Here is a 57,671-nt window from a genome sequence, read left to right on the forward strand (position 1 = left end):
TTGGTACGATTGAGAGTGTTGAGTTGGCAAAAAGATAGTTTAGGTCTTAACTATTTCAATTCCACTTTGGTACGATTGAGAGCTTGTCCTTTTTCAGCCGTTGAGATTATACCATCAGGATTTCAATTCCACTTTGGTACGATTGAGAGATTCCAACTCTTTATAATAATACTTTAAATAAGGTCTATTTCAATTCCACTTTGGTACGATTGAGAGGAACTGGAATACATTACCAATGAAATTAATCCTTTTATTTCAATTCCACTTTGGTACGATTGAGAGTTCAAGAATGAAATTTTTGAGAAGCATCGTGATTTGAATTTCAATTCCACTTTGGTACGATTGAGAGCTTACTAAGGAAATAGGGCCATATGTTGGCGGAATCAATTTCAATTCCACTTTGGTACGATTGAGAGTGCAGATTATGTAGCAAATAAATTAACTATACACGGATTTCAATTCCACTTTGGTACGATTGAGAGACGCTTGACGCTCGTCTGGAGGCCTCTCTATATACTTATTTCAATTCCACTTTGGTACGATTGAGAGGTTAATTCTTTTACGCTTCCGCTTGTTATTATCTTTATTTCAATTCCACTTTGGTACGATTGAGAGTTTCTTTTAGTAAATAATGCGCAAGTTCGCAATTAATTTCAATTCCACTTTGGTACGATTGAGAGTAACACTATCATTAACAGCGATTACTCCGATCGGGATTTCAATTCCACTTTGGTACGATTGAGAGTACGTACAAATCGTCAAGCTGCCAAACTCCTGTTTTAATTTCAATTCCACTTTGGTACGATTGAGAGATTCAATGCCAAACAATGTAAATAGAACATGAACATAATTTCAATTCCACTTTGGTACGATTGAGAGATCCTGATTCTCGTTTGTTGGGTCGCTATCGTTATCATTTCAATTCCACTTTGGTACGATTGAGAGGACGAATTTTTTATGTATTGGCGTAACTCTTCCCCAATTTCAATTCCACTTTGGTACGATTGAGAGACGACATACGATTCACTTAATAGTTCATCTTCTTGTATTTCAATTCCACTTTGGTACGATTGAGAGCGTGTGAAACACTGTCTGCAATAATAACCTCAATTCCATTTCAATTCCACTTTGGTACGATTGAGAGATTGCTGTTGGGTAATGGTTTATATTAAGCCTATTATATTTCAATTCCACTTTGGTACGATTGAGAGTACCCAAGCATCTGTTTTACTTTCTGCCAGAGTATAATTTCAATTCCACTTTGGTACGATTGAGAGCTTCCTCAATTTTTAAAGTTAGCGTATAAGGACCGGATTTCAATTCCACTTTGGTACGATTGAGAGTTTGTTTTAAATTGAATATTAACAAAGTTTCGTAAATATTTCAATTCCACTTTGGTACGATTGAGAGGATCTCGACCTTGAAAACATCTAGCGATTTAGCGATATTTCAATTCCACTTTGGTACGATTGAGAGATTAAGCCAAAGTTTTATTCTGCACCAAATACAAATATTTCAATTCCACTTTGGTACGATTGAGAGAGGAAGACCTGAATGGGGAATTCATGCTCGAATCTGATTTCAATTCCACTTTGGTACGATTGAGAGATTACCTTCATTGTGTTTATTGGCACTTTCTTTTATATTTCAATTCCACTTTGGTACGATTGAGAGAATTTTGCAGCAAATGTCTGATGTGAGAATATTATTATTTCAATTCCACTTTGGTACGATTGAGAGTGATATCCTTGATAAATGCCCAGGCTTTGATATAGTAATTTCAATTCCACTTTGGTACGATTGAGAGAATATATCTTGAGTCTGGTATAGCTGAAGGTAGAAGATTTCAATTCCACTTTGGTACGATTGAGAGGGTTCACGGTAGCGGCAATAAATTAGAATTAAACTAATTTCAATTCCACTTTGGTACGATTGAGAGTATTGCAGCGAGGGAAGATAGCCCAACCGATGGCTAATTTCAATTCCACTTTGGTACGATTGAGAGTGACTCAAGCGGTACACCTTATCGAATACCTCAATTATTTCAATTCCACTTTGGTACGATTGAGAGCCGAAACGCTACATTGGTGCAATTGTTCGTGAAGAATTTCAATTCCACTTTGGTACGATTGAGAGTAAATCCTACGTTTCCTTAATGTCCAATGTAGTTCCATTTCAATTCCACTTTGGTACGATTGAGAGCCGCAATTAGGGCAATAGCCTTCGTTTATTATTGTTATTTCAATTCCACTTTGGTACGATTGAGAGTAAGCTTCCGCACGAAATCAATTGGTTGGTTATTACTATTTCAATTCCACTTTGGTACGATTGAGAGAACCAAGACTAACTTTGTTGCCATAAAAGTTCCTGCATTTCAATTCCACTTTGGTACGATTGAGAGTCTGGTCTTAATTCGCATAAAGTATCGCAATTCTGATTTCAATTCCACTTTGGTACGATTGAGAGTATGAATAGTAAAACTTATGTGTGGTGGTTGAATACATTTCAATTCCACTTTGGTACGATTGAGAGTTTAATCTCTGGCCAATTTTTCTTACTGTATTTAATATTTCAATTCCACTTTGGTACGATTGAGAGAATTATTTACTCTCTACTTCCCGGTAAGGGAAGTGCATTTCAATTCCACTTTGGTACGATTGAGAGGGTCGAAATAATAGCGAAACAACAATGGCTATTAGATTTCAATTCCACTTTGGTACGATTGAGAGTATTAAAGCTGCAGCTTCATACAATACCGGGTACATGATTTCAATTCCACTTTGGTACGATTGAGAGAATCCTGACGTAGCATTATTATAACCAGTTGTTTTAGATTTCAATTCCACTTTGGTACGATTGAGAGTATCAATTGCATGGCCTTTTAATCTCCATTTTTGGGATTTCAATTCCACTTTGGTACGATTGAGAGGATATTTGGGAGCATTTTGAAAATGCTTTACGTTCATTTCAATTCCACTTTGGTACGATTGAGAGTATCCTTTTTTTTCATTACGGGAGTCTTGCAACAAATTTCAATTCCACTTTGGTACGATTGAGAGTAAAGGTAGGAGGTTGCGAGCTTCCTATCTTTTTTTATTTCAATTCCACTTTGGTACGATTGAGAGTCTCTTTTTATCTTCTTTAACAGCACGTAGCTATATTATTTCAATTCCACTTTGGTACGATTGAGAGTTATCGATTTCATCCTGATACTCTTTCTCACTAATAAATTTCAATTCCACTTTGGTACGATTGAGAGTGGCATCTGGAATGGGATTACCGGACTCGTCTTTTTATTTCAATTCCACTTTGGTACGATTGAGAGCATCTAAATCGGGGGTGTTATCATGAACTGAAAAATATTTCAATTCCACTTTGGTACGATTGAGAGGCATATCATTTTGTTGGCGGCGTGTTCCTTGTTCTTATTTCAATTCCACTTTGGTACGATTGAGAGAAAGAAAAAAGCTACTCGAGGACATGAACATTACCGAATTTCAATTCCACTTTGGTACGATTGAGAGTTATTCTTAGCTACGGCATAGGCGAATTTTACGCCTATTTCAATTCCACTTTGGTACGATTGAGAGTTTATCTTCCAAAGTATATTGATAAACATATCCCGAATTTCAATTCCACTTTGGTACGATTGAGAGAGTTTGTAATGTTTAATTAATTTACTTAAAGAATCCAATTTCAATTCCACTTTGGTACGATTGAGAGGCGATTTCCACGAAACAACAATTTCTTCCGGATCCATATTTCAATTCCACTTTGGTACGATTGAGAGAGCAGTAGGCGATTACATCATGGTAATTTTGAATGAATTTCAATTCCACTTTGGTACGATTGAGAGACACATCATAGAAACGTATTCAGCATCGCTTTTCCTATTTCAATTCCACTTTGGTACGATTGAGAGATTTTAAACAACAATTTTTCGCAAGCACTTTCAATCATTTCAATTCCACTTTGGTACGATTGAGAGAGTTATGTTACTAAAGACATTGAACAGGGGATAGGATTTCAATTCCACTTTGGTACGATTGAGAGTTAATTTACTTAAAGAATCCATGCTAATAACTTCAATTTCAATTCCACTTTGGTACGATTGAGAGAATCCACACCGTACCAAACACAGACGCCTTATAAGTATTTCAATTCCACTTTGGTACGATTGAGAGATTTTAAACAACAATTTTTCGCAAGCACTCTCTATTATTTCAATTCCACTTTGGTACGATTGAGAGGATTATGGCTTTTATGCTTTTAGCAACGGCATTGTAGATTTCAATTCCACTTTGGTACGATTGAGAGTGTAAAAGTGTATGGTAAAAATGGCGAAGTAGCAATTATTTCAATTCCACTTTGGTACGATTGAGAGCCAATTACCATTGTAAACCGTAAGCACAAAATTAACGATTTCAATTCCACTTTGGTACGATTGAGAGTGCATCGACGCCGCCTGTAAAGTCTATGTCTGGTGTATTTCAATTCCACTTTGGTACGATTGAGAGTGCGCCGCCCCCTATTAATAAACTAGTACCAACAGGATTTCAATTCCACTTTGGTACGATTGAGAGACACAACAGTTCCAGCACCTGCAGTTGTAGAACCTTATTTCAATTCCACTTTGGTACGATTGAGAGCCAATGCACATCGGCATAGGAGCTACACTGGTACTCAATTTCAATTCCACTTTGGTACGATTGAGAGCGCACTGGTGGCAAACACAACCGCCCCCGCAATTGCATTTCAATTCCACTTTGGTACGATTGAGAGTTGCAGGTACATATCCATGCACAAAGTATTCAACTATATTTCAATTCCACTTTGGTACGATTGAGAGGAATACTCACATTGCTGGGGAAAAGGATCTTTTTGTATTTCAATTCCACTTTGGTACGATTGAGAGTTTTATCATTAATTTTTACATCCAACTTTAGTAACTCATTTCAATTCCACTTTGGTACGATTGAGAGCTGCCAATCCATCAATTAAATCGGCAACCTTTGGTGATTTCAATTCCACTTTGGTACGATTGAGAGTTTTTTTTCGACCATTTTCCAAACTTTTTAATCCCGATTTCAATTCCACTTTGGTACGATTGAGAGAGTTTCGGCATCATCCATAACAAAAACTTCGATAGTCATTTCAATTCCACTTTGGTACGATTGAGAGGAACTATGTTTTTAGTTATACATTTTGTACACTTGATTTCAATTCCACTTTGGTACGATTGAGAGTCGATCGACGACTCAAAAAAAATACCTGAAAATCAATTAATTAAGATTTGCAGATATAGCTAAAATAGTAAGTATAAGTTGTCGATGGGTAAAAGTATAAAATATACGGGATTTCGACAACATTGCCGAAACATTAGTTTTTTTAGTATGTCAAAGATCGTAAATAGAGAAATGATATTTCTGCGAATGGGAGAGAGGAGGCGGATAATACCTTATCGACAACTATAAGAATTGATCGAGATCATTTTTTTCATGTCCAATCACTTCTTTCTCGAGCCATTTTTGATCTCTACTTTTAAATACAATCAAGCTATCGTGTTCTTCTTCATTCATTATAAATTCTGCTCTCGAGATTAACTCTTTTAGTTTCACCTCCGATATTTCGCCTTCGAAAACAGAGTTTTGAATCCAATTTAAATATTGTCTGCACAGTTTTAACATTTTGCCAACTCGTTTTTCGCCCATGTCATACATTAATATCACATACATTACCAATAAATTTTAAAGGGTTTGTATTCATCAATTTCAAGCAGGTGTTTTTGCAATTTATAACATTCCAATTTTATTAAATGTTTGTAGCTTACATTTCTATTTAAACTTCGGTGTTTTATGGTTTCTTCCAATCGTTTTTCAAAAGCCTGAATAAACTTTTTCTTCCCCTTTTCTTTCAGAATAATTCGGTTCAATTTTTCCTCAAAATCATGCTCCTGAATCTCTTTTTTGTTTAAAACCTTAAAAATAACCCGATCTACTAAAAAAGGTTTAAAAACTTCCGCCAAATCCAAAGCAAGACTAAATCGGCGTTCTCCCGGTTCGTGCAAAAAACTAATGGTGGGTTCCAGTTGAGTTTTTTGAATAGCACGCAAACACTCCGAATAACACATCATATTGCCAAATGAAATTAGACTATTTACAATATTTAAAGGAGGGCGTTTGGTCCGAATTCCCATTTCATGATCATTGATAATTAAATTGAACGCATCGTAATAGTTTTTCCGGATATTTCCTTCAATACCCATCAACTCATCAACTTTTTTGGTCTCTCTAATTTTTTCCCGAAGCAGTTCAATACTATCAATTACTGGCATCAAATCTTTACCTCTATTATCGTAATATCTCAAATTTTTCAGCATATTAAACGATGCACCTTCGATAAAAGATTGGGCAACAACGATACGTTTCGATTTTTTTAAATAAGCCTGAGTTTGAGCAATTAACATTTTGCCTGATAAAAGCTTACATTTAGGTGCAAACGATCCGGTATAATTTTCATAGTAATCGTAAAAATGAACAGCAATATCATTTTTACCTAAAAAATTATAAAGTGCCGAATTAGCATCTAACGATCCAAAAACATATAATTGGTCAATATGTTCAACGGGCAGATATCGAGGTTTTAAATCATTACCCTCTTCATCTACCGGTGTAAATTTTAGAGTATTATCTTTTCTCGATAAGCGACCAGGGTTGAATAGGTAGTAGGTTTTTTTCATTTTGAGATAGGGTTTATTGTTGCCAGATAATCAGTCTTATTCTTCACTTTCAGAGCTGTAACAAAAATCGTAATAGGAACATTTTTTACATCTAGGTTTATTTATGGCTTCTGGGCATTTATTGGCGTGTATAATTTGATCAATTTCCACAAGAAATTCCTTTATTCGTTCCCGGTCTGGCGTACTCAAAAACACGTCCTCCGTTTTTCGCTCCTTCGGATATTCTAGTACGCCCGTTACGTCATCAATACCCTTCAATTCTAAAATATAGATGTAGTATTTTATCTGCCAAATATGAGTTTCATGAAATTTACTTGACTTTTTAACTTCATGAATTATTTTATTCTTGGTATCGTAAAAATCAATTTTTATGGGACCGATTTCAACTTGTTCATACTTGGATGAGCGTTGCTGGTAAGAGGTTTTCTCTATTAAAACGCCCATCGCAACATCTTCCGAATTGTCTTCAAATTTTATATCGTTTGCATGCAACCACATGCGACGGTGGCAATAAAAATAATATGATATTAAAGTTCCTGTTATTTGCATTATAAAAAGCAGTTTTCAATGTTATCAAGAATTAATCCTTCTGTAGATGAATAATTATTCGTAGAGATAAATTTAATACCTAGTATTTCGTCTTGGTATGGTTCTGGCATTTGAGCCTTGTTGTATTTGTTAACGCGAATATTCAGTATTCTTCCACTTAACTTTTTTATATAGTCGCTTATTTTAATTTTCAAACGTTTAGAATTCGCATAATCTGTTTGCAATTTTAGCTCATTAAGTAATTTATTAAGCTTTTCATAACATTCATCCATCTCGTTTTTCAAAATATAATATTGTACTTGGTCTCCAATATCATTATTGATGAGTTTGAATTTTCCCATACTTTCAAATTCGGCATTATTGATGCACTTAACCATATTTATAGAAGCATCTTTATCGGCTTTAAATTCTCCTATTGTAAGATTTTGCTGCAATGAGATCGAGTCTGTTTTGGAGCTCGACAATACTTTAAATTCTCCTATTGTAAGATTTTGCTGGATGCTTTCAAAAAATTTTGATTGAACATCAAATAGTTGGTTTTCATTAATTGAGGTTGGAATTTCTTTACGGCAAAAGTCTAAAAACCTTTTTCCTTCGTTTCTATAGATTAGTTTAGCTCTCGATTGACCATTATCGCTAACTAGCTCGAAAAAATAGACCTGTCCTTTATCTAATTTATTATTCCTATTACAACGGCCAGCACTTTGAATAAGACTTGGTAAGGGACACATATCGCGATAAACAATAGGGAAATCGATATCAACACCTGCTTCAATTAGCTGTGTTGATATTAAAATTACTTTTTGGTTAGCTTTTAATAAATCTTGTGACTGATTTATTATTCTTGTTCGATCATCAGGAATGAAATGAGTATTCAATAGAAGAACGTTCTCCGATTTTCCTATCAATTCATTATAAAGGTTCTTTGTGTCGGCAATTGTATTTAAGATTACTAAGCAAGAACCGTCTAATTCAAGAATATGGTTTACCAACGATTCATTGGTTTGTTGATCGGAAAGAACTTTTATTTCATAGCGATTAAAAATATCTTCTGCAAAATATTTTTTGCAATCGATTAACTCATTAGGCACAGTGTAATCTTTAAATAACAAATCTGCTCTGCAATCTTCATCAGTATCTTTGATAGGAATTGTCAACTTGGGCATGGTTGCAGTTGATAGTATTGCGTAAGAATCGTTCCTCCTACAAAATTCATCTAGCCATGCCGAAAAGAAAATATATAATCGAGGAGGCAATGCCTGAACTTCATCAATAAGAAAGATTCGTTTTTTGAAATTTGGGAGCTTTAACAAGGTAGAGTTCTTATTGCTTACTAAGCTTTCAAAAAACTGAACAAACGTTGTAATAATAAAAGGATGATCGAAGGTGTTTTGAATAAAGTCTTCTTTTAAAATCTCTGTTAGGTTCTCAGCAGATTGATTATTTTCATAAGATTGCTGTGCATTCCGAATTCGTTCGTTTTCAGTTTTAGAATTAACTGACATAACATCATCTAAAAGTTCTTCAGCAATTTTTTGAACCTGTTCAGTTATAGACAAGAAAGGCAGTGAGTAAATAATTCCTAAATTCCCTTTTTGTTTTCTAATTTCGTCGGCAATAGAAAGCATAGTAAATGTTTTCCCAGCCCCTGTTGGTGCTGTTAGCGTAAAAATGCGTTCATCGTTCAGTAATCCTTTTTTTACTCCCTCAATTGCTTCGAAACGAATTTGAGTCCTTAATATATTCAGTTGCGATATATCTAGATTTTGATCAAATTTATCAAACGTACTAGTAAGGTTTATTGCAAGTTGTTTTGTGTTTGTTTCAATGGTTTCGTTAAAAAAGTAAGAATCATTTTTTCCCGCATCTTTTTTATCTGCTTCAATCAAGGCAGAAAAAGATTCCTGAGTATCCATAAAGAATTTTAAAGGAGCTTGCTTCCATGCTTTCTTTTGATACTTGGACAAAAAAGAAACGAACATATTTGATTGTTTTCCCCACTTCAATTCAAATGATACACAATCTAATTTTAATGTTTTATTTACAAATTCACTTATAGGAAGATCGCATACATTTTCTTTGGCAAATTCAGTAGCCCTAATTAATTCTTCTGAGCCAGTAAAAGCGTACTCAAAATTTGGTAAGTTCTGGTGATGTTTGCCAATTAGAACAGCAACTTGTAAAATAAATAACGAAAACTCTTCCTGAGTTTTCAATCCATGCTCCATCATGATGTCTTTCATGTTGATCAAAGCATAATTAACCCATGCGATTACCGACAAGTAGGAATGATTCCCATATCCAGTGCTTTTTCCGTGGAGTTTGTTTTGAAAATTGGGATTGATTTTTCCCAAATCGTGAAATAAAGCAGCCAATCCAGCAATTGGTAACGAAGAACTTTGGAGAGTGCCTTTGTGTACTCCCCAAATGTGTTCTTCCAATAATTTACCTGGATGCGATTCAAATGTTAAATCATGCACCATTGTGATTCGTTATTAAATTCAAAATATGTTCCTTCTGATTTTAACTTAAATTGATTTGAAGGGTACACTACCTTACAAAATTTTTCGGGTAAGTTCCAAAAATCATCATTTTGAAAAGTAGGTATTTTATCAAACCCAATCCTGAAAGACGTTAAATCGTCCATTAATGGCGGATAATCATCTGTAATAAAACCGAAAGTTGTAAATGTTCCGTTTTTCTCAACAATCTCACCTTCTTCAAGAAACTTAATCTCTGCTGGACAGTTGTGCAAGCCTAGAACAGGAGTAAAACAAGCCTGACCTTGTTTGCAAAATGAACTAAAACGAGTGAAGTAATCACTGTATTCTTCGTTTTTTAATGCTAAAACAACCGTGTAGTTGGGGTGTTTGATGAACTCCATTTGTTTAGGAGCTTTATCCCAAGCATTATTTACCTTTCTTAAAGTGAACCCCCACGATTGTTTAATGACTTCATTGTTTACCTGAACCGAGTAAAGTAACCCTTCGCTGAACAAAGGGAACAAAGGTTTCATTTCGTTGCGTTCAATCCCAAGTACTGCTCCAATCATTCCAATAAAGGCAGTTTTGGTAATGAAATCGTGCGAAAGCGGATTGTTATTGGTTTCGGCTTTACGGAACTGTGCCCAATTGCCTGTTATTTCCAATTTTATCGCCTTCATCTTATAGTGTCATTTCTGTGAATTTATCACCTATTAGTTGCTTTTTGATTTCTTCAATTTCTGTATAAAAACGAATTTCTTTTACTTTTTCAGATTTCGTTATTGCCTTTAATTTATCGAAGTTGAAGTTGTAATCTTCCATTGAGCGTATTTGTTCATCTTCTTTTTCTGATTCGATGTTAACTAACCGATCTGTACCATACAATTTGTCGGTTGGTTCTTTATAAACAATTTGCAATAAAAGAACAGAGCTTTGGTTTGATTTGCTTCTGGTATTGATATTATTTATGCTGTTCCACATTGCTTTAAACAAATCGTTAATGTCATCTTTGATTAAACCACTTTTTTCTGCAGAAAAAGGATTTATCCAACCTTGAATTTGATTGATGGCATAAGGGACGACTGTTGTTGTTGCAATAGAACCTTGTTCATTATCTGCTTTGGAAAGCATGACGCTTGTATTCTGATGAAGTCTCATGTCAACTTTATTCAGAGATGGATTTAATAATGCAAATTGGGTTGGCCCAGTAATATTTAAATGATAATTAATTAGTTGCTTGTCATTTGAGTCAATTTTTACTTTTGATTCTTTTTTTTCAATAGTTGAAATTCCTCCGAACAAACGCACATCAATCATCGATTGCATTACTTTTCGGATGTCAACTTGCTTTTGCTCAACTGCAAGATGTTTAACCATTTTTTTTACATCTGTTTTTCCAATTGGTGAGTTTTCTGTAATAAATATTCGTTTTCCTAATAACTCAAAGTAATCGCGCACATACCTTTTAATCCGTACATCGGATACCAATACTTTTTTTGTTTCTTCGTCGTAGCGTTGTTCACCTGTAAATGGATCTCCGTTTGGGATGGTGTATTTACTTTCAAATAAGAATAAGATTTCTGATTTTTCAATTGTATTTTCCATGATATTATTTTTTAGTTGATTTGTTGTTCTGTATTTGATACTCTTTTTCCATAATAGCTTTCGAAAAATCCTAATGCACAATTGTGACGGTTGTATTTTTCTCCTTCAAAATTGTTGATAGTCTCTACTAAAGAAGAATATGCATCTTTAATATAGATATACTTACTTTTACTCATGAAGCCATGAATAGTAAGCTTCTCATTTAAAAAACCAGAAAATTTAACTAGTTCTTCAATTGAGGTAATGCGTCGCGAAAGATTGCCGACATAAGATTTTTCAAACGATTTAATTGGGCAATCGTCGCGCCAGGCAGCAAATCTATTTGCCATAATACCCAGGTTTTTACCCAAGTCATAACTTTTAGTTTCTGTTATTTTCATTAGATTATTATTTTTTTGAATGTTCATTAAAAAATAGAAGTCGTATTTGAGTATGTTAAAAAGTTGTCCACCTTCTCTGATATTATATTCCACTTTTTCTATAAAAGCGGGTAACAAGATTGGGTCTTGATAATAGGTGTTTGAATATAATTGAGGTAACACTTTTAGCAAATGTGATTGATACTTCTTTTTGTCTTTGGTTACATCTCCCAATATTTTTAAGAAACTGTATCGAACAGAAAATGCAAATGGCTTTTTAGTATTAGGAAAAGCTTTATTAGTACGGTTTAATATCTTAGCCTTTTGAGATAGAATATGTTCATGTACTTGCTTTAATAAGCTTTTTTCGATATTTGATATTTCTATTAAATCACTAAAAACTCCCGAAGGTGATTTAGGAATACTGGAAAATATGATGTCAAATTTTACAGTATCTGCAAACAAATTTTCGGTTAGTGGGGCAAATATGTCATCAGATTCTAAAACAATAGTTTCTTCCTTTCGTGCCTGCGTTGAGATTGACTTTTGTTCACGGTTAAAAAAGGAAACTATTTCTTCTGAGGTGATTTTATCAGAATGAGGCAAGGCAATGATTCCAATTTGATTAATCCTAATTATAGGATCTTGATATACTTGTGTTGCGTACATCAGGCTAATAACATTATCAATTGTAAATACCTTATTCTTGTATGAATAAACTTCAGAAAAACCAGGTGTTACACCACCCAAAGTTTTATAAAGATATTTGTTAAGTGTTAGTTTTGCTGATAAATTATTATTGTCGATGAAATCCTTATCCAACTTGTCTTCTAAATACCCAACAAGACTTTCATTTTTACCCTTGGGTTTATAGAATAGAATTATTGAATCAACGTCTTCAACAATATTTGGTAGTTTATACCAAGGGTGAGTATTAAATGTAAAGTGTAGAACAATTGATTGTTTTGATTTTATCAACATCTCAAACTGTTCTTTCTTATTCCTATATGCATAACGAAACTTTTTAATGTTGTCGCTTTTAATAAATGCATTTAATGGTTCAGCACCTTCAAATGATGATTTATTTTCCCATTTTCCAAATAAACGATAATTTCCAAATTCATTCAGTTTGTTTTTATTATCAATAAAATGACTATAAACAATGTCTCCGAATAGGTAGCGCTTTTCTGCATCCTTTTTTGAGGTTTTGAAATTTAGATAATAGATTTGTTTTTGTTTGTCTTCGTCTTCAATTTCCTTTAGATTTTCAAAGTTAAACTCAAAAGTATTTCCCTTATCGATCACAGGTAATTCATAAAAGACGGTATCAATCACATTGCCGTCTTTATCTTTCTTTTTTCGCAGAGCTTCCACATCTTTCCATGCATGATTTATCTGCTCATGGTATTTATGGGCATTAAGGGCTTCACGGTAAAGTTTTCCAATTTTAATTACAGTATCTAGCATTGTTATTTAATTTTTACTTCTCCCTGTAATTATTACAGGGAGAAGAATATTATCAATAATCCACCACCATTCGAGCCTTTAAATAGCCATGATAGAAGTTGGCATCACGGCGTTTAAATATTTTAATCAGGTTGTCGAGCTGATTCGAGAGTAGGTCGTTTGCCTCGGTGAACAGCTCTTCCAGGCTGTGTGTAGCCATGCTCGATTTAATCTGATACTCGCGAGGTTGCCCATTCAGTTCCAGAAAATGGTCGTAATCGGCTTTCAAATCGCTTACTTGTTCGGTGTTTAGGCCATAATCAGCAGCCAAAGGTTCTTGTAAATCAGTAGCCTTTCCAATAATCAATTTCACCCGTCGAAGCATATCGTCGTTTTTCATCTTGAATAAATCAGAAGCACTATCGGCCATTTTTCCGGCAAGTTTGTCCTTACTGTTCATCACGGCATATACTTCTACAATGTCATTAACAATATCGGCTTTTTCGCATATGGTGCGTTTTAGGGTTAATTTTACTTTCCCCATTGTTACCTTCGAATCAGATTGAAGTTCGGCAGCATCGTTTATTGCCAGGCTAATGTTGCCAATCTTGTTTTTCACCTCCCCAATTTTGGCGATACTTTGCCAGATAGTAGCATTCTCGTCGAGGTAAGTCACTGTAGCCTCAATCATGTGCTTTCTGTTCATTTGTGATTGATCCATAACATTAAAAATTATTTATTATTAATTAGTACTGCATTCAATTTTGGATATTCCATACATTGAGTGCTTATTTCTGTTTATTGTCAGGTAATTTCTTACCATCGAGCAATTATTTCGGCCCATTGTCTGCTTCTTACTTTGCACCGGGCAGGCATTTCTATGTAACGAGCAAGTATTTCGCTTCGCCGACTGACTATTTCCGTATGGCGAGCAGTTATTTCCATGTGCCGAGTGCTTATTTCTGTGCAAGCAGTCATTATTCAGTTTTACTCTTTTCAATCCCCTCAATCCACCCAAAACCACTCGAACTTTTCTCGCTGACACCGGCACTCCAAATCATCTCATGCACTTCAACAGGCGCATTCAACTCAAACTCAAATAAATTACCAACGATACGCGATTGCTGAGCTGTTCCTGGTTTCATTACAAAGCCCGAACGTTTAAAATCGTTTAGCCTCCTAAAATTAATTTGTCCTGTTGTAATTGATTTTGGATAGCGAGTGTTGTTGTATTTTTCAACCAGATGATTTATTGTTAGGCTTTCAAACAGTTCATTATTCGGCGAAAGGTATTGTGGATACCTGGCATTTTCTGCCTTAAAGCTAATTACCCAAGGAGTCTGCAGATGGTAACGCATGCTTTCCGAAAACTCAGTTTTAGGCAGTGCTTCTACTTTGGCTACCTTAAAGTCGATACCATTGAATTTGTCACCCAAATAAAATTCCTGAAGCATAAACAAACCTTTTATAAAATTGGTGGCGGCTTCGTTTACATCGAAGGATATTTGCAGTTTAATTTCGTGTGCCGATATTTCAAATAGTTTTTTCTCTTTCCAGAGTTTCGGTTTCCCAAAATTTAATCTCGAAAAACAGAACAGTTTGTAAAGTTTGTTGTCATTTTCATCCTTCCTATAACCTTTGTTATGCAGAAAATTGGCAAAATCGGCATCGGCTTGTTTCAATACTTTGTAAATCCAGGCACTGATGTAATACTGATAATCCATGGGCAGCATACGCTGCTTTGTGGTACGGTTTAATGTTAATTCGAATCTCATTAATAAGCTTTTGTATGTTTTGAGTGATTAAAGAAATAATAGATTACTGTCAACTTCTGACCGTTAGAATTTTTTCTGCTTTATTTTTTAGAAAATCTTTTAATGACTCCGGATAGATTATTTTAATTTCCTCACATAAACCCATAATAAAACGTCCTACACCATCAAAACCTGAAACAGGAGCTTCAAAATCAAATTGCTCCTTATTTATTTGTGTAATGTATTGTTCCGATAGCGGATATTCTTCCTGAAGCAGTTCCGCAGCACGGATTGAAAGTTGTAATTTTATGTCGGTCTTTTCTTTTGAACCTATTCTAAAAATATCCATCGGTAATTTTATATGATTTCCCTTGTGTTCCCAAGGTTCAGGTAAGATTTGGACGGAGGCAATACGAGTATTTTTAAAAGTTTTGCAGCATCCGTCTTCAATGTCGTATGCCCATATTGCAATGTAGTTGTTTGTAAAATCGAAGGGTTCAACAATACGGTCTTTTTGTTGTTTGCTGTTCGCCGATAGATAATCGCGTAGAATTACTTTGTTCTTGCATTTAATGGCCTGCATTAATTGGTGAATATTTACCGAATATTTTTCTTTCACAATAGTATCAGCAACCCTTTCGAAATCATAAAGAGCATAAAGTTTTTTAACGAGGTTTTGTTTTAGTGGATTTTCGTCGCTAACCGAATGAATTGCTTTCTGAAGAATTATAGCTTCTTCTTTCGAGAAATGTATAAGCTCACTAATTTCTTTAAAATAGGCCGACTCTTTATCGATGTAATATCTTCCGTTTTCAGGTTTTGGTATTATGAATCCGGCCTCGCGAAAAGTTTGGATGTAACGTCGGGTTGTTCGTTCCGACATCTCGAAGCGCTCTGCAATTTCCTCTAAAGTGTATTTAATTCCACTTGAGAGGAAAACCATTATTTCCAGTAGTTTTTGGATTTTGTTCTGTTCAATCATCGTGTAGAGGTCTGTTTGATAGATTTGGCTTATGAAAAACAATATAAATTTATAATAAATTATGTGTTAATTGTAAACATTGTTCATAAATTATTGAAAAATATTTTCAATAGGCGATTGTGATGCCATTCGAAAAGGAGGTGGAAAAATAGTATGACAGTTGAAAAAGAAAGATGTTAAGTGCTATTAGCAACGATTTGTATTTTTTTTTGAAAGAACGAGGCTTGGATTAGCGAAATAAGGCAAATCACTCCGAACTAAAATAAATAGATTTTGTTAGGTAATCCTGCAAAATAAAAAAACAATATTTTGTGAACTTGCCGAAAAGCTGATGTTTCCTGCTTATTTTAATATCAGAAAATAGATAGAGGGATTTTGTGGTGTTGGAATTTTTATGCGGATAAAACGATCAAAACTATGATATTGATAGGTGGATAAATGAGTGCGCCAAGAGCTGATGTGTTACATGGCTTTATTTTGCTCTGTTCTGCTGAGTAGACTTGCTTTTCTTTGGTATAATGGAATGGAGGACATACCTCTTTTGTTATTTTAGCAAGTCTGACCAAAAACGAAAAATAGGGATACTAATTATTCATTTTTTAAAAATGGTATCTGTTTTTTTTGATGTGGTTTGAATATGAAGACACAAAAAATCCGCTAAAACTGAAGAGTTTAAGCGGATTTGATTATCGTCTAGTGGAGCTGCAGGGAATCGAACCCTGGTCCAAACAAGTGATCAATAGGCTTTCTACATGCTTATTGCTTTATTAATTTTCGATTGGGATTTGGGAAAGCACACCCGAGATCCTAACTTATCTTCTAAATTTCGCCAACTCCTCAAAGCTTGAAGCTGACTAACCCTGAATTGATAGCATCCAATTACTTACCGGAACAAGGTAGGACCATAAGCTGGATGTCTCGTCTTCACTCCTAGAGTGATGATAAAGCTTTAATCTACTATAATTCGATTAAGCAGCAAGAGCGTAGTTATTTTCGCCAATTAAAAAGTATGATATCCGATATTTACGAGCTGGAATAACAACGCTCGACATGCTTACATATCAATTCTACATGCTGTCAAAACCACGTCAGCCCCAGAATTCATGCAAAATTAGCAAAAAACATATGCATCGCATGATTTTTTTCATATAAAATGTGTTTCTTAATTACTAAATTAGAACGGCGTGTGTCAAGAAATAAGAAATCAGGCATTTGGAGATTCTGTATTCTGTAAGTGTAGGGTGAATATTTCAAGATGAATAGCTAGTATAAAATGCATTAATTCCACTTTTAACTGCTAGTCGCACCTTAATATATATTCATATGAAGAAAAAAATTAGAGTTGGAGTTCTTAGAGAAACCAAAAATCCACCTGATCGTAGAGTTGCTATTCCACCACAAATTGGTTTACGCATACTTGACAAATATTCGGATGTTAGTATTTATATTCAGCCAAGTGATATCCGCTGTTTTTCTGATGCGGAATATCGGCAACAGGGATATTTTTTAACTGAAGATCTGCGTGATTGTGATATACTTATTGGTGTAAAAGAGATTTATATTCCTACTCTAATCCCTAATAAAACGTATTTGTTTTTCTCACACACCGCAAAGAAACAACCCTATAACCGGGAATTGTTACAGCAAATTATTAAGAAAAATATTACGCTGATTGATTATGAATATTTAACGAATAATAATCATCAAAGATTAGTCGCCTTTGGGCATTGGGCCGGAGTTGTGGGGGCTTACAAAGCCCTAAGGGCCAGAGGTGTGAGAACTGATTTTTTTGATCTTCCTCCTGCTGGTTCTTGCCACGATATGGGGGGGATGTATAAGCATTTAAAAACAATTCAACTGAAACCAATAAAAATCTTAATAACTGGTGGTGGTAGAGTGGCGATGGGAGCGATGCAGACGATTCGAACTTTAAATATTAAGGAGGTATCTCCTAAGGATTTCCTAAATAAGAATTATGATGAGCCAGTTGTCTGTCGTATTGATCCGCAGTATTATGTAGAACGAAAGGACGGGCGTGCATTTGATTTACAAGATTTCTTTGAATATCCCGAAATGTATAAATCCACTTTTAAGCCATTTACTAAAGTTACAGATTTGTATATTGCTTGTCATTTTTGGGATCCTAAGTCTCCCAAATTTCTAACCCAAGATGATTATAAAGAAGATGATTTTAAGATTTCGGTAATTGCAGATGTGAGCTGTGATCTTAATGGTCCTATCCCATCAACCTTGCGACCATCAACTATTGCATCATCATTTTATGGATATGATCGGTATAGTGGAGAAGAAACCATCCCTTTTGTTGATAGGAGAAATGTAACTGTAATGGCTGTCGATAATTTACCTGGAGAGTTGCCACGAGATTCTTCAATAGATTTTGGAAATGCTTTATTTGAAAATGTGTATGATGCTTTGTTTGGTGATGATCCGGAAGGCATAGTGGAACGGGCAACAATTGTAAAGGATGGTAAACTAACACCTCCATTTGCATATTTAGAGGATTATTTGAAGAATGAAAATATCCTGAAAGTTTAAAAATGAGTTGGGCTGAATTTTTACTAATTCAGCCCAATTATTTATAATTTTTTCAACTCTGATATTGTTTGCGCTGGATTATTGGAGCCAAAAACAAAGCTTCCTGCTACCAGAGCATTTGCCCCGGCATCAATAAGTTTTTTTCCCGTTTGTAAATTTACTCCTCCATCAATTTCTATGAGTGTATCAGCCTGTTTATCCTGAATTAATGCCTTTAGTTTTTGTACCTTACAATAAGTGTTTTTGATAAAACTTTGTCCTCCAAAGCCTGGATTTACACTCATTAATAACACAAGGTCAATGTCTTTGATTACATCTTCTAAGACAGAAATTGGAGTATGTGGATTTAATGATACTCCTGCTTTCATCCCATGTTGTTTAATATTTTGAATGGTTCGGTGTAAATGAGTACATGCCTCATAATGAACAGTTAAAATATCAGAACCGGCTTTTTTAAAGGCTTCTACGTACCTGTCCGGATCAATAATCATCAAATGGACATCTAATGGCTTTTTTGCAATTTTGTTGATTTGTTCAACGACCGGAATACCGTAGGAAATATTGGGGACGAAAACTCCATCCATAATGTCAAGGTGGAACCAATCGGCTTCACTATTGTTTACCATGTCAATATCAGCTTGTAGATTTGTGAAATCAGCAGCTAAAAGAGAAGGTGAAATTAATGTTTGCATTTAATTTTCTGTGTTTGGATTATATTTTGCGCAAAGATAAAACAATTAAGGATAAGAGATGAAAATGATATTTCATGATTCTCTTATCCTTTTAGTGTATTCTATAAAAAGATTATTTATTCTCCAAGGTAGGTTTTTAAAATTTTACTACGAAAAGTTGTCTTCATTCGTTTGATTGCTTTTTCCTTAATTTGTCGAACCCGTTCTCTTGTAAGTCCGAATTCTTTACCTATTTCTTCCAAGGAATATGGCGGTTTTCCATTTAGTCCAAAATATAATCTAATAATTGAGGCTTCACGTTTTGAAAGTGTCGAAAGGGAGCGATCAATCTCTTTTTTTAAGGAATCCTTAATTAATGTTTTGTCAGGACTAATATCATCATTACTTAGAAGAATATCGTACAGTGTATTTTCTTCATCAGGATTAATAGGAGCATCCATGGAAACATGCCGTCCAGAAGCCTTTAATGCCTCTTTTACATCTTTCGGACTCATCTCTAATATATTAGCAATTTCTTCAGGCGATGGTTCCCGCTGATACTCTTGCTCTAATTGGGCGAATGTTTTGTTGATTTTATTAATAGAACCAATTTTATTTAATGGTAATCTAACAATTCTGGCTTGTTCTGCCAAAGCTTGCAAAATTGATTGGCGAATCCACCAAACTGCATACGAAATAAATTTAAAACCTCTTGTTTCATCAAATCTCTGTGCAGCTTTTATTAATCCTAAATTGCCTTCGTTAATTAGATCGGGTAGACTAAGTCCTTGATTCTGATATTGTTTAGAAACGGACACAACAAAACGCAGATTACACTTAATTAGTCGATCCAGAGCTTTTTTATCTCCTTTTTTTATCAACCGGGCAAGTTTTACCTCCTCTTCAGCTGAAATTAGGTCGACTTTCCCGATTTCATGCAGATACTTGTCCAACGACGGAGTCTCTCTGTTTGTTACTTGTTTGGTTATTTTTAACTGTCTCATAGTGGAATTAAATGGTATTTAATAAACAGGACATGCTTGCTCATTAATATTTAAATATAGCAAAATGATTTAATAAATGAAATTAGCAATCTATTACATTTGAAAGACTTCTAGGGTGAAACCTCATTGGGTCGTATGTAATTCACATTCGATAAATTTTGAATTATTTTTTGTGAATTATAACTTATTGCGTAATATTGCACTTGAATTCCGATTGATTCTTCTCATATAGAGGTCGAAAGATCAGGTTCCGTATTGTTCAAATACAAATTCTATCTAATAACATTACCCTAAAAATATTAATAATTTATTTATGTACGATATTCTTGAGTTAAACAAGAAGCTTGTGCCTGAATTACGAGAAATCGCAAAAGAACTCAAAATTAAAAAAATTGAGTCTTTTAAGAAACAGGATTTGATATATAAAATTCTGGATCAACAGGCAATTGTAGCTTCTGAAATGAAATCCACAGAGAAAAAAGCTCCCCGAAAAAGAGCAATGAAATCTGATGTGGATGATGAGCAGTCTAAACTGAAACTGCGAAAGAAGAGAAAATCAGAACAACCTGTAAAGGATGTTGTGAAAGAAACGGCTGTTCAAATGGGTAAAGAAGATTTTAAACCAAAAGAAGTTCCTGCAAATAAAAGAAGGCAAGAGAGAAAAGTGGTTGAAAATTCTACTTTAACTCATCAAGAAGAAAAATCCCCTGCTAACAAACCTTCTTCGGAAGATCTTAAAATGAAGGTTGAAAGACCGGAAAGAGCAGAGAGACAGGAGAGAGTAGAGAGACCAGAAAAAAAGGATCGACAGGAACGTTCCGATAGGTCTGAAAGACAAGATAAACCCAATCCAAACAAAAAACGCTTCGAGAAGCGGGAGAAAGAGAAGATGTTTGAATTCGATGGGATTATTCATAATGCCGGTGTACTGGAAATTATGCCTGATGGTTACGGTTTCCTACGTTCTTCAGACTATAATTATTTAAACTCCCCTGATGATATCTATGTTTCTCAATCTCAGATTAAATTATTTGGATTAAAAACAGGAGATACAGTCAATGGTACTATTCGTCCTCCCAAAGAGGGAGAAAAATATTTTCCATTGATAAAAGTGGAAAAAATAAATGGACGCCTACCAGATGTTATTCGGGATCGGGTACCATTTGATCATTTAACTCCCTTATTTCCTGATGAGAAATTCAATCTTACTGGTAAAGGTACGCCATCTCTTTCTACCAGAGTTGTGGATATGTTTGCCCCAATTGGAAAAGGACAGCGTGGTTTAATTGTAGCACAACCAAAAACAGGTAAAACTGTTTTATTGAAAGAAGTTGCTAATGCAATTGCTGCAAATCATCCTGAAGCATTCATGATTATCTTATTAATTGATGAACGCCCGGAGGAAGTTACAGATATGGCTAGAAGTGTAAATGCCGAAGTCATATCTTCTACTTTCGATGAGCCAGCAGAGCGTCATGTTCGTGTTGCCAATATTGTTTTGGAAAAAGCCAAACGTATGGTAGAATGTGGGCACGATGTTGTAATTCTTCTAGATTCTATTACGCGATTAGCTCGTGCTTACAATACTGTTTCTCCTGCATCAGGAAAAGTGCTTTCCGGAGGGGTAGATGCAAATGCATTACACAAACCAAAACGATTCTTTGGTGCTGCGCGGAATATTGAAAATGGTGGATCTTTAACTATTTTGGCAACGGCACTAACAGAGACGGGATCGAAAATGGATGAGGTAATCTTTGAAGAATTTAAAGGTACTGGTAATATGGAATTACAGCTCGACAGAAAATTATCTAATAAGAGAATTTATCCTGCTGTTGATATTACCGCATCAAGTACTCGCCGTGAAGATCTTCTTTTAGATGAGAATGAATTGAATCGTATTTGGATTCTTCGAAATTATCTAACGGATATGAATTCGATTGAAGCAATGCAGTTTTTAAGAGATAGGCTTAAACGAACCAAATCCAACGAGGAGTTTTTAATTTCTATGAATGATAAATAAATCATTGATATATGAATCAAAAAAGGCGGTAATTATTTACCGTCTTTTTTTTGTGGAATTATTTTGGGGATGATGATGTTCTGGATTTGTGAGATTTTCATTATTAGATATCTAGCTTGAATTTTAATTCTATATAATCTTGATAAATACTTTTAGAAATTTTCAAACCTGCTTATTTTAAATAAGTATAAATTACAAAACAAAGAATGTTTTGTAATCTCCGGATAGCAAAAACTGTCATTAATTCCATAAATTTGCGAAGTAAATTCAAGAATGAATGAATACTTTAGTTCAGACACATAATAGTTTGTTGAAAGACAAAAAAACTACCATTAGGCGTGAATTGGCTGATGAAATTGATTGGTCGCAACGTTTAATTGCAATTAAAGGTTCCAGAGGAGTAGGAAAAACTACATTCTTATTGGATTATGTGCGTGAACACTGTGCTAATGATAAATCATGCTTATACATTAACCTAAACAATCTTTTCTTTACAGAGAGGGGTCTGGTTTCATTTGTTGATGAATTCTACAAAAAAGGAGGTAAATTATTACTCTTAGATCAGATTCATAAATACCCAGAGTGGGCCTCGGATCTTAGAACTTGTTATGAGAATTATCCCGATTTACACATTATTTTTACAGCTTCTTCTATTTTAAGAGTTAAAACAAATGAGGAGCTGAAAGGTATTGTACATGTTTATTATTTGAACGGACTATCTTTCAGGGAGTTTTTAAATCACGAAACGGGAAATAAATTTCGAAGATATTCTTTAGAATTTATTCTAGAGCACCATGAGGAAATTGTGGATGAGATACTTGAAAAAGTGCGTCCGTTAGCCTATTTTAATAATTATTTACGATATGGATACTATCCTTGCTATTTGGAGGAAAAGAGTTTTATTGACAGTTTGTTAAAGATTATCAATCTGATGCTTGAGTTTGATATCACTTATTTGAACCAGATTGATTTGAAATATCTACAAAAACTTAAGAAACTTCTGTATATAATATCTTGTAATGTTCCTTTTCAGCCAAATGTAAGCAAATTGGCAAATGATGTGGAAACATCCCGAGCCACTATTATGAATTATCTGCGTTATCTGAAAAATGCGAGATTAATTTTTCTTTTGAATTCAAAGGAGAGCTCGAAAGATTCTTCAAAAAAACCAAATAAAGTTTACTTGCATAATACAAATCTTCTGTACGCAATTTCACCAGATAATATAGACGATGACAATTTACGAGAAACGTTCTTTTATAATCAAGTAGGACCGGGCAGATCTATTACAAGTACAGATAGAGGGCATTTTTTGGTGAACGATCAGTATAATTTCGAGATTAACGAAAGTATTGATAATCCCGAATCTAAATTTAGAACAGAAGACTTTTTTATTGCAGCCGATATGATAGAACGTGGAGAAGGAAACAAAATTCCATTGTGGCTTTTCGGCTTTTTATATTAGAGAGAATAAATAACAGAAATAAATTAACTACCATTAATTAAAATTAATTGGAGGAGTAAAATGGTAAAAGAAAAAAAATTCATTACCTGCGATGGTAATGCTGCTGCCGCTCACGTAGCTTATATGTTTAGTGAGGTGTCCTGTATTTACCCTATTACACCATCTTCGCCTATGGCCGAAAATGTAGATGAATGGGCTGCAAAAGGGCGTAAAAATCTATTTGGTGATACAGTTCGTTTAGCCGAATTGCAATCAGAAGGTGGTGCTGCAGGAGCAGTTCACGGTTCTATGCAAGCAGGTGCTTTAACCACGACTTACACTGCATCTCAGGGATTATTATTGATGATTCCTAATATGTACAAAATCGCAGGAGAGTTGCTTCCATGTGTTTTCCACGTAAGTGCTCGTGCTTTAGCAGCTCAGGCTCTTTCAATCTTTGGTGACCATTCCGATATTTACGCTGCAAGACAAACTGGTTTTGCAATGTTGGCTTCAGGTTCTGTTCAGGAGGTTATGGATCTTTCCGCAGTTTCTCACCTTACAGCGATTAAATCAAGAGTTCCTTTCGTAAATTTCTTCGATGGTTTCCGTACTTCGCATGAAATCCAGAAGGTGGAAGCGATTGATATGGAAGATATGAGAGGTTTGGTTGATATGGAGGCACTTCAGCAATTTCGCGATCGTGCATTGAATCCAGAATCACCTGTAACAAGAGGTACTGCTCAAAATCCAGATATTTATTTCCAGTCGCGTGAAGCTGCTAATCCATTTTACGACAGAGTGCCGGATATGGTTGAAGCATACATGAATGATATCAATAAGATAACTGGTAGAGAATACAAGCCATTTATTTATTATGGTGCTGAAGATGCTGAAAATGTAATCATTGCTATGGGATCTGTAACCGAAACAATTAAAGAGGTTATTGATTTTAAATTGAAAAATGGTGAAAAAGTTGGTATGGTAGGTGTTCATTTGTATCGCCCATTTTCTGCTAAGCATTTCTTGAATGTACTACCAAAATCAGTGAAACGTATTTCTGTATTAGATCGTACCAAAGAACCGGGTGCTAATGGAGATCCATTATATCTTGATGTTAGGGAAGTTTTATACGGAAAAGAAAATGCTCCTATCGTTGTGGGTGGCCGTTACGGTTTGGGATCAAAAGATGTAACTCCTTCTCAAATCATTGCTGTTTATAAGAACCTTGCAATGAATGAACCTAAAAATCAGTTTACCTTAGGTATTGTTGATGATGTTACTTTTAGATCTTTACCATTAGAAGAAGAATTGAAAGTGAATTCAGAAAGCCTTTACGAAGCTAAATTTTATGGTTTAGGATCTGATGGTACAGTTGGGGCTAATAAAAATTCTATCAAAATTATTGGTGGAGCAACCGATAAATATTGTCAGGCATACTTTGCTTATGATTCAAAAAAATCAGGTGGTTTTACTGCTTCTCACCTTCGTTTTGGTGATGATCCTATTCGTTCAACTTACCTGGTAACAACACCCGATTTTGTTGCATGTCATGTACCAGCCTACTTGTATCTTTACGATGTATTGAAAGGTTTGAAAAAAGGAGGTTCATTCCTTTTGAATTCAATTTTTGATGCGGAAGAAACTAAAAAGAATCTCCCAGATCATATGAAACAGTACTTGGCTCAAAATGATATCAAATTTTATATTATCAACGGTACTAAATTAGGTGAAGAGCTTGGTTTAGGTAATCGCACAAATACTATCATGCAATCTGCATTCTTCAAGATCACAAATGTAATTCCATTCGAATTAGCAGTTGAGGAAATGAAGAAAGCTATCGTTAAGTCATATGGTAATAAAGGAGAGAAAATTGTAAACATGAACTTTGCCGCTGTTGATGCTGGTGGAAATAATGTTGTTGAAGTTGAAGTGCCTGCTGATTGGAAGAAACTGAATGCTACTGCTGAGTTTGGTTCTTCAGAAGGTCGTCCTGATTTTATTGCCAAGGTTTGTGATCCAATGAATGCACAAAAAGGGGATGATATTCCTGTGTCTGCATTCTTAGGTATTGAAGATGGAACTTTTCCTGCCGGAACTACCAGATTTGAAAAACGTGGTGTTGCTGTAAATGTTCCTGAATGGAAGGATGAAACTTGTATTCAATGTAATCAATGTGCTTTTGTTTGCCCTCATGCAGCTATTCGTCCATTCCTATTAAGTGAAGAGGAACTTGCTGCTGCTCCAGAAGGAACTGCAGTAAAACCTGCTACCGGTAAAGGTTTGAAAGAATATAGTTTTCGTATCCAGGTTGATGTGGAAGATTGTACTGGTTGTGGTAACTGTGTAGATGTTTGTCCTGCTCCTAAATCGAAAGCTTTGGAAATGAAGCCTCTTGCAACTCAAGATGCAGAAAGAGGAAGATGGCATTATATGGACGAAAAAGTTGGTTACAAGGACTTGTTGCCAAAAACAAATGTGAAAAACTCACAATTTGCACAACCTTTGTTTGAATTCTCTGGTGCTTGTGCTGGTTGTGGAGAAACTCCATATATCAAATTAATTACTCAAATGTTTGGTGAAAGAATGATTGTTGCCAATGCAACAGGATGTTCTTCTATCTATGGTGGATCTGCACCTTCTACTCCTTATTGTAAAAATTACAAGAGTGGTAAAGGTCCAGCTTGGGCAAACTCATTATTCGAAGATAATGCTGAGTATGGTTTGGGTATGGCTGAAGCTGTTAAGAAAATGCGTACTCGTATTACTGAGCGTATGACTGACAATATGGATGCTGTAAATGCAGAAACTAAAGTTGCTTTTGCTGAATGGCTAGAAGCTAAAGAAGATGCTGATGCATCAGAAGTAGCATCTGAAAAAGTAATTGATGCTTTACAGAATGAAACTCATAAAGTAGCTAAAGAAATCCTTGACCTTAAACAATACCTTATTAAAAAATCTATGTGGATTTTTGGTGGTGACGGTTGGGCTTATGATATAGGTTTCGGTGGATTAGATCATGTACTTGCTTCAGGTGAAAATATAAACGTATTGGTACTTGATACTGAAGTTTATTCAAATACTGGAGGACAGGCTTCTAAAGCAACTCCAGTAGGTGCTGTTGCAAAATTTGCTGCTGCTGGTAAGCGTATCAGAAAGAAAGATTTGGGTATGATTGCTATGTCTTACGGATATGTTTATGTTGCTCAAGTAGCAATGGGTGCTAACCAAGCTCAGTACTATAAAGCTGTTAAAGAGGCTGAAGCTTATCCGGGACCATCATTGATTATTGCTTATGCACCATGTATTGCTCATGGCTTAAAGGCATCAATGGGTAAAACTCAAGCAGAAGGTAAAAAAGCTGTTGAGTCTGGATACTGGCACTTGTATCGTAACAATCCAATGTTAGAAGCTGAAGGAAAAAATCCATTCGTTTTGGATTCGAAAGAACCAGAATGGGCTAAATTTCAAGATTTCTTAGCTGGAGAGATACGTTACACTTCACTTCAAAAATCTTTCCCTGAGCAGGCTAAAGAGTTATTTGTTTCTGCTGAGGAGAATGCGAAATGGAGATATAAAACTTATCAACGTCAAGCTGCTTTAGATTATTCTGAAGAATAGAGACATTCTGATATTCATGATAAGGGATTCCAATAATTGGGATCCCTTTTTATTTGAGCAAATGTCTGTTGTATGACATTTTAAGCAGTTTGTTTTAAGTATTTTATCTTATACAATTTATTTTCAATTAAAACGAATTTGATGAAACGGATAAGTAGACTTTTTACAATTTTAATTCTAGCCTTCCTATACTCCTGTAGTAGCGGCGGAGGTGATGATGGAATGACACCTACACCAAATCCTCAACCTAAAGCGGATTTTACTGTAAGAACAGCAACAAAAACGGCCAGTCATCCTTGGGCTAATAAAGGACATTCTGTCGGATACACAATAAATGGAATTGAAGCCCTAACTCTAACGCTTACCAGAGGAACAACTTATGTTTTTGAAATCCAAACTAGCGGTCACCCTTTTTATATAAGTACTGATGAGATTGGAGCTAGTGCAGGCGAAGTAACAGATGGTATTGTTGGTAGTATGACAGAGAACGGAACATTGCGATTTACACCTAATAGTAATCATCCTGATTTATTGTATTATCAATGTGGAATACACCAACAAATGGGGTATATTATCAATATTGTAGATCCATAGTTTTTTCGGGCTTCTTTACTTTTAATGATTTACGATTCAGGTAAATTTTTTTTTAAATCTTGAATCGAAGTGGCAGAATAGATGGTTGGTAGATCTTTCTATTCTGCCCTTTTAAATAAAATAAGACCCTAAAATCTTAAAAAAGAGAAAAGTAGTTGTTTTTAAATTGATAGTCAGCATATTAAATTTGATTTTGATTGAATATCTCAACATCATTTATTAAATTTAGATACATCAAGAAATTTTAATCCAAAATCATATGGCAAATTTAAATGTTGAATTCATGGGGTTGAATCTTAAAAATCCCATTATTGTTGGTGCTTGTACCCTTTCCGCAACAGTAGAAGGAGCACAGGAACTAGAACGAGCAGGTGCTGCAGCTATTGTTTACAAATCTCTATTCGAAGAGCAAATCCAAATGGAAAGAGCTCAACTTTCAGATGAATTGGATGAGTATACTGAGCGTAATGCTGAGATGACTTCTATTTTTCCAGCACTAGAGCATGCTGGACCTAAGGCTCATATTCTTAAACTAGCAGAGGTGAAAAAGAATGTAAGTATTCCAGTAATAGCTAGTTTGAATTGCATTTATGATATAACGTGGTTCGATTATGCGAAGCAATTGGAAGACGTAGGAGTTGATGCATTAGAATTAAATTTTTATGCAATGCCCGGTGATGTTGATAAATCTGCTGCTCAGCTGGAAGATGACAAGGTTAAAATTGTTGAAACCTTAAAGGAAAGACTTAAAATTCCTTTCTGTATCAAATTGAGTCCCTATTATACAAATACTTTGAATTTTGTGAATCGTCTTGATCAAGCTGGAGCATCTGGATTTGTGTTATTTAATCGTTTGTTTCAGCCAGAAATTAATATTCAAAGTGAAGAACATGTCACAAAATTTAATTTAAGTAATCAGGGAGATTTTAAATTAGGATTGCGATATGTTGGACTTCTTTATAAAAAAATAAAAGGAAGTTTATGTGGAACAAATGGTATTTACAAATTTGATGATGTTATTCAAATGCTTTTGAGCGGTGCTAATACTGTACAAATGGTGAGTGCATTGTATAAAAATGAACCCACATATATTGCAGAAGTATTATCTGAACTTGAAAATTGGATGGATAAAAAAGGCTACAAGTCGATAGATGAATTTAGAGGGAAACTTTCAGATAATGAATTGAAAGTGTCGGACATTTATTATAGAGCCCAATATCTTGATTATTTACTTCATCCGGAAGAGATCATGAATAAATATCCAATGAGATAAATAGTAAAAAAACCAATTTTAAAACCAGTCTGTTGGCTGGTTTTTTTATTTAATTATTGTCTGATTTTGTTGAGGGATTATGCCTGCAAACGTTTGAAAAAGAAATATCTACGATGAAGTTTATTTTATTACTAAAAGCTTCCGAAATGAGCAATTAATATTTTTAAATTAAAAAAAAGAAAGCTACTTTTGTGTGCGTGAAATTACATGACAAAAATCATATGTAATTCCTTTATTTATATTGTTTTAAATAATTTGAAACTAATAATATAATTGTTGTTAAAGGTCATTTTGAATTGATTTTTAACTTTAAAACTAAAAAGCGATAATTATGAGTACTAAGTACGTTTATACTTTTGGTGACGGTAAGGCCGAAGGTAAAGCAGACATGAAAAACCTGCTTGGTGGAAAAGGCGCTAACCTTGCAGAAATGAACCTAATTGGTGTTCCTGTGCCTGCAGGTTTCACTATCACTACTGAAGTTTGTACTGAATACAACAAGCAGGGAAGAGATGCTGTTGTAGCAATGATTAAAGATAATGTTGAAGCATCTATCGTAAAAACCGAAGAGGCAATGAATGCTAAATTTGGTGCTAATGGCGATGCATTTCCATTATTAATTTCTGTTCGTTCTGGTGCTCGCGTTTCTATGCCAGGCATGATGGATACCGTTCTTAACCTTGGTATGAACGATGAAACTGTAAAAATCATTGCTGAAAAATCAGGTGCTGAAAAATTTGCTTACGATTCCTATCGTCGTTTTATTCAGATGTATGGTGGTGTTGTAATGGGAGTTGAGGCTGAAAATGGAAAACACGATCCATTTGAGTTGGTTTTAGATAAAGTTAAGAGCGATAATAATTACGCTTCTGATGCAGAAATGACTGTTGCTGATTTAAAAACTGTTGTGGCAGAATTTAAAAAAGTAGTTAAAGAAAATGCTGGTCAGGATTTCCCAACAAACCCTTGGGATCAACTTTGGGGAGCTATTTGTGCTGTATTCGATTCTTGGAATACTGAAAGAGCTATTCTTTATCGTCGTATGGAACAAATTCCTGATGAGTGGGGAACTGCTGTGAATGTTCAGGCAATGGTTTATGGTAATATGGGCGAAACTTCTGCTACTGGAGTTTGCTTCTCTCGTGATGCTGCTACTGGTGAAGATCTTTTCAATGGCGAGTATTTGATTAATGCTCAAGGTGAAGACGTTGTTTCCGGTGTTCGTACTCCTCAGGAAATTACTTTGATTGGTTCAAAACGTTGGGCAGAGAGAAATGGTACTTCTGAAGAGGTTCGTGCTAAAGATTTTCCATCTTTGGAAGAAGCAATGCCTGAACTATACAATGAATTGAATGCTGTTCAAGAAAAATTAGAAAACCATTATCATGATATGCAGGATATGGAGTTTACTATTCAAGATGGTAAGCTTTGGATGTTGCAGACTCGTAACGGTAAACGTACCGGTGCTGCTATGGTGAAAATGGCTGTAGATATGTTGGCAGAAGGTTTGATTGATGAGAAAACTGCTGTTCTTCGCCTTGAACCAAATAAATTGGATGAGTTACTTCACCCAGTATTTGAAAAATCAGCTATTGCTTCTGCAAAAGTACTTTCTAAAGGATTGCCAGCATCTCCAGGTGCTGCAACTGGTAAAATTGTATTCTCAGCTGAAGATGCTGAAGAATGGTCTGATAGAGGTGAGAAAGTAATCTTGGTTCGTCGTGAGACTTCTCCTGAAGACTTGAAAGGTATGTATGCTGCTGAAGGTATTCTTACTGAACGTGGTGGTATGACTTCTCACGCGGCTGTAGTTGCTCGTGGTATGGGAAAATGTTGTGTTTCTTCTGCTGCTGGTATTTCTGTTACTCCATCTGCTCTTAAAATAAATGGTGTGGCATTCAAAGAAGGTGATTTTATCTCCTTAAATGGTACTACAGGTGAAGTTTACGAAGGTAAAGTTGCTACAATTACTCCAACTTTAGATGGTGACTTTGGTAAGATCATGGATCTTGCAGAGAATAATACCCGTATGTATGTAAGAACAAATGCTGATACTCCTGCTGATGCTAAAACTGCACGTGAATTCGGAGCTAAAGGTATTGGTCTTTGCCGTACAGAGCACATGTTCTTCGAAGGAGAAAGAATTTGGGCTATCCGCGAAATGATATTAGCTGAAGATCTTGAAGGTCGTAAAGCTGCTCTTGATAAATTACTTCCTATTCAAAGACAAGACTTCTCTGGGATTTTAGAAGCTATGGACGGTTTAGGTGTAACTATTCGTTTATTAGATCCTCCATTGCATGAGTTTACACCAAATGATGCTGCCTCTCAAGCTGAAATGGCTGAGAAATTAGGTGTTGATGTTGAAGTTGTGAAGGCTAAAGTAGAATCTTTACATGAATTCAACCCAATGTTGGGACACAGAGGTTGTCGTTTAGGTAACACTTATCCAGAAATCACAGAAATGCAGGCTCGTGCTATCATTGAAGCTGCTTGTGATTTGAAAGCTAAAGGATTGGATCCAAAACCAGAAATAATGGTTCCATTGATCGGTACTGTGAAAGAGCTTAAAATGCAGGAAGGTATCATTAGAGAAACTGCTGCTAAAGTATTCGAAGAAAAAGGTGTGAAGGTTGATTATATGGTAGGTACAATGATCGAGATTCCTCGTGCTGCTGTAACTGCTGATGAAATTGCTGAAGTTGCTGAATTCTTCTCCTTTGGTACAAATGACTTGACTCAAATGGGATTCGGTTATTCTCGTGATGATGCAGGTAAATTTTTGCCAATCTATATCCGTAAAGGTATCTTGAAAAATGACCCTTTCCAGGTTCTTGATCAGGATGGTATCGGACAATTGGTTCGTATGGGTTGTGAAAAAGGAAAATCAACTCGTCCAAACATCAAATTAGGTATTTGTGGTGAGCACGGTGGTGAGCCATCTTCAGTTGAGTTCTGTAACTCAGTTGGTATGGATTACGTTTCTTGTTCTCCATTCCGTGTACCTATTGCACGTTTGGCTGCTGCTCAAGCAAACTTGAAGCAAAATTAAGAGATTAATTTCTCCATCAATAAAAGGCTGTCTCCTTGGAGACAGCCTTTCTTGTTTCTTATACCTACCAGGATTAGTATTTAAATATTCAATTTTAATTTTCAGGAATTGTTATAGCACTTAGAAGTTGAATGTTATTTATGTCAGAGTAATCGTACTGATATAAACCATCAGAAGATACTACAACTAGTATTGACTCTAATGGGATTACATCATAAGGATTAATATCCGTAAAAGTACTTAGGAGATTAGAACCAATTTGTAAGGGATCCGTTTTATTGTAAATTTTCAAACCTGTTCCATCGCACACAAATAATAAGTCTCCATCAACACCTAAGCCATAGGGGTTTTGCATTTGGTATGATTTTATGAGTGTTGGAGTAGTAATATCGCTTAAGTCTACAACATCTAACTGGCTGGTGTTTTGACCACAGAAATTGCCAGCTCGCAGAGTAATGTATGCAGTATTATTGTCTACTACAACAGGATCACAACTACGAAAATGAGGGTATTGTGAAATGAATTGAGGAGATAATGGATTAGTGATGTCGTAAATGTACATTCCGCTCTGCGCACCAAAAAATAAGTTTTGCTTGTAAGCAAAAATGGTTTCAATATCCCAATTTACACTAATGTTTCCTTGCTTTGTAATGTGTTTCAAATCCGAAATATCGTATATATCCAAAGCATTCGATGAGTTTAGTGTATAAAGAGTATTCGCATAGATCATGAATCTTGCCATCGAGCCTGCTTTTCCGGTTGAGCTACTAATAGCTTTTCCTGAGGCAGAATTTTCGGAGTTGGAAAATACAAGATCATCCAAGTATGGATAGTAATGTGGTTCTTCGTAATCTTCACTTATGCGTTTTACATTCCATCCAACTACAACTCCTTTTTCCGGATCAATTGAACCTAACCTATAATTATTTCCCGTAGGAGGTAAACTGTAATAAAAGACATTATTGAATTGTTTGATTTCTTTTAATGTATTTATATCGCTAATATTTATTGCAAGCAAATCAGAATAAGAATCGGCATACAGAATATCGTCCTGAACAGCCATGTCAATATTACCGGGAATTGTTATAAAAGCTGTCTGCTCAGGATTTGAAGGATCAGAATTATCGAATACATGAATTCCCTGATATTTTTCATTCACTAGAATATAGTCTTTGTAGAAATATATTTTTCCTGTTTCCTGCATAGGTTTCGGAGCTTCTGATTTCACAGCATTCTTAAAGTCAGCCTTACTCATGTAGATTGGTTCGTTGATGGTATATTCATGCTTAATTTGGTCATCGCAGGCATAAGTAAGAAAAGCATAGATACTTATAATTAATGTTTTAAAAAGAATATTTGAAGTTTTCATAAAATGAAATTTAAAGTGAATTTGTCTTTTGAATTCTATTTATAGATGCAGAATTAACTTTATGGTTGCGTTTCATTCATCGCGTTTTAATTTAGTGCGGTACGCAACCATTCTAAGATGTTAACATCATAAGGAAAACTAATATTCATACTATGAAGACTTTTCACTTTCCGATAAAATCATTACTCATTATGGGTTTTTTAATAATGGGCTCTGTTTTTACATCAGCACAAAAGCATTTGGATGTAGTAAAATTGAAGAATGGAAATGTGTTGAAGGGTTATATCATTAGGCAGATTCCTGGTAAATTCCTTGAATTGAGAACGCTTGATAAAAATTATTGGAAATTCGATATGAATGATATTGCCGAGATTAGCTCTGCTATGAAGAGAATTCCAAAAATTGCATCAGATAGTATCCCTAAATTGGATAAGGGACTGTTTTATGAATTACAATTAGGAGTGTTGGTGGGAAATAAGAGTAATTCAAGTAGTGCTCCATTTAGTTTATTGGCTTCTGCTAATTATTTATTTAATGATAAAATATCCATTGGTGGAGGTATTGGTTATGAATCATTTGAACAAACTCAAATGCCTGTTTTTGGAAGTCTGCAATATCATACCAGAATAAAAGGAATGTCTTCTTACATTTTTTGCCATACAGGATATTCTTTTTCAATAGATAATAGAGATCAGATCTATTATTCAAATGATAATTTAGACTCGAAAGGTGGTTGGTTGTTGAATCCGGGAGTAGGATTTATTATTGGGAATAGATCTACTCCAATGATGACACTCAGTATTGGTTATCGCTTTCAAAAAATAAAGCATAAATGGGAGAATACCTATACGCAGGATACAGAATATCTCAAAGAAAAATTTAATCGCTTGAGTATTCATTTGGGAATTATTTTTTAATCTATCTACAATTTAATATAATTATGAGATTCAACAAACTTCTCTTTTAAAGGTCTGATAATTTAATATTTTGGACATATTAATATGCCTTTACCTACTCCTTCTTGAGGCATATTCGACAAAATCTAACTAGAATTTATATCTTTGCAATTCAAAATCAATATAAATAAGAATATTGGCACGAATTGTAGCAATTGATTACGGTAGGAAAAGGGTTGGACTTGCAGTTACCGACCCTCAGCAGATTATTGCGAATGGTTTAGATACCGTTGCAGCAAAGGATGTTCTCGATTATTTGGAGAAATATATGCAGACCGAAAAGGTAGAGTGTATTGTGGTTGGATATCCCAAACAAATGAATAACGAGGATAGCGAATCGATGAAATATCTTAGACCATTTTTAGGTCAATTAAAAAAGAAATTTCCTGATATTCCTATCGAGATGGTTGATGAACGATTCACTTCAAAAATTGCTTTTCAAACAATGATTGATGGCGGGTTAAAGAAGAAACAACGTCAGAATAAAGCAATGATTGATAAAGTGAGTGCCACAATTATTTTGCAATCCTATATGGAAACCAGAAGAAATTTATTGTAGGATTTTGAAAACCAAATAGTAAAACGAGAAATAGAAAATGATATTACCGATTACCATTTACGGCCATCCTGTATTAAGAAAGGTTGCCAAAGATATTGATAAAGATTATCCTGAATTGGAGAAGTTTAAGGAAGATATGTGGCAGACTATGTATTTTTCTGATGGTGTAGGACTTGCAGCACCTCAAGTGGGAAAATCTATTAGAATGTTTGTGATAGATTGTTCAAACTTTGCGGATGAGGAGCCTGAATTGGAAGGCTTCAAAAAAATGTTTGTGAATGCAAAGATTACTGAAAGAACGGGAGAGGAGTGGTCGATGTCTGAAGGATGCCTTAGTATTCCTGGCTTGAATGAAGACATTACTCGTCCAGAACATATTAAAATTGAATATTACGATGAGAATTGGGAATTTCATGAGGATGAATATTCCGGATTTGCTGCTCGGGTAATTCAACATGAGTATGATCATCTGGAAGGAATCCTATTTACTGATCATTGTGCTCCCATTAAAAAGCGATTACTGAAAGGTAAACTTACCGCTATATCGAAAGGTAATTTTAAAGCGAAATATAGATTTACACTAGCAAAATAAAAGTTAAACCCTGCCAATTTGGTAGGGTTTTTTTCTTGCTAGACGGTTGATATTAACAGGGAATTATTACGAACTGTATAGGTGTGCATTAAGAGCCATAAAATGAAGTCGGGTTAATGCAGTAGAAACTATATTGGCGTGGAAACGTTTGGGAAAGGATTGATATAGGAAGCTTAAGTTGCATTCCGGAAATAAGGGGAAGCAATGCATTTGCGTGGCTTTCCTTTTTTGGAAAATGTATTTACGCTTCTGCTTTCATTACCCACAAATTGGAATAAAGCAGATTGTATTGGTAATTGTATTGTTTGCACTTGGAATAAGCCTGCTGATAAAAGAAAATCTGTAACAGATATAAAAAGTATAATAACAGTGTATCTGATAACGATAACGGAATAAAAAAGTGGAATAACAGGAAAAAATAAAATAACGACAGACAAAAAAAATTAATAACAGATAAGAAAAGTTCTATGACAGACAGATGAAATTGTATAACGGAGCAGTAAAAATCTATAACGGTGAGGAAATATTCTATAACAGACCTGTGCCGAGTCTTATTCCAATCTGGATCTTGTTGTTGCGTTCCATTTTATTTTTAAAGCCTATCCTTCGTTTTTTATTTCCTGATAGAATGAAGCATGCTTCTTTATTGAGAAGTTAATATCGACCTAAACGATTCTGTTTATTTGTGTTTTTTGTTGCAAACAAGATGTTTATGGCTAATTTCTATGCAATTAAGACCCGTTTTTGTTGTGATATTTGTAGTTCATGATCAAGTCTGGTTCCGAGGATTTTTGGTTGAGATCTGGCTTAGGTATTAGGCTACAAGCTCATTTCTATGAGTAATGTTTCTTAAGAGCTAAAAAATGAAGCGGGTTTGGGCGAAGCGTTAATATAGTTGGACAATATTGATTTAATATAAACAAAACCCTTATTTCTCCGTAACAAGACACATTGTATCGACCACTAATTAAAATCTAAATATGATGAAAAAACTAATATTGCTATTTTTTGTACTTGTCCCGTTTTTAGGGAAATCTCAAGATATTGAACAATTTCTTTTGGCAGGCACTCAGGATGCCTCAAAACTTACAGAACAATATGTGAATCCTGTTGCCAAGGGGTTTATGTACGGATTGAATAATGGATGGTATTCCACAGCTAGAACCCATAAGAAATTAGGCTTCGATATTACTTTAGTTGCTAACCTGGCAAAAGTTCCAAGTAAAGATGAGGCCTTTTTGTTTGTACAAAGCGATTACTCGAATATAAGTTTGGTGAATGGTTCAAGTGAGATCCAAACCTTGATGGGAGGAAATAATAATACCACACTTGCTGCTAGAATTCAAACCGATGGGGGTGATTATAAATTAACAGAATTTTCCATGCCCGATGGAATTGGAAATGATTTACCTATGAATGCAGTTCCAAGTGCTACACTGCAAGTAGGAATTGGGATTCCTGGCATTGATGCAGATTTAAAAGTGAGATATCTTCCAAAAGTTAAAACATCTGATTTGGATGTAGGTATGTTTGGTATTGGTCTTCAGAAAAGTTTCTCTAAATTATTAAAGATTGATAAAACACCTGTTGATGTTTCAGCATTGGTAGCCTATACAAAATTGACTTCGGAATATGATATTCAGAATAAATCAGGTTTAAATGGTAGTGCTCAATTAATGGAATTTACTACTAATGCATATACCATTCAGGCTATTGCTTCGGTAAATCTGAAAGTAATTGAATTTTATGGTGCAGTAGGAATGAATACTGCCAAAATGGATGTGGATATTAAAGGTAAATACGATTTGGAATATACCTTAGAAGGAACTGGAATGACAGTTTCTGAACAAGTTACAGATCCTGTATCTGTCAATTTTAAAGCTAATGGTATTAGAGCCACTATTGGAACAAGGTTAAATTTGGGATTTTTCAAAATATTTGGTGATTATACAATGCAAGAATACAATACCATCACAGGAGGGATTGCCTTTAGTTTTAGATAATCTTCAGAAAACCGGAACCTGGTTTCCTATTCAAAAAGATATAAGTCCTTGTTTTTTAGCAAGGACTTTTGTTTTTTCCGCTTAAATGTCTAAATTGAGTTAACGATAAATTCTATTATTAATGTCTTTTCGAGAACTCATTCGACAATATCCCTTTATTCGCCTTCTTTTGCCATTGACAATTGGAATATTTCTTGCAAATGCATTGGATATTCAGGAAGACTACCTATTCATAGCTATTTTTATAAGTATTCTTGGAATATTGCTTTTTAAGTCCACTCCATTCATGCGAAAGTCACCATCTCTTCGTGTCCTTTTTGGAGCTTTTGTTTTTCTGCTTTTTGTTGCAGTTGGAAGCTATAGAATTAAGGTTCAAACAGCTTCCATGAAGCTTAATAGTGCAGATACAAATACTTATTACATCGGCAAATTACTTGAGAATCCAATTGCCAGAAACAATAGTTATAAATGCTCTTTTGAAATATCTGCTGCTCATATAACAAAATCATGGCGAAAAGAATCTGTTAAGGTTTTGCTGTATTTTAAAAAAGATTCTTCAGTAAATAATTTATTGGCAGGATCCCAGTTGCTGATACATACAAGATTGCAAAGGGTGAGGAATGCAGGAAATCCCAATGAGTTTGATTATGCCGCTTACCTAAAAACACAGCACACACTGTATTCCGCATTTTTACCACCGTCGAAATGGCAAGCTATAAATGTTCCGCGTAAATTTAGCATTACTGATTTTGCATGGAAATGGCGAGCTAAATTATTGGGGATTTATAAACAGAATGGTATAACTGGCAATAGTTTTGATATTCTTGCAGCTTTAAGTCTAGGTGCAAAATCGGATATGGATCCGGAAATAAAACAAGCATGGACTAATGCCGGAGTGATGCACGTATTAGCTGTTTCGGGTTTGCATGTAGGGATAATATACGTACTCATTCATGCTTTATTTTCTTCTTTATTACGATACAGGTGGGGAAATTTGGTCCGTGGAATTTTATTGATTATTCTGATTTGGATGTATGCTATCTTAACAGGTTTATCTCCTTCTGTCATGAGAGCAACTTGTATGTTTAGCTTTATAATTGTTGGAGAAATACTAAAGCGAAGGGGTGGTGTTTTTAATTCATTGGCTGCATCGGCATTTTTCCTATTGTTGATAGATCCTTATTTGATTTTTACTGTAGGATTTCAATTCTCCTATCTTGCCGTTGCGGGGATTGTCTTCTTTCAACCCAGATTTAATCAGTTGTTTTATGTGAATAATTTCATGCTTAGATGGTTTTGGAAGTTAACAACACTGTCTATTTCGGCTCAAATTGCAACAGCACCTCTGGCTATCTATTATTTTCATCAATTTCCTTCCTACTTTCTTTTATCCGGCTATATCGTAATTCCTATGGCTGCAATACTAATATATTTGTCAGTAGCCTTGCTATTCCTGTCTCCATTCAATTATCTATCTCATCAGGTAGGAAATTTAATACAGTATTTAATCGATTTTTTGAATTGGTTTGTTCTCAAAATTCAACATCTTCCTTCATCGATAATTAACGATCTTTTTCTTAGTAATTATGAACTAATACTAATTTATCTTCTTCTTTTTAGTTTGATATTTATCTTGGTGTTGAAGAGGAAAACTGCTTTATTTTTGTTTCTAATCATTCTAATTGCTTTTTCATTTCCTAACTTGATCCAAAAATTTAAAAAATCTCAAAAAGAGTTAATCGTATTTAATGCAGGAAATCACAGTCTTATTGGTTTATCCTATGGAAAACAGGCGATTTTTTTTAAAGACGAGAATCTATCCGAATCAAATTTTGTGAGAATTACCAAACCATATCTACAGAATAAAAGGATTCAAAATTATCAAATAAATACTTTATCGCCGATGGAATTTTTTGTCTTTGGAAAGCAAAGAATTGCAGTAATTGAGAAAAGTAAAACCAATCAAGCCCAAGCATTGGATTCTTTGAAACCAGATTTTGTTATTATTCGTAGAAGGGGAACAAATAAGATAAATGATCTGATCACCAATTCAAATCATATGCGTTACATCTATGAGTTTAAGTTAGCTAGGAATAAAATAAATAGCATTGATTCCATAGCTAAAGGAAGACAAGCAGATATCTTTTTTGTGAAAAATTCAGGTGCTTACCTATACAATATATCTACACAAAATTAATATTCAGCCCAAGTAATGTAGTATTTAAAGAGTACTCTTGTTTTATAAAAGTCTTTTGGTAATTTAGATAGTTTCGCATTTAAATTAAATTCGTCAAATTATATCCAATTTTGATAGATATTGTGTTAATTTGTCGCTGAATTTTTCCCAACTAAATTATTGGGAAATGATTGTTTTGTGATAGTTAGCTTGATTGGTATCAGGATCTTTACTAGTTTCTGATTTTATTTAACTATTAGATTTAATCACTTTAGAAAGTAGTCCGAACGTTTAATGTAGGATTAGTTATTAATGAATTAAAGTTATGAAGATTGTTATTGCAGGAGCCGGAGCAGTCGGTACGCATTTGGCAAAAATGCTTAGTCATCAGGATCATGATATTATTCTTCTGGATAATGATGAAGATAAATTGACGGAAATCGATTCCCATCTGGATCTGCTCACCGTTGTTGGTTCCAGCACTTCTATGAAGGATTTAAAAGAGGCAGATGTTAAAAAAGCAGATCTTTTTATTTCCGTAACAGAGTCCGAAGCTACAAATATTACTTCCACAATTCTTGCGAAAAAAATAGGTGCTCAACGTACCATCGCACGAATTGATAATCAGGAATATTTAGAACCTGAAAATAAGGAATATCTTCAGACATTAGGAATTGATGAATTGATTTATCCGGAGAAGCTTGCTGCAAAAGAAGTAATTAGCTATCTATCCCGATCAGGAACAAGGCAGATGTATGAGTTCTCAGGAGGTAAACTGTTACTTTATGGGATAAAAATTAGTAGTAAGTCTGTTATTATGGATAAAACCTTGGCTGAGGTTTCGGGAATGACTCAGGATATGGATTTTCGTGCTGTAGCTATTAAACGAGAGGATACTACAATAATACCAAGAGGACATACCCGTTTCTCTCGTGGTGATCTGGTTTTCGTAATTAGTAAATCTGAGTGTATCGAAAAAGTAATGAATCTGGCAGGGAAACGGAAGTATGACATAAAGAATGCCATGATTCTGGGAGGAAGTCGTATTGGTCAAAAAACTGCCTTGGAACTGGGTAAAAAAATGAACCTTAAATTACTGGAAATAGATAAGGATAAAAGCTTAAAATTGGCAGATTCTCTTCAGGATGCATTAGTTATAAATGGCGACGGACGAGACAAGGAATTGCTCAAAGAAGAGGGAATTCATAAAATGGATGCTTTTGTTGCCGTAACCGGAAATTCCGAAACCAACATATTAGCTTGTTTGTTAGCTAAGAAAATGGGGGTAAAACGTACTATTGCTGAAGTTGAAAATATCGATTACATCGATTTGGCAGATAGCATTGGAGTTGGTACAATGATTAATAAGAAATTGCTTGCTGCCAGTTATATTTACCGTTTTACTATGGATGCCGATGTGCAACATTGTAAATGGCTTACTGTATCGGATGCCGAAGTATTGGAATTGGTTGCTAAGCCAGGCTCAAAAATTACCAAGGGAAAGATTGGCGATATTGACTTTCCTGACGATGCTAATATTGGAGGTATTATTCGGGAGGATAAAAGCATTATTGCTACAGGTGATATTCAAATTCAGACCGATGATAAGGTGGTGGTTTTTACATTACCATCCGCTATTAAAAAAGTAGAAAAACTTTTCAAATAATATTAGTATTTCCGGATGGGAGAGAGCTGTGAGTTATGGTGATAGCTAAGTACTTCATACAAGCTCATTTCTATTTTCGGAGAACTGATTTTCTTAGTTTGTGAACGATGCTCAATTGGAAATATGTATTTTACACCATGTCGGTGCTTTTGATTGTAGAAAGTGTTTTCTTATTCATTAGTTCCGGCATCTCTCTTATTTATGGAGAAGATGACTTTAAATTTTTTATACAAGCAGTTGCCATTACTTTATCAAGTGGTGGTATAATTTATCTTTTTACCAATAATTGTAGTAAAGAAATAGGTAAACGCGAGGCATTTGTTGTCGTGAGTTTGGTATGGGTTGTGTTTTCTATTTTTGGAGCATTGCCTTTTTTGTTAGGGGGATATATTCCCAATTTCACCGATGCTTTCTTCGAAACAATGTCTGGATTTACAACTACAGGAGCATCGATTATTAATGATATAGAAGCATTACCACATGGTATTTTATTTTGGCGTTCCCTAACACACCTACTTGGAGGTATGGGAATTTTGGTACTTACAGTTGCCATTCTACCCATTTTCGGTTTTGGTGGTATGGCCATGTTTAACGCCGAAGCCGCAGGGATTACAACAGATAAACTTCATCCTCGAATTAAGGAAACTGCTCAGCGACTTTGGGGTATCTATATGCTGTTAATTGGAATCGAAACCATATTTCTTGTTTTAGGGAAAATGAGTTTATTCGATGCAGTTTGTCATTCGTTCGGAACATTAGCTTCCGGAGGATTTTCCACTAAAAACAGCAGTATTGCTGATTATTCACCCTATATACAATATGTAATTATTGTATTTATGATTTTGGCCGGAACTAATTTCACCCTGCATTATTTTGCCATTAAAGGAAAATTTAGCAAAATATGGAAGAATGAAGAATTCAGGGTTTTTCTTGGCCTGATTGCAGTGGTTACTGCGATTATATCCTTCACCTTGATTTATGTGGATCATGGACCGGTAGAAAAATCATTTCGTGATGCATTGTTTCAGGTTACCTCAATAATTACCAGTACCGGTTTTGTGAGTGCTGATTATACGGCTTGGCATCCTTACCTTGGGTTCTTAATATTTGGTCTGATGTTTACAGGTGCTTGTGTGGGATCAACCTCGGGAGGGGTTAAAATTTTACGCCATTTATTACTTTTCAAAAATAGTATTCTGGAATTTAAGAGAATGATTCATCCTTCGGCTGTTTTGCCAGTGAGATACAAGAAGGAAATGGTGCACAAAGATGTCATCTTTAAAATATTGGCCTTTGTAATTCTATATTTTATGGTCTTCTTCCTGGGATCATTTGCCATGACTCTAATCGGTCTGGATGTTACCTCTTCTATGGGTGCTGTTGCAACAACAATGGGAGGTATTGGTCCAGGTCTTGGTTCTGTGGGGCCGATGAATAATTTTGCGGCTGTACCTGATGCAGGAAAATGGGTGCTTTCTTTTTTAATGTTATTGGGACGATTGGAACTCTTTACAGTATTGATAATTTTTGTTCCTTCTTTCTGGAAAAATCAATAGTTATTTTTATTCCAGAATTAGAATAATAACTTTAGTAGCTAACTTAACATCTAAAGCCAGTGATAAAGCCTAAAATTATTCTTAATATTCTTGGGAAATTATTGATGGGGGAGAGCTTCTTCCTTTTTATTGCTCTTTTTGTTGCATTATTTTATCATGAATCAGACTCCATTGCCTTTTTAGAAGCAGGAACAATCACTTTTTTGGTTGGTGGTTTAAGCTATTATTTTTCCAAAGGAGCTCAAAATAATCTGGGAAAAAGAGAAGGCTATATCATTGTGAGCCTGGTGTGGGTTGTGTTTTCTGTTTTTGGCTGTTTACCCTATTTGTTGAGCGATGCTATTCCAAATGTTGCGGATGCTTTCTTTGAGACCATGTCGGGTTTTACAACAACCGGTTCATCTATACTAAACGATATTGAATCCTTATCACACGGTATTCTTTTTTGGCGATCTCTTACCCAATGGATGGGAGGGATGGGAATAATCGTGATGTTCTTGGCTATTCTGCCTACTCTGGGAATTGGTGGCAGAGAATTATTTATTGCCGAGGTTCCTGGTCCAACCCCCGATAAACTAACACCTCGTATCAAAGAAACTGCCCGTAATCTTTGGGGATTGTACATCTTGTTTACTGGCTTGGAAACTCTCTTGCTATTTGCAGGAGGAATGTCTTTTTTCGATGCAGTTAATCATTCTTTCACAACAATGGCAACTGGTGGTTATTCCACAAAGCAGGCTAGTGTCGGGTTTTTTACTTCCCCATATTTGCAATATGTGATTATCTTTTTCATGTTCATTGCAGGTACTAATTTCACCTTATCCTATGCTTTTGTAACTGGCAAAATGACTAAAATCTTTAAGGATGAGGAATTTCGTTTTTACTGCTTGGTGATACTTGGTTTTAGCCTTATTATAAGTTTGGGTTTGTTTGCTTCCATTGATTCGGAATACGAACATGCATTTAGAGATGCCTTATTTACTGTAGTATCCATAATAACAACCACAGGGTACGTAACAGCAGATTATTTGCTCTGGGCTCCATTTCTGGGAATGTTGGTTTTTACCTTGTTTTTTGTGGGTGGATCTGCAGGATCAACAGGTGGGGGTATCAAAGTGGTGCGCGTTCTACTCCTGTTTAAAAATAGTTTGTATGAGTTAAAACGACTGATACATCCCAATGCGATCATTCCAGTACGATACAATAAACATGTTGTTGATCAAAAAATAGTTACCAATATCCTGGCATTTTTTGTCTTTTACGTTATTTTATTTTTGATATCTTCCATCCTTATGTCCCTGTGGAGTGATGATATTTATTCCGCATTTAGCGTGGTTGCTACTACCATGGGGAATATCGGACCTGGATTTGGGAAAGTTGGGCCGATGGAAAATTTTCATCATTTGCCCGGTTTGGCAAAATGGTTTCTTTCTTTTTTAATGATGATTGGTAGATTGGAACTATTTACAGTACTGGTTCTTTTTTCGCCCTCATTCTGGAAACATTAAGTCATTGATTAAATAGGTATTTGTGGTTAATTTCCCAATTAAAGTGATGTACGCTTGCAAAACTCAAGCTAAAAAGATTACATTTGTACACTCAAAAAAAAACGATTACCATGGAAGGTGTCCCGAGAAATAGGAAAATAGTAGTAAAAATCATTCTGTAAGGGACCGCTTATGTCTCCATACAGATTAAATGGAGGCGTAATATGATTAAAATCTTTCAAAGTTTTGGTGGCTACATCGAAATTGAAAAAGCTCAAAAAGGTTGTTGGATTAATGCAACTGCACCTAGCAGTGAGGAAATAGCCCGATTAACCAACGAATTTAAATTACCAGCCGATGCAATTACCGATATTTTAGATGCCGACGAGCGTCCGCGTGTAGAATTTGATGATGGTTGGTCTTTAATCATTATGCGAATACCAATTGAGACTCCTGAGAATGGTGTTCCTTATCAAACTATTCCATTGGGAATTTATCTTACTGAGAATTTTACCTTAACACTTTCTTTAAAAAATAATCAGGTGTTGCCTATGCAACAACCTTCGGTTTATAAAGAACAGATTCATTCCGTTAGAGATCCTAATAACTTTATTTTGCAATTGTTTCTTCGCAATGGTACTTTGTATTTGAAGTATCTGAAACAAATCAATCAATTGACAAATTCCATTGAGCAGGATCTGGAGAAATCAATTAAAAACAGGGAGCTGAATCAATTGCTGAAGATGGAAAAGTGTATGGTTTTCTTCATCACATCTATCAAGGCAAACGAAATTGTGTTGGCTAAACTTCGAAGCTCTAAGCATATTAAAAGTGAGATTAACGAGGATTTGCTCGAGGATGCAATCATTGAAAATAAGCAGGCTTTGGAAATGGCAAAAATATACTCCGATATCCAAAGTGGCATGATGGATGCTTTTGCTTCCGTAATTTCTAATAATCTAAATGTGGTGATGAAACAATTGACTTTGATTTCTATCATTTTGATGATCCCCACATTGATTGCAAGTGTTTTTGGAATGAATGTGCCTAATATGCTCGAAGATTCTCTTTGGGCCATGCCTCTTATCATCACAGCTTCCCTGATACTTTCGATTATGGGTGTATTGCTTTTTCGCAAACGTCAGTGGTTTTAGCCATTCAGTTTCTAGATTCAAGAGCAATATTTTCGATATTAATTTACAATATTTAGGCAACAATTTCCTTATAGTATTATTGGTTACTGGCAATATATAATGGTTAAGTAAAATCAATATATATTGCCAGTTTTTTTGTCGGAATTATGTAATTGGATTATTCTAAATTTCGTTTTAAAATTATATTACTGATTTGGAGATTCTTCTCCTTGCAAAACCAATAAACAGGTCTTTTTCTCTCCTTACATTGTTAAACATTGGAAATAGCTGAAATCGTCTCATTCTTTAAATCTGATTTAGAATCTATACAATATTATTATCTACCATTTGCTGGAAAAAATCGGTGATAGATTTTTCTATAGGAAGATATTTCATTCCAAGTTCTTTTTTGCTTTTGGTATTGTCAACCAACCAGGAGTAACCCAAGTTTTTTCGAACCATTTTTCGTTTTAATCCAACCGTAGGAGCGAGCAACCACACCAAAAATTTAGGTAATTCTTTTTTTGGGAAAGGATATTTACCTCCAAATTCATTCTGCAGAATGCAAGACAACTGTAAGAAGCTTTTGTTTTCTGCAGAAATGATATAACGACCTTTCGCTTCCGGAGTAAATCCTGCTTTAAAATGAGCTAATGCAACATCACGAACATCTACCATGCCAATTTCGAATTTTGGAGCACCCATTTTCATGGTTCCGTCGCCCATTTGTTTGACAATTCGAAAACTTTCCGATGTACTGATTGGATGGACACCTGGCCCCAATATCAAAGATGGATTGATTACCACCAAGTCCCATTGGTTTTGTGCTTTGTTTATTTTCCATGCCTCTTTTTCGGCAAGTGTTTTTGAATAGCTATATGATTGATGATGCAGATTTGAGCTTGTATTCCAATTCGCTTCGGTAGCGATTCCATTTGGGAGATTCAATAAGTCCTTGGCATCGCCCAATATGGCAACACAACTACTGGTTAATACAACACGCCGTACCGATGCTGTTCTATTAGCTGTTTCCAACACATTCCGAGTACCAATCAGGGCAGGATCAACTAAATTTTTTTGTGGATCTTTCACTACATTAATAAAAGGAGATGCTGTATGAAATACCAATTCACAATCATACATTGCCTCTTCAAAAGATCCCTGTTCCAATAAATCAGACTTAAAGTATTTTAGCTCACCTTTTGATTCTTCAGCTAATTCATTTAAATATTTCAATTTGTCATGGTTTTGAGGATCCCTAATTGTTGCATGTACCGTTAATCCTTCTGCCAGCAGTTTTTTAATCAGGTTTCCAGCAACATAACCAGTTGCTCCGCTTACCATTACCGGTTTTGTTTTATCAATTTGTCTCATTTTTTTATTTTTTTAATCAAAAGCAGCCGCTGTAAGTCTCTCCTTTGTCTTTAAAAATCAATCGACCTTGTTCAAATTTAAGATGGGATAAGATAGTTCAATAGTTTATATGTGACAATATTACTGGTCTGATTATTCGGCTTAATCTTTGTAAATACTCGTTTTGTAAAATAAATATTAAAAAAAATGATACTTCTGTAAAAGTCCTATTTGAAGTGTAATTTATTAATAATAATAGCCTTATATACGATATGATGAATATGGATGTTTTTCATTCATCTAAAAAACTCATTAATTCATCAGGAAAGAATAACATTTTAGTTAGTTCTTCGTACACCATTTTGTTAGAATTTTTCTAACATTGCAGTCTATTACATTTTAAACAACCTTTACATTATCACATGAAGAACATCTCAGAATATAACCATCTGATCGAAAAAGAGATGGAAAAATACCGGAAAGACTCTGGTAAGATTTTACAGAAATTTGAAGAAAAATTTAATAAAGGAAGTATTGTAGCTACTCATCATTTTAGTAATGCGAGCCCAGAATTAATTGGCATAGTGAAGTCGCAGTTGGAGCAGGCTGGATTTAGACCCGAATTAATAGGAAATAAGCCTGACGGACATATTACTTTAAGAGTTAGTCTTTTAAAATCAGCAGGAATAGTAGCATAGCTTTAATTTACATACAAGGAAAGCCATCATTGAGCATGATGGCTTTTTTTATTGAATTGTAGTACTCGATTTTATAGAATTAATTCTCCTATACCTGGTCTGATTATTTCAAAATCACCTTCAGAGCAATCAACTACGGTAGAGGCTGTATTGTTACCAAACCCTCCATCAATAACTAAATCCACATCTTTGCTGTATTTTTCATGAATCAATTCCGGATCGGTTGTATATTCCACCACTTCATCCATATCTCTAATGGAGGTTGTCATGATTGGGTTTCCTAATTCCTCCACTATTCCCAAAGGGATATAATGATTAGGGATACGAATACCAACGGTTTTTTTCTTGCTTTTAAATAATTTGGGGACATTATTACTTGCCTGTAGAATGAAAGTAAAGGCACCGGGTAAATTTTTCTTCATCACCTTGAAGGTGGAATTATCTACCTTAGCATATTCCGCTAGATTGCTCAGACTATTGCAGATTAATGAAAAATTACCTTTCTCTGCAGAAACTCCTTTTAAACGAGCGATTCGCTGTATCGCTTTGTTATTGGTAATATCACAGCCCATGGCATAAACTGTATCTGTAGGATAGATGATGATACCTCCATTCTTTAAAGTATCTGCAATTTTCTGAAATTCCCGGTGGTTGGGATTATCAGGATATAACTTAACAAGCATTTTGTAGTGGTTTAGGGTTCTTCTGGGAAATAAAGATAGAAGTTTCTACTGTATGGAAATGATTTACAGGCTTATTTATTTTTAATCCAAAATAAGAGAAGGACATTTCTCCCATAAAAAAAGGAGAACCGAAGCTCTCCTTTTTTAATTGGCAATATAAATTAACCATTTAATTTATTGTAGTCAGCTAAAAACTGCTCTAATCCTTTGTCAGTTAAAGGGTGCTTTAATAATCCGGTAATTGCACTAAGCGGACAAGTTGCTACATCAGCTCCGGCTTCAACACATTGAATAATATGCATTGTATGACGGATAGAGGCAGCCAATACTTGTGTTTCAAAAGAATAAAAATTAAACATATCTGCAATTTGTGCAATTAATTCTATTCCATCGGTGCAAATATCATCTAATCTTCCAACAAATGGGGACACATAAGTTGCTCCCGCTTTTGCAGCCAATAAGGCCTGTCCGACAGAAAATATCAGGGTGCAATTGACTCTAATTCCTTTCGAACTTAGATATTTAACTGCTTTAATACCATCTTTGATGCAAGGAATTTTCACCACTATTTGTGGGTGAAGTGCAGCTAATGCTTCCCCTTCCGAAATCATTCCTTCAAAATCTGTGGCAATTACTTCGGCACTTACATCACCATCAACAATTTTGCAAATATCAATATAATGTTGTTTGATATTTGCTTCCCCTTTTATTCCCTCCTTAGCCATAAGAGACGGATTGGTGGTTACGCCGTCAAGAACTCCAAGATCTTGAGCTTCTTTAATCTGGTCCAGATTAGCTGTGTCTACAAAAAATTTCATTTTATTATTTTTAGTTTGTTATTAAGTCGAAAAACGAAAATACACTAAATTATTCTGATGAACAAAGAGTTATTATCGTTTTCATTAGATGAAATACATTTAAGACACTTGTGAAAAGCATCGCATTATAAAGAGTGGATAAATGAGGTTGAAAGGAGTAAAAAAAAGAGCCGATAGAGGGACTCGAACCCACGACCTGCTGATTACAAATCAGCTGCTCTAGCCAGCTGAGCTACATCGGCTTTTAGTATTCTGCCAAAATTATTGATGAAAATGGCAAAATATAGAGCCATTGATGAGATTTGAACTCATGACCTCTTCCTTACCAAGGAAGCGCTCTACCCCTGAGCTACAACGGCATAAGAGACAAAACTCCGATATAAGAGCCGATAGAGGGATTCGAACCCACGACCTGCTGATTACGATTCAGCTGCTCTAGCCAGCTGAGCTATATCGGCGATTTATTACTCGTATTTAGATCTTACAAAGAACGAAAGAAAGCGATTAAACTTTCTTTTAAATTATTGAGCCGATAGAGGGACTCGAACCCACGACCTGCTGATTACAAATCAGCTGCTCTAGCCAGCTGAGCTACATCGGCGTTTTTTCACTTTAAATCATCTTGTAAAGAACAAAAGAAAATGGCTAGACTTTCTTTTAAATTATTGAGCCGATAGAGGGACTCGAACCCACGACCTGCTGATTACAAATCAGCTGCTCTAGCCAGCTGAGCTACATCGGCATTTTATACTTTAAAGAGCATAAAAAAGTGGGTAAGCGAACTACGTCGCACCGCTTCGACCACCTACCCTTGCTGCCTTCCGACCCTGGGGGGATTCAGTAGGAGCTGATCGCATAGTGCTTACCCGACGACAAAAGTAGAAAAATCTTGTTTCCCCGCAAACAAAATCTAAAACTTCTTAGTCCTTTTGTGGGGTTCTATATCCCAAGCAATTTATATTCAGTGAAATAATTTCTAATAAAAATGATATCTTTTTTAATTACACTCCATTTTTTAATAGAGAAAAGCGAATATGCTTCTTTTGGGGACTACAATTACAAGCCTGTATTCCTATTTTATCCTTCGTATGTAGCACATCAGATTTTATCTGATGGGTAGGGGCTTTCTGCAAACTACTCACAAATAATTAAGTATTTTTAAAGAAGGCATTCGATTAAAAACGGGTATATTTGTCCTCGGTCTAATAGGAATGGAACAAATCTACCCATTGGATTAATTAATTTGTGATAATTTAAAATTGATTTTGGAATGTTTAAAAATCCTTTAGTACGACATACTTTTCTGTTTGGAAGCCTGGTTGGAGGTGTTTTAATATTGGCAGCTCTTGTTTTCTACTTTAAAGATTTGTCTGTGAATTACAACCCAAACCTTACTTTAATCAATCAATTCTTGATGATTTCAGGTATTTTTCTTGGCGTAAAAAAATATCGCGATGAAATTTTATTTGGGGTAATTAATTACAAGAGAGCTTTTACTGCCGGGATATTGATTATTGGTTTTGCGGCCTGTTATTATGCAATGTTTATATATGTTCTAACCAAGTTTTTTGATGCTTCCATCATTCAGGAGGCTATTAATTTTGCACAAAAAGGTTTGGTTCAATCCGGATATGAGCAAAAAGATGTGGATTTGATTATGAGTATTTATAAGCATATTACACCTGGAATTTTTGCCTTTAGCATGTGGCTTAGTAAGTTGTTTGGTGGTGTTCTGTTCTCCTTAGTTGTGGCTTTCTTCTTTCGCCAAAAGAGAAATTTGTTTAATAAGCAGTCTGTTGATAAATTTAACGAATCGAATAATCAGTAATCTTACTTTATGGATATCTCTGTTGTAGTTCCTTTGTATAATGAGGAAGAGTCTATTCCCGAATTAGTCGCCTGGATTGATCGGGTGATGAGTGAGCATCAATTTAGTCATGAAATCATTATGGTGGATGATGGAAGTAATGATACATCATGGCAGGTAATAGAGGATTTGAAAAAAAAATATGCAAGCGTTAGAGGGATAAAATTCCGTAGAAATTACGGTAAATCTGCTGCTCTTTTTAGTGGTTTCGAAGCCGCAAAAGGAGAAGTAGTAATCACTATGGATGCCGATCTTCAGGATTCTCCTGATGAAATTCCTGAATTATACCGGATGATTAAAGAAGAGGGATTTGACTTAGTTTCGGGATGGAAAAGGAAACGCTACGATCCCATATCCAAAACTATTCCCAGTAAATTTTTCAACAGAACGGCAAGAGCCATGTCAGGAATTAAATTGCACGATTTTAATTGCGGATTGAAGGCTTACAGAGGCAAAGTGGTGAAAAGTATAGAAGTTTATGGAGAAATGCATCGCTATATTCCTATTCTTGCAAAGCAAGCCGGATTCCCGAAAATTACCGAGAAAGTGGTGCAGCATCAGGAGCGGAAGTACGGTGTTACTAAATTTGGCTTGAGTCGATTTATTAATGGATTTCTTGATTTACTATCCATCACCTTTATTAGTAAGTTTGGAAAAAAACCAATGCATTTCTTTGGTTTATTAGGTACTTTCATGTTTCTGATTGGTTTCTTTGCTTCGGCATGGATTGGCCTGCAGAAAATTTACAGTATGAGTCAGGGAGAAATGCCTCCTTTGGTAACTGATAGCCCTTACTTCTATATCGCTTTGGCAACCATGATTATTGGTACTCAGTTGTTCTTAACGGGATTTGTTGCTGAATTGGTGAGTCGAAGTTCAACCGAACGCAATACTTATCAAATCGAAAAAGAAATATAGCAGAATTCATTCTTAACTGTTCACTGAACATTGTTCACTGCTAACCAACAATTGTTATTTCATGATCCAAGGTATAATCAGATTTTTATTGCAAATATTTCCTCGTCCTTTCTTGATCAGGATGAGTTTATTAATGAATCGTTTTGTAGCCATATTTTTAATTGGGAATAAAGTGGAATGTCCGGTTTGCGGTGGACATTTTCGCAAATTTTTGCCTTACGGATATACCAAACAAACCGGAAGAGAAAACGCTCTTTGTCCCAAGTGCCTTTCTTTGGAACGCCATCGCTTAATGTGGTTGTTTTTGAAGGCTAAGACTGATTTTTTTAATCAGAAATTGAAAGTTCTGCATATTGCTCCGGAACAGTGTTTCTACAAGCGCTTCAGAAAATTGCCAAACCTCGATTATACTACGGCGGATTTGGAATCTCCAATTGCTGACGTCCATTTCGATGTTCAGGAAATTCCTTTCGAAAAAGAATCCTACGATGTAGTCATCTGCAATCATGTGTTGGAACATGTGGCAGATGATAAAAAAGCGATGAGTGAGATTTATCGGGTATTGAAACCAAGTGGATTTGCAATTTTACAAGTTCCGATGGATACCGATAATCCGAATACGATGGAAGATCCATCGGTAACAGATCCTAAGGAAAGGGAAAGACTATACCGCCAAAAAGATCATGTGCGTTTGTATGGTTTGGATTATGCCGATAAATTGAAAGCTGTTGGCTTTACGGTGAATGCCAGCGCATATGCCGAGGAATTAAATGCTGATTTGGCAAATAAGTATCGTTTACCAATGAAGGAAATTTTCTATTACAATCAAAAATTATAAGATGACCGAAGAATTAAAGTTTTCGATTATCATTCCGGTTTATAATCGTCCGGATGAAATGAAGGAGTTGTTGGACAGCTTGGCTGCTCAAACCAATAAAGACTTTGAGTTGGTTGTGGTGGAAGATGGTTCTGCAATTAGAAGTGAGGAGCTTTGTAAATCCTACGAGGATCGTATAAATATCTCCTATTATTATAAAGAAAATGAAGGCCCCAGTATTGGTAGAAATTATGGTTTGGCCAGAGCAAAAGGGAATTTTTACCTGTTTTTCGATTCCGATTGCATTTTACCACCACACTATATGGAAACTATTCATAAGGAACTTTCCGAGAATTTTGTGGATTGTTACGGCGGTCCGGATGGTGCCATGGATGATTTTTCGGATTTTCAGAAAGCTGTTTCCTATGCCATGACATCTTTTTTTACCACCGGAGGAATCCGGGGAGGGAAGAAGCAGGTGCATCAGTTTCATCCCAGAAGTTTCAATTTGGGTTTTTCTAAAAAGGTTTATGAAGATACGGGTGGATTTCCTGTTACCAGAATGCACCCGGGCGAAGATATGGTTTTTGCTATCGAGGTAATTAAACGTGGATTTGAGACTCGTTTGGTGCGGGATGCATACGTATTTCACAAACGGAGAATATCCTTCAAAAAATTCTACAAACAGGTGTTTGGCTTTGGCAAAACCAGATACATCATATCAAAACATTACCCGGAGACATTTAAGATCTTCTTCTTGTTTCCATCCATATTTGCAATAGGAACAATAGGAGCATTAATCTTGGGTGTTGCTATACGATCCTTATTTGCCTATCCTGTTTTTCTCTTTGCATTTTTGGTATTCGCCGATGCACTAACAAAGTACAAATCGCTTAAAGTTGCGTTCCTTGCTTTACTGTCTAGTTTTGTTCAGTTATTTGGCTATGGAATTGGTTTTATAGATGCTGTGTGGAAGCATAAAGTGTTAGGCAAAGATGAGTTTGGTGTTTTTGGCAAAGGATTTTACGAATAGCGTTATGGAATGGGGTATATTACCCTAAATTTGAGGTTCCGAACCTAAAATTTTACGTCCCCTAAGGCTTCCGTTGAGGTTCGGAACCCCAAATTATCGGTTGCCGACCCTTCTGTTTAGGTTCGTTATATTTCCGTTTCCGTTCCCGAACCTTTCGTTGTAGTTTGCTAGTCTAATTTTGAGGTTGGGAACCTGAAATTTTACATGCCCAAAGCATTCTGTTGGGGAGAAAGACCGCATAACTTCGCTTCCTAAGTCCAAAATTTCGGTTAGCTAAGCCAAATGCTTTGGTAAATAAGCGAAGCATTTCGATACAGAACCATACGGTTTCTATTACAAAGCCAATACCTGCAAAAATAGAGCTCTAATTGCTAACAATAAAATACAAGCTGACAGATACTGTGATTAAATCCTAATAGATTTTAATATTCTTCTTCAAATTCGAGAATAATCAACCTATTGAATTAAAAACAAAATATTCAGAATGTTACCTCACTTATAACACCTTATTGACTATCTATTCTACCACCTATATTCCTAAAATTCAATTTAATTTCTTTTTTTTGATCGTTTGACTATAAACGATTTAATTCACTCTCGCTAGCTGATTTCTTTCGAATTTTTCCTTTAAAATCATTAAAATTGTATTTGATTGAAATTCTTACCCAAGAGCTGTCAAAGTCGTAAATTGCTCCTGACATAATATTACCGTAAATGTCTTTATATGCACTATCCGATGAATTTAGAATGTCATTTGCCAATAGTCCTACATTCAGTTTTTTATCAAAGAATGAAGTATTCATTCCTACTGATAGTTTGTATACATTATCCCAATCTGTCATTAAATCTTTCTTGCTACTCATATACCAAAAATTCATAAAAACAGTTGTTCTGTTAGTAATAGAATAATCATTGTTAGCTTGGAAATACCAAGATGCTTTTCTGATTTTTCTGATCTCTCCCAAGTAAGGAATATCAATAAAGGGTTTTTCTCCTCCCAAACTAAGGGTGCTGTTAAACTTTTTTCCGGAATAACTGTAATCAATATTTGCAGAAAGATATTCCGCTTTATCAATGTTTACAGGTGTGTATTTCACGATATCCGGGTTACCTTTATCATTAATAGCACCCATGATGCGAGCATTTTTTTCATTCGAGTAAGTTAGGTTTACTGATAATCGACGAAACAAGTTTAACGAAAGGTCCAGGTTATGGCTAATTGTTGGTTTTAGGCTTGGATTCCCAACACTATAGGACAGAGAATCTAAATAGGTGACATCTGTACTCAACTCACTAAACCTGGGACGATCAATTTTTTTAGAGTAGCTGAGTGTAAGATCCAATTGATCCGAGAATTTTTTATTGATTAAAAAAGAAGGAAACCAATTGCCATAAGTGGAATCTAAAACGCTTGTTCCACTAGAACTTATGTCTGTGTTGGTGTATTCGTAGCGAAGTCCTCCTTTTAGGTTTGCCCGTTTAAATTTTCGGTTTAATGTAAAATAAGCTGCTGTTATTCGGTCATTAATTTTATCTTCGGTATTGTAATTTTCCGAATTTGAATCTTTATCTGTTGAAATGGATTTTCCATTATTTTTTACTTTTGATAGTTTTATTCCTGATTGTAAATTCACAAATTTGAAAATAGGTGTTTGGTAATCTACTTTTCCGCTATAGATATCGTAATCATTCCTGTTGTTGAGTAATGTTTTTAAATCAGAATTGGTTGTGAGATTTTTTTCGTTAATGTCTTCCCTTGATTTATCCTTATTTTTGGAATAATCTGCTACAAGCGATAGGGAACGAAGACTGTCAATTTTGAACTCATAATTCAGATTGTAGGTTTCTAAATCATTATTTTCAAGGGTGCTTGCAAGTATGTTACGCAAGCGTTCCTCTTCGTCTGTTTTAGTAATGCTCTGATCAGCGTCAGAATCTAAATTATCTTCCTTCGAAAAGTAGGAATACTGAAAGCCAAGGTTGTGTTTGGCACCAATCTCCTGGTTGATACTTGCAAACAGGTTATGACTTAAAGAGTGGGCTTGTATTATTGAGTGTTTTCTGTTTTCGATGATATAGTTTTCCTGAGTATTGATTTCGTATGCATCCTTGTAGCTTTTATATTTGTAATCGGTATAAGAATAATTGATGAAACTTGTTGTTTTGCCTATTTTATTCCCCAATTGAATTCCATTGGAAGTACTATACTTTCTGGCAAGATAAGAACGATGGTACAGTTGGAGATTAATTTTATCTTTTGTGATTTTCTTTGTTTTGATCCGCACTACTGCTTTCCCCGATGCACTATACTCTGCCGAAGGATTGCGATCAATTTCTATGCTGGCAATATCATCAGACTGAAGACTTTCAATTTCTGCTTTGTTTTTAACTTCTCGATTGTTTATAAATACAATGGGAGTGCCTTTCCCTAGCACAGAAATGTTATTATTATTATCCACAATTAATCCCGGAGATCTTTTCAGAGCATCAAAAAGGTCGCCGGCCTGACTGAGCGAAGTACCTTTTACATTTATGACTAAGAGTCCTTCAACCTGTCTAAAGGTCGGGCGTTTTGCTCTTACAATTACTTCTTTCAATTCCAGGTTTTTCATTTGAATTGTGCCAATATCAATTGAAGAGTTTTGCCTGAAATCAATTGGTTTCGTTATAGTCTGATAACCCACGCAGGAGATTTGCAATAAACATTTATCCACTTTAAGATTGGGAAATTCAAAATAACCATCCATAAAAGCTCCGCCGGTTAGGATACTGGAATCTTGCGATGAAAGAATGGCTGCGGTGAAGTATTCGAGAGCTTGGTTGTGGTTTTGTATTTTGCCTTTTAAACTTGCTGCATTTACAACAATGCTTAAAATTATTATTAGAAGGCTAAGTGTCGTTTTTTTTATCATATTACTGAGTTTAATAATACTATGACGGTAGAGAAGCTTTATTGTTACAACCTGATCTTTAGAGTTAATACCCTTGCAGTTATTGTTATTATTTTGAGGTGTACCAAACAGCACAATAAAACTTTACTTTTTAGAAATTTAATTCCGCCTTAAAACTAAAATATGAAACCCATAAAAACGATTAGTTTTCTAATTGCTTCTGATTAGAAATCTAATCAAATGGCAAGCTGTTTTCTAATCGATAATGAATGAACCATTCCTTTCAAGGGAAAATATATTCTGATAATAAAACCAAAGAGATGATCTACAAAGAGTGTTTTAATTTAAGACTTTTGGAGGTCGAAAAATCTTTTCAAGACACTGATATATCAATAAGTAGAGGTTTGAGATACCTCACTTTGTTCTGGATTTACAGCAATTGGAAATAGACATGTTTAAGGAATCTTCATTATTCTAATTACGTGATTAGATTTCTACTGCAATCTGATTAGAAAAATGGAACTATTTTGATTAGAAAGGAAAGGACTTTTTATAAAAAAAAATACAATTTAGAATTGTTCTAATAAAAAAGCATTATTCTTTTATGAAATTAAGTTTTGATGTTTTTAGCCGATGACCAAATTGTGTGTGATGTTAATTTAAAATTAGTCTAATTTATTTATGTCTAATTTTCTTATTCTAGTATGATGGAAGTTATAGGTAGTTTTAAATTTCTGATGGGTATAATTTTATCTGTTGCATTCAACAGACAGCTACCCTATATATTTCTTTTAAAATAATAGAACAAAAAAAGAGGCTTAAGCCTCCTTTTTGATTCTGTTCTCCAGATATTCCAATATCTCCTTTTCTTGTTTGGGATGAAACCATGTAATTTCGTCGTCCCTGCGAAACCAGGAAAGCTGACGTTTGGCGTATCTTCGGGA

Annotated in this window: 39 protein-coding genes, 5 tRNA genes, 2 other RNA genes and 1 CRISPR repeat array (1 of these 47 running past the window's edge); of the genes, 21 read left to right on the forward strand and 25 right to left on the reverse strand. The window is 35.0% G+C overall.

The annotated features are described in order from the left end of the window. The first annotated feature begins 52 nt into the window (after positions 1 to 52). Positions 53 to 5,246: a CRISPR direct-repeat array (repeat unit 30 nt; unit sequence ATTTCAATTCCACTTTGGTACGATTGAGAG). A gap of 222 nt (positions 5,247 to 5,468) precedes the next feature. The 11 genes from cas2 to ssrA all read right to left on the reverse strand — a co-directional run bounded on the left by cas2 (position 5,469) and on the right by ssrA (position 17,013). Beyond that, on the reverse strand, positions 5,469 to 5,735 hold the full coding sequence (gene cas2 / locus DLK05_RS11045) for a CRISPR-associated endonuclease Cas2 (protein ID WP_127344071.1): 267 nt from the start codon (positions 5,733 to 5,735) through the stop codon (positions 5,469 to 5,471). Next, complete coding sequence (gene cas1b / locus DLK05_RS11050) at positions 5,735 to 6,739, reverse strand: type I-B CRISPR-associated endonuclease Cas1b (RefSeq protein ID WP_127344072.1); 1,005 nt, start codon at positions 6,737 to 6,739, stop codon at positions 5,735 to 5,737. The genes cas2 and cas1b overlap by 1 nt, the downstream gene beginning before the upstream one ends. Before the next feature lie 36 nt (positions 6,740 to 6,775). Then, entirely contained in the window at positions 6,776 to 7,288 is a 513-nt protein-coding gene (gene cas4, locus DLK05_RS11055) for a CRISPR-associated protein Cas4 (RefSeq protein WP_127344073.1), read from the reverse strand. Then, positions 7,288 to 9,771, reverse strand: a complete 2,484-nt coding sequence (gene cas3, locus DLK05_RS11060) for a CRISPR-associated helicase Cas3' (RefSeq protein WP_127344074.1) — start codon at positions 9,769 to 9,771, stop codon at positions 7,288 to 7,290. The genes cas4 and cas3 overlap by 1 nt, the downstream gene beginning before the upstream one ends. Beyond that, positions 9,756 to 10,451 (reverse strand): CRISPR-associated protein Cas5, encoded by a 696-nt coding sequence (cas5, locus tag DLK05_RS11065; RefSeq protein WP_127344075.1) that lies wholly within the window; start codon positions 10,449 to 10,451, stop codon positions 9,756 to 9,758. The genes cas3 and cas5 overlap by 16 nt, the downstream gene beginning before the upstream one ends. Before the next feature lies 1 nt (position 10,452). After that, positions 10,453 to 11,376 carry a type I-B CRISPR-associated protein Cas7/Csh2 gene (gene cas7b / locus DLK05_RS11070; protein WP_127344076.1) on the reverse strand — a complete coding sequence of 308 codons (924 nt, stop codon included), beginning with the start codon at positions 11,374 to 11,376 and terminating at the stop codon, positions 10,453 to 10,455. A gap of 11 nt (positions 11,377 to 11,387) precedes the next feature. After that, on the reverse strand, positions 11,388 to 13,202 hold the full coding sequence (locus DLK05_RS11075) for a hypothetical protein (protein WP_127344077.1): 1,815 nt from the start codon (positions 13,200 to 13,202) through the stop codon (positions 11,388 to 11,390). Between the two features lie 52 nt (positions 13,203 to 13,254). Next, positions 13,255 to 13,902, reverse strand: a complete 648-nt coding sequence (locus DLK05_RS11080; protein WP_127344078.1) for a hypothetical protein — start codon at positions 13,900 to 13,902, stop codon at positions 13,255 to 13,257. 256 nt (positions 13,903 to 14,158) lie between these two features. After that, positions 14,159 to 14,956: a CRISPR-associated endoribonuclease Cas6 gene (cas6, locus tag DLK05_RS11085; protein WP_235831992.1), complete on the reverse strand. Its 798-nt coding sequence runs from the start codon at positions 14,954 to 14,956 to the stop codon at positions 14,159 to 14,161. Positions 14,957 to 15,005: 49 nt separating this feature from the next. After that, the gene (locus DLK05_RS11090) at positions 15,006 to 15,917 is read right to left on the reverse strand and encodes a helix-turn-helix transcriptional regulator (RefSeq protein ID WP_127344079.1); all 912 of its coding nucleotides are present in this window, start codon (positions 15,915 to 15,917) and stop codon (positions 15,006 to 15,008) included. Between the two features lie 694 nt (positions 15,918 to 16,611). Then, positions 16,612 to 17,013, reverse strand: a transfer-messenger RNA (tmRNA) gene (ssrA, locus tag DLK05_RS11095). A gap of 227 nt (positions 17,014 to 17,240) precedes the next feature. Here ssrA and DLK05_RS11100 point away from each other — a divergent pair. Beyond that, positions 17,241 to 18,473, forward strand: coding sequence for an NAD(P)-dependent oxidoreductase (locus DLK05_RS11100; protein ID WP_209319842.1), 1,233 nt, complete (start codon positions 17,241 to 17,243; stop codon positions 18,471 to 18,473). Positions 18,474 to 18,514: 41 nt separating this feature from the next. Here the strand turns inward: DLK05_RS11100 and rpe are convergent, their stop codons facing one another. Together rpe and DLK05_RS11110 are read right to left on the reverse strand one after the other, a co-directional pair. Continuing rightward, entirely contained in the window at positions 18,515 to 19,165 is a 651-nt protein-coding gene (gene rpe, locus DLK05_RS11105; RefSeq protein WP_127344080.1) for a ribulose-phosphate 3-epimerase, read from the reverse strand. 116 nt (positions 19,166 to 19,281) lie between these two features. Beyond that, a complete protein-coding gene (locus tag DLK05_RS11110; RefSeq protein WP_127344081.1) occupies positions 19,282 to 20,148 on the reverse strand; it encodes a sigma-70 family RNA polymerase sigma factor in 867 nt (288 codons plus the stop codon). 313 nt (positions 20,149 to 20,461) lie between these two features. Here DLK05_RS11110 and rho point away from each other — a divergent pair, with 313 nt between their 5' ends. The 6 genes from rho to ppdK all read left to right on the forward strand — a co-directional run bounded on the left by rho (position 20,462) and on the right by ppdK (position 32,152). Continuing rightward, positions 20,462 to 22,168, forward strand: coding sequence for a transcription termination factor Rho (gene rho, locus DLK05_RS11115; RefSeq protein ID WP_127344082.1), 1,707 nt, complete (start codon positions 20,462 to 20,464; stop codon positions 22,166 to 22,168). Positions 22,169 to 22,445: 277 nt separating this feature from the next. Then, entirely contained in the window at positions 22,446 to 23,633 is a 1,188-nt protein-coding gene (locus tag DLK05_RS11120; protein ID WP_127344083.1) for an AAA family ATPase, read from the forward strand. Positions 23,634 to 23,693: 60 nt separating this feature from the next. Further along, positions 23,694 to 27,233 (forward strand): pyruvate:ferredoxin (flavodoxin) oxidoreductase, encoded by a 3,540-nt coding sequence (gene nifJ, locus DLK05_RS11125; RefSeq protein WP_127344084.1) that lies wholly within the window; start codon positions 23,694 to 23,696, stop codon positions 27,231 to 27,233. Between the two features lie 141 nt (positions 27,234 to 27,374). Next, positions 27,375 to 27,827: a hypothetical protein gene (locus DLK05_RS11130; RefSeq protein WP_127344085.1), complete on the forward strand. Its 453-nt coding sequence runs from the start codon at positions 27,375 to 27,377 to the stop codon at positions 27,825 to 27,827. A 259-nt stretch (positions 27,828 to 28,086) separates the two neighbouring features. After that, positions 28,087 to 29,100 carry a dihydroorotate dehydrogenase-like protein gene (locus DLK05_RS11135; RefSeq protein WP_127344086.1) on the forward strand — a complete coding sequence of 338 codons (1,014 nt, stop codon included), beginning with the start codon at positions 28,087 to 28,089 and terminating at the stop codon, positions 29,098 to 29,100. 331 nt (positions 29,101 to 29,431) lie between these two features. Continuing rightward, a complete protein-coding gene (gene ppdK, locus DLK05_RS11140; RefSeq protein WP_127344087.1) occupies positions 29,432 to 32,152 on the forward strand; it encodes a pyruvate, phosphate dikinase in 2,721 nt (906 codons plus the stop codon). A gap of 94 nt (positions 32,153 to 32,246) precedes the next feature. Here ppdK and DLK05_RS11145 read toward each other — a convergent pair whose 3' ends face one another. Then, positions 32,247 to 33,521 carry an LVIVD repeat-containing protein gene (locus DLK05_RS11145; RefSeq protein WP_127344088.1) on the reverse strand — a complete coding sequence of 425 codons (1,275 nt, stop codon included), beginning with the start codon at positions 33,519 to 33,521 and terminating at the stop codon, positions 32,247 to 32,249. Positions 33,522 to 33,673: 152 nt separating this feature from the next. On the opposite strand from DLK05_RS11145, the gene DLK05_RS11150 reads away from it, so the two are divergent. From DLK05_RS11150 to DLK05_RS11190, 9 genes are all read left to right on the forward strand, one after another. Next, on the forward strand, positions 33,674 to 34,438 hold the full coding sequence (locus DLK05_RS11150) for a hypothetical protein (protein ID WP_127344089.1): 765 nt from the start codon (positions 33,674 to 33,676) through the stop codon (positions 34,436 to 34,438). Positions 34,439 to 34,613: 175 nt separating this feature from the next. Further along, on the forward strand, positions 34,614 to 35,036 hold the full coding sequence (gene ruvX / locus DLK05_RS11155; protein ID WP_127344090.1) for a Holliday junction resolvase RuvX: 423 nt from the start codon (positions 34,614 to 34,616) through the stop codon (positions 35,034 to 35,036). Between the two features lie 37 nt (positions 35,037 to 35,073). Further along, positions 35,074 to 35,628: a peptide deformylase gene (gene def / locus DLK05_RS11160; protein ID WP_127344091.1), complete on the forward strand. Its 555-nt coding sequence runs from the start codon at positions 35,074 to 35,076 to the stop codon at positions 35,626 to 35,628. 983 nt (positions 35,629 to 36,611) lie between these two features. After that, positions 36,612 to 37,631 (forward strand): DUF6588 family protein, encoded by a 1,020-nt coding sequence (locus DLK05_RS11165; RefSeq protein ID WP_127344092.1) that lies wholly within the window; start codon positions 36,612 to 36,614, stop codon positions 37,629 to 37,631. 121 nt (positions 37,632 to 37,752) lie between these two features. Beyond that, positions 37,753 to 39,828, forward strand: a complete 2,076-nt coding sequence (locus tag DLK05_RS11170; RefSeq protein ID WP_127344093.1) for a ComEC/Rec2 family competence protein — start codon at positions 37,753 to 37,755, stop codon at positions 39,826 to 39,828. Positions 39,829 to 40,132: 304 nt separating this feature from the next. Next, complete coding sequence (trkA, locus tag DLK05_RS11175) at positions 40,133 to 41,473, forward strand: Trk system potassium transporter TrkA (RefSeq protein ID WP_127344094.1); 1,341 nt, start codon at positions 40,133 to 40,135, stop codon at positions 41,471 to 41,473. A gap of 107 nt (positions 41,474 to 41,580) precedes the next feature. Then, positions 41,581 to 43,029: a TrkH family potassium uptake protein gene (locus DLK05_RS11180; RefSeq protein WP_127344095.1), complete on the forward strand. Its 1,449-nt coding sequence runs from the start codon at positions 41,581 to 41,583 to the stop codon at positions 43,027 to 43,029. Positions 43,030 to 43,088: 59 nt separating this feature from the next. After that, on the forward strand, positions 43,089 to 44,537 hold the full coding sequence (locus DLK05_RS11185) for a TrkH family potassium uptake protein (RefSeq protein WP_209319843.1): 1,449 nt from the start codon (positions 43,089 to 43,091) through the stop codon (positions 44,535 to 44,537). Positions 44,538 to 44,740: 203 nt separating this feature from the next. Then, positions 44,741 to 45,670 (forward strand): magnesium transporter CorA family protein, encoded by a 930-nt coding sequence (locus tag DLK05_RS11190; RefSeq protein WP_127344096.1) that lies wholly within the window; start codon positions 44,741 to 44,743, stop codon positions 45,668 to 45,670. 303 nt (positions 45,671 to 45,973) lie between these two features. On the opposite strand, the gene DLK05_RS11195 is transcribed toward DLK05_RS11190, so the two are convergent. Beyond that, positions 45,974 to 47,023: an NAD-dependent epimerase/dehydratase family protein gene (locus DLK05_RS11195; RefSeq protein WP_127344097.1), complete on the reverse strand. Its 1,050-nt coding sequence runs from the start codon at positions 47,021 to 47,023 to the stop codon at positions 45,974 to 45,976. A gap of 401 nt (positions 47,024 to 47,424) precedes the next feature. Between DLK05_RS11195 and DLK05_RS11200 the strand changes: the two genes are divergently transcribed. Beyond that, positions 47,425 to 47,700, forward strand: a complete 276-nt coding sequence (locus DLK05_RS11200) for a hypothetical protein (protein WP_127344098.1) — start codon at positions 47,425 to 47,427, stop codon at positions 47,698 to 47,700. A 71-nt stretch (positions 47,701 to 47,771) separates the two neighbouring features. Here the strand turns inward: DLK05_RS11200 and DLK05_RS11205 are convergent, their stop codons facing one another. The 8 genes from DLK05_RS11205 to ffs form a co-directional block, all read right to left on the reverse strand. Next, entirely contained in the window at positions 47,772 to 48,383 is a 612-nt protein-coding gene (locus tag DLK05_RS11205) for an L-threonylcarbamoyladenylate synthase (RefSeq protein ID WP_127344099.1), read from the reverse strand. Between the two features lie 161 nt (positions 48,384 to 48,544). Further along, positions 48,545 to 49,201 carry a fructose-6-phosphate aldolase gene (fsa, locus tag DLK05_RS11210; protein ID WP_127344100.1) on the reverse strand — a complete coding sequence of 219 codons (657 nt, stop codon included), beginning with the start codon at positions 49,199 to 49,201 and terminating at the stop codon, positions 48,545 to 48,547. Between the two features lie 168 nt (positions 49,202 to 49,369). Continuing rightward, positions 49,370 to 49,443 (reverse strand) — tRNA-Thr (locus DLK05_RS11215). Positions 49,444 to 49,488: 45 nt separating this feature from the next. After that, a tRNA-Thr gene (locus DLK05_RS11220) sits at positions 49,489 to 49,560 on the reverse strand. Between the two features lie 25 nt (positions 49,561 to 49,585). After that, positions 49,586 to 49,659, reverse strand: a tRNA-Thr gene (locus DLK05_RS11225). Positions 49,660 to 49,728: 69 nt separating this feature from the next. After that, positions 49,729 to 49,802, reverse strand: a tRNA-Thr gene (locus DLK05_RS11230). 67 nt (positions 49,803 to 49,869) lie between these two features. Then, positions 49,870 to 49,943: transfer RNA gene (locus DLK05_RS11235), tRNA-Thr, on the reverse strand. Between the two features lie 32 nt (positions 49,944 to 49,975). After that, positions 49,976 to 50,069: signal recognition particle sRNA small type (ffs, locus tag DLK05_RS11240), an RNA gene on the reverse strand. A 402-nt stretch (positions 50,070 to 50,471) separates the two neighbouring features. Here ffs and DLK05_RS11245 point away from each other — a divergent pair. From DLK05_RS11245 to DLK05_RS11260, 4 genes are all read left to right on the forward strand, one after another. Continuing rightward, entirely contained in the window at positions 50,472 to 51,029 is a 558-nt protein-coding gene (locus tag DLK05_RS11245; protein ID WP_127344101.1) for a DUF4199 domain-containing protein, read from the forward strand. Between the two features lie 9 nt (positions 51,030 to 51,038). After that, positions 51,039 to 51,986, forward strand: coding sequence for a glycosyltransferase family 2 protein (locus tag DLK05_RS11250; protein WP_127344102.1), 948 nt, complete (start codon positions 51,039 to 51,041; stop codon positions 51,984 to 51,986). A gap of 61 nt (positions 51,987 to 52,047) precedes the next feature. Continuing rightward, positions 52,048 to 52,824 (forward strand): class I SAM-dependent methyltransferase, encoded by a 777-nt coding sequence (locus DLK05_RS11255; protein WP_127344103.1) that lies wholly within the window; start codon positions 52,048 to 52,050, stop codon positions 52,822 to 52,824. A gap of 1 nt (position 52,825) precedes the next feature. After that, entirely contained in the window at positions 52,826 to 53,836 is a 1,011-nt protein-coding gene (locus tag DLK05_RS11260) for a glycosyltransferase family 2 protein (RefSeq protein ID WP_127344104.1), read from the forward strand. Between the two features lie 575 nt (positions 53,837 to 54,411). Here DLK05_RS11260 and DLK05_RS11265 read toward each other — a convergent pair. Continuing rightward, entirely contained in the window at positions 54,412 to 56,748 is a 2,337-nt protein-coding gene (locus tag DLK05_RS11265) for an outer membrane beta-barrel family protein (protein ID WP_127344105.1), read from the reverse strand. Positions 56,749 to 57,545: 797 nt separating this feature from the next. Next, positions 57,546 to 57,671 carry the 3' end of a tRNA (adenosine(37)-N6)-dimethylallyltransferase MiaA gene (miaA, locus tag DLK05_RS11270; RefSeq protein ID WP_127344106.1) on the reverse strand. Its footprint extends 786 nt past the window's final position, so only the last 126 of its 912 coding nucleotides appear in the window; its start codon lies off the right edge, out of view; it ends in the stop codon at positions 57,546 to 57,548.

The sequence above is a fragment of the Ancylomarina longa genome (assembly GCF_003996985.1).
GTDB lineage: Bacteria > Bacteroidota > Bacteroidia > Bacteroidales > Marinifilaceae > Ancylomarina_A > Ancylomarina_A longa.

Coding starts and splice junctions, on each gene's coding strand:
- cas2 (WP_127344071.1), bottom strand. CDS start 5,735: ATGTATGTGATATTAATGTATGACATGGGCGAAAAACGAGTTGGCAAA.
- cas1b (WP_127344072.1), bottom strand. CDS start 6,739: ATGAAAAAAACCTACTACCTATTCAACCCTGGTCGCTTATCGAGAAAA.
- cas4 (WP_127344073.1), bottom strand. CDS start 7,288: ATGCAAATAACAGGAACTTTAATATCATATTATTTTTATTGCCACCGT.
- cas3 (WP_127344074.1), bottom strand. CDS start 9,771: ATGGTGCATGATTTAACATTTGAATCGCATCCAGGTAAATTATTGGAA.
- cas5 (WP_127344075.1), bottom strand. CDS start 10,451: ATGAAGGCGATAAAATTGGAAATAACAGGCAATTGGGCACAGTTCCGT.
- cas7b (WP_127344076.1), bottom strand. CDS start 11,376: ATGGAAAATACAATTGAAAAATCAGAAATCTTATTCTTATTTGAAAGT.
- DLK05_RS11075 (WP_127344077.1), bottom strand. CDS start 13,202: ATGCTAGATACTGTAATTAAAATTGGAAAACTTTACCGTGAAGCCCTT.
- DLK05_RS11080 (WP_127344078.1), bottom strand. CDS start 13,902: ATGGATCAATCACAAATGAACAGAAAGCACATGATTGAGGCTACAGTG.
- cas6 (WP_235831992.1), bottom strand. CDS start 14,956: ATGAGATTCGAATTAACATTAAACCGTACCACAAAGCAGCGTATGCTG.
- DLK05_RS11090 (WP_127344079.1), bottom strand. CDS start 15,917: ATGATTGAACAGAACAAAATCCAAAAACTACTGGAAATAATGGTTTTC.
- DLK05_RS11100 (WP_209319842.1), top strand. CDS start 17,241: ATGAAGAAAAAAATTAGAGTTGGAGTTCTTAGAGAAACCAAAAATCCA.
- rpe (WP_127344080.1), bottom strand. CDS start 19,165: ATGCAAACATTAATTTCACCTTCTCTTTTAGCTGCTGATTTCACAAAT.
- DLK05_RS11110 (WP_127344081.1), bottom strand. CDS start 20,148: ATGAGACAGTTAAAAATAACCAAACAAGTAACAAACAGAGAGACTCCG.
- rho (WP_127344082.1), top strand. CDS start 20,462: ATGTACGATATTCTTGAGTTAAACAAGAAGCTTGTGCCTGAATTACGA.
- DLK05_RS11120 (WP_127344083.1), top strand. CDS start 22,446: ATGAATACTTTAGTTCAGACACATAATAGTTTGTTGAAAGACAAAAAA.
- nifJ (WP_127344084.1), top strand. CDS start 23,694: ATGGTAAAAGAAAAAAAATTCATTACCTGCGATGGTAATGCTGCTGCC.
- DLK05_RS11130 (WP_127344085.1), top strand. CDS start 27,375: ATGAAACGGATAAGTAGACTTTTTACAATTTTAATTCTAGCCTTCCTA.
- DLK05_RS11135 (WP_127344086.1), top strand. CDS start 28,087: ATGGCAAATTTAAATGTTGAATTCATGGGGTTGAATCTTAAAAATCCC.
- ppdK (WP_127344087.1), top strand. CDS start 29,432: ATGAGTACTAAGTACGTTTATACTTTTGGTGACGGTAAGGCCGAAGGT.
- DLK05_RS11145 (WP_127344088.1), bottom strand. CDS start 33,521: ATGAAAACTTCAAATATTCTTTTTAAAACATTAATTATAAGTATCTAT.
- DLK05_RS11150 (WP_127344089.1), top strand. CDS start 33,674: ATGAAGACTTTTCACTTTCCGATAAAATCATTACTCATTATGGGTTTT.
- def (WP_127344091.1), top strand. CDS start 35,074: ATGATATTACCGATTACCATTTACGGCCATCCTGTATTAAGAAAGGTT.
- DLK05_RS11165 (WP_127344092.1), top strand. CDS start 36,612: ATGAAAAAACTAATATTGCTATTTTTTGTACTTGTCCCGTTTTTAGGG.
- DLK05_RS11170 (WP_127344093.1), top strand. CDS start 37,753: ATGTCTTTTCGAGAACTCATTCGACAATATCCCTTTATTCGCCTTCTT.
- trkA (WP_127344094.1), top strand. CDS start 40,133: ATGAAGATTGTTATTGCAGGAGCCGGAGCAGTCGGTACGCATTTGGCA.
- DLK05_RS11180 (WP_127344095.1), top strand. CDS start 41,581: ATGCTCAATTGGAAATATGTATTTTACACCATGTCGGTGCTTTTGATT.
- DLK05_RS11190 (WP_127344096.1), top strand. CDS start 44,741: ATGATTAAAATCTTTCAAAGTTTTGGTGGCTACATCGAAATTGAAAAA.
- DLK05_RS11195 (WP_127344097.1), bottom strand. CDS start 47,023: ATGAGACAAATTGATAAAACAAAACCGGTAATGGTAAGCGGAGCAACT.
- DLK05_RS11200 (WP_127344098.1), top strand. CDS start 47,425: ATGAAGAACATCTCAGAATATAACCATCTGATCGAAAAAGAGATGGAA.
- DLK05_RS11205 (WP_127344099.1), bottom strand. CDS start 48,383: ATGCTTGTTAAGTTATATCCTGATAATCCCAACCACCGGGAATTTCAG.
- fsa (WP_127344100.1), bottom strand. CDS start 49,201: ATGAAATTTTTTGTAGACACAGCTAATCTGGACCAGATTAAAGAAGCT.
- DLK05_RS11245 (WP_127344101.1), top strand. CDS start 50,472: ATGTTTAAAAATCCTTTAGTACGACATACTTTTCTGTTTGGAAGCCTG.
- DLK05_RS11250 (WP_127344102.1), top strand. CDS start 51,039: ATGGATATCTCTGTTGTAGTTCCTTTGTATAATGAGGAAGAGTCTATT.
- DLK05_RS11255 (WP_127344103.1), top strand. CDS start 52,048: ATGATCCAAGGTATAATCAGATTTTTATTGCAAATATTTCCTCGTCCT.
- DLK05_RS11260 (WP_127344104.1), top strand. CDS start 52,826: ATGACCGAAGAATTAAAGTTTTCGATTATCATTCCGGTTTATAATCGT.
- DLK05_RS11265 (WP_127344105.1), bottom strand. CDS start 56,748: ATGATAAAAAAAACGACACTTAGCCTTCTAATAATAATTTTAAGCATT.